The sequence below is a fragment of the Streptomyces sp. NPDC045678 genome (assembly GCF_056432085.1).
On record NZ_JBWKJS010000004.1, the window covers coordinates 656,379 to 712,208 of the forward strand.

At 70.4% G+C, this 55,830-nt stretch carries 56 protein-coding genes and 1 pseudogene (2 of these 57 running past the window's edge); 25 read left to right on the forward strand and 32 right to left on the reverse strand.

Annotated elements, in window-relative coordinates; all coding sequences use genetic code 11:
• The 3 genes from AC07DO_RS17345 to AC07DO_RS17355 form a co-directional block, all read right to left on the reverse strand.
• Positions 1–441 carry the 5' portion of a hypothetical protein gene (locus AC07DO_RS17345; protein ID WP_479060478.1) on the reverse strand. The gene continues 186 nt to the left of window position 1, outside the view, so the window shows 441 of its 627 coding nt (coding positions 1–441); its start codon is at positions 439–441; the stop codon falls past the left edge of the window.
• A gap of 142 nt (positions 442–583) precedes the next feature.
• Positions 584–757: a CsbD family protein gene (locus tag AC07DO_RS17350; protein ID WP_479060479.1), complete on the reverse strand. Its 174-nt coding sequence runs from the start codon at positions 755–757 to the stop codon at positions 584–586.
• A 41-nt stretch (positions 758–798) separates the two neighbouring features.
• A complete protein-coding gene (locus AC07DO_RS17355; RefSeq protein ID WP_479060480.1) occupies positions 799–984 on the reverse strand; it encodes a hydrophobic protein in 186 nt (61 codons plus the stop codon).
• 873 nt (positions 985–1,857) lie between these two features.
• Between AC07DO_RS17355 and AC07DO_RS17360 the strand changes: the two genes are divergently transcribed.
• The 3 genes from AC07DO_RS17360 to AC07DO_RS17370 all read left to right on the forward strand — a co-directional run bounded on the left by AC07DO_RS17360 (position 1,858) and on the right by AC07DO_RS17370 (position 2,977).
• Positions 1,858–2,127 (forward strand): hypothetical protein, encoded by a 270-nt coding sequence (locus AC07DO_RS17360; protein ID WP_479060481.1) that lies wholly within the window; start codon positions 1,858–1,860, stop codon positions 2,125–2,127.
• Between the two features lie 80 nt (positions 2,128–2,207).
• Positions 2,208–2,567, forward strand: coding sequence for an ANTAR domain-containing protein (locus tag AC07DO_RS17365; RefSeq protein ID WP_479060483.1), 360 nt, complete (start codon positions 2,208–2,210; stop codon positions 2,565–2,567).
• Positions 2,568–2,620: 53 nt separating this feature from the next.
• Positions 2,621–2,977: a PRC-barrel domain-containing protein gene (locus AC07DO_RS17370; protein WP_479060484.1), complete on the forward strand. Its 357-nt coding sequence runs from the start codon at positions 2,621–2,623 to the stop codon at positions 2,975–2,977.
• A gap of 362 nt (positions 2,978–3,339) precedes the next feature.
• Here AC07DO_RS17370 and AC07DO_RS17375 read toward each other — a convergent pair whose 3' ends face one another.
• From AC07DO_RS17375 to AC07DO_RS17410, 8 genes are all read right to left on the reverse strand, one after another.
• A complete protein-coding gene (locus tag AC07DO_RS17375) occupies positions 3,340–3,942 on the reverse strand; it encodes a hypothetical protein (protein ID WP_479060485.1) in 603 nt (200 codons plus the stop codon).
• Positions 3,915–4,562 carry a diacylglycerol kinase family protein gene (locus tag AC07DO_RS17380; RefSeq protein WP_479060487.1) on the reverse strand — a complete coding sequence of 216 codons (648 nt, stop codon included), beginning with the start codon at positions 4,560–4,562 and terminating at the stop codon, positions 3,915–3,917. Before AC07DO_RS17380 ends, AC07DO_RS17375 begins: the two co-directional genes overlap by 28 nt.
• A gap of 169 nt (positions 4,563–4,731) precedes the next feature.
• The gene (locus tag AC07DO_RS17385; protein ID WP_479060488.1) at positions 4,732–5,448 is read right to left on the reverse strand and encodes an ANTAR domain-containing protein; all 717 of its coding nucleotides are present in this window, start codon (positions 5,446–5,448) and stop codon (positions 4,732–4,734) included.
• Positions 5,449–5,534: 86 nt separating this feature from the next.
• Positions 5,535–5,741 carry an ANTAR domain-containing protein gene (locus AC07DO_RS17390; protein ID WP_479060729.1) on the reverse strand — a complete coding sequence of 69 codons (207 nt, stop codon included), beginning with the start codon at positions 5,739–5,741 and terminating at the stop codon, positions 5,535–5,537.
• A 3-nt stretch (positions 5,742–5,744) separates the two neighbouring features.
• Positions 5,745–6,296: a GAF domain-containing protein gene (locus AC07DO_RS17395; protein WP_479060489.1), complete on the reverse strand. Its 552-nt coding sequence runs from the start codon at positions 6,294–6,296 to the stop codon at positions 5,745–5,747.
• Entirely contained in the window at positions 6,293–6,955 is a 663-nt protein-coding gene (locus tag AC07DO_RS17400) for a hypothetical protein (protein ID WP_479060490.1), read from the reverse strand. Before AC07DO_RS17400 ends, AC07DO_RS17395 begins: the two co-directional genes overlap by 4 nt.
• Complete coding sequence (locus tag AC07DO_RS17405; protein WP_479060492.1) at positions 6,955–7,404, reverse strand: STAS domain-containing protein; 450 nt, start codon at positions 7,402–7,404, stop codon at positions 6,955–6,957. The genes AC07DO_RS17400 and AC07DO_RS17405 overlap by 1 nt, the downstream gene beginning before the upstream one ends.
• 638 nt (positions 7,405–8,042) lie before the next feature.
• Entirely contained in the window at positions 8,043–9,209 is a 1,167-nt protein-coding gene (locus AC07DO_RS17410; RefSeq protein WP_479060494.1) for a magnesium and cobalt transport protein CorA, read from the reverse strand.
• Positions 9,210–9,494: 285 nt separating this feature from the next.
• On the opposite strand from AC07DO_RS17410, the gene AC07DO_RS17415 reads away from it, so the two are divergent.
• On the forward strand, positions 9,495–10,748 hold the full coding sequence (locus tag AC07DO_RS17415) for a winged helix DNA-binding domain-containing protein (RefSeq protein ID WP_479060495.1): 1,254 nt from the start codon (positions 9,495–9,497) through the stop codon (positions 10,746–10,748).
• 107 nt (positions 10,749–10,855) lie between these two features.
• On the opposite strand, the gene AC07DO_RS17420 is transcribed toward AC07DO_RS17415, so the two are convergent.
• Both AC07DO_RS17420 and AC07DO_RS17425 read right to left on the reverse strand, forming a co-directional pair.
• Entirely contained in the window at positions 10,856–11,488 is a 633-nt protein-coding gene (locus AC07DO_RS17420) for a response regulator transcription factor (RefSeq protein WP_479060730.1), read from the reverse strand.
• On the reverse strand, positions 11,488–12,759 hold the full coding sequence (locus AC07DO_RS17425) for a sensor histidine kinase (protein WP_479060732.1): 1,272 nt from the start codon (positions 12,757–12,759) through the stop codon (positions 11,488–11,490). The genes AC07DO_RS17420 and AC07DO_RS17425 overlap by 1 nt, the downstream gene beginning before the upstream one ends.
• 223 nt (positions 12,760–12,982) lie before the next feature.
• On the opposite strand from AC07DO_RS17425, the pseudogene AC07DO_RS17430 reads away from it, so the two are divergent.
• Positions 12,983–13,672: pseudogene (locus AC07DO_RS17430) on the forward strand (ABC transporter ATP-binding protein); the annotation flags it as partial.
• Positions 13,673–13,887: 215 nt separating this feature from the next.
• Positions 13,888–16,359, forward strand: coding sequence for an ABC transporter permease (locus tag AC07DO_RS17435; RefSeq protein WP_479060733.1), 2,472 nt, complete (start codon positions 13,888–13,890; stop codon positions 16,357–16,359).
• A 98-nt stretch (positions 16,360–16,457) separates the two neighbouring features.
• On the opposite strand, the gene AC07DO_RS17440 is transcribed toward AC07DO_RS17435, so the two are convergent.
• A complete protein-coding gene (locus tag AC07DO_RS17440) occupies positions 16,458–17,294 on the reverse strand; it encodes a helix-turn-helix transcriptional regulator (protein ID WP_479060734.1) in 837 nt (278 codons plus the stop codon).
• 193 nt (positions 17,295–17,487) lie between these two features.
• Here AC07DO_RS17440 and AC07DO_RS17445 point away from each other — a divergent pair, with 193 nt between their 5' ends.
• Both AC07DO_RS17445 and AC07DO_RS17450 read left to right on the forward strand, forming a co-directional pair.
• Entirely contained in the window at positions 17,488–19,191 is a 1,704-nt protein-coding gene (locus AC07DO_RS17445; protein WP_479060496.1) for an AMP-binding protein, read from the forward strand.
• Complete coding sequence (locus AC07DO_RS17450) at positions 19,188–20,810, forward strand: AMP-binding protein (RefSeq protein ID WP_479060497.1); 1,623 nt, start codon at positions 19,188–19,190, stop codon at positions 20,808–20,810. The genes AC07DO_RS17445 and AC07DO_RS17450 overlap by 4 nt, the downstream gene beginning before the upstream one ends.
• Here the strand turns inward: AC07DO_RS17450 and AC07DO_RS17455 are convergent.
• The gene (locus AC07DO_RS17455) at positions 20,788–21,339 is read right to left on the reverse strand and encodes a GNAT family N-acetyltransferase (RefSeq protein WP_479060498.1); all 552 of its coding nucleotides are present in this window, start codon (positions 21,337–21,339) and stop codon (positions 20,788–20,790) included. The genes AC07DO_RS17450 and AC07DO_RS17455 overlap by 23 nt on opposite strands.
• A 108-nt stretch (positions 21,340–21,447) precedes the next feature.
• Between AC07DO_RS17455 and AC07DO_RS17460 the strand changes: the two genes are divergently transcribed.
• Entirely contained in the window at positions 21,448–22,797 is a 1,350-nt protein-coding gene (locus AC07DO_RS17460) for an MFS transporter (RefSeq protein WP_479060500.1), read from the forward strand.
• Here AC07DO_RS17460 and AC07DO_RS17465 read toward each other — a convergent pair.
• Positions 22,784–23,659, reverse strand: coding sequence for a hypothetical protein (locus AC07DO_RS17465; RefSeq protein ID WP_479060501.1), 876 nt, complete (start codon positions 23,657–23,659; stop codon positions 22,784–22,786). The two genes, AC07DO_RS17460 and AC07DO_RS17465, sit on opposite strands and share 14 nt — an antisense overlap.
• Before the next feature lie 345 nt (positions 23,660–24,004).
• Here AC07DO_RS17465 and gcl point away from each other — a divergent pair, with 345 nt between their 5' ends.
• Positions 24,005–25,792 (forward strand): glyoxylate carboligase, encoded by a 1,788-nt coding sequence (gene gcl / locus AC07DO_RS17470; protein ID WP_479060502.1) that lies wholly within the window; start codon positions 24,005–24,007, stop codon positions 25,790–25,792.
• A 65-nt stretch (positions 25,793–25,857) separates the two neighbouring features.
• On the opposite strand, the gene AC07DO_RS17475 is transcribed toward gcl, so the two are convergent.
• The 4 genes from AC07DO_RS17475 to AC07DO_RS17490 all read right to left on the reverse strand — a co-directional run bounded on the left by AC07DO_RS17475 (position 25,858) and on the right by AC07DO_RS17490 (position 30,106).
• Complete coding sequence (locus AC07DO_RS17475) at positions 25,858–25,992, reverse strand: peptidoglycan-binding domain-containing protein (protein ID WP_479060503.1); 135 nt, start codon at positions 25,990–25,992, stop codon at positions 25,858–25,860.
• Between the two features lie 697 nt (positions 25,993–26,689).
• Positions 26,690–28,147 carry a catalase gene (locus AC07DO_RS17480; protein WP_479060504.1) on the reverse strand — a complete coding sequence of 486 codons (1,458 nt, stop codon included), beginning with the start codon at positions 28,145–28,147 and terminating at the stop codon, positions 26,690–26,692.
• Positions 28,148–28,322: 175 nt separating this feature from the next.
• Positions 28,323–29,213 carry a 2-hydroxy-3-oxopropionate reductase gene (locus tag AC07DO_RS17485; RefSeq protein WP_479060505.1) on the reverse strand — a complete coding sequence of 297 codons (891 nt, stop codon included), beginning with the start codon at positions 29,211–29,213 and terminating at the stop codon, positions 28,323–28,325.
• Between the two features lie 53 nt (positions 29,214–29,266).
• A complete protein-coding gene (locus AC07DO_RS17490; RefSeq protein WP_479060506.1) occupies positions 29,267–30,106 on the reverse strand; it encodes a TIM barrel protein in 840 nt (279 codons plus the stop codon).
• A gap of 126 nt (positions 30,107–30,232) precedes the next feature.
• Here AC07DO_RS17490 and AC07DO_RS17495 point away from each other — a divergent pair, with 126 nt between their 5' ends.
• The 8 genes from AC07DO_RS17495 to AC07DO_RS17530 all read left to right on the forward strand — a co-directional run bounded on the left by AC07DO_RS17495 (position 30,233) and on the right by AC07DO_RS17530 (position 37,584).
• Positions 30,233–30,511, forward strand: a complete 279-nt coding sequence (locus tag AC07DO_RS17495; protein WP_479060507.1) for a YkoF family thiamine-binding protein — start codon at positions 30,233–30,235, stop codon at positions 30,509–30,511.
• A complete protein-coding gene (locus AC07DO_RS17500) occupies positions 30,508–30,885 on the forward strand; it encodes a helix-turn-helix domain-containing protein (RefSeq protein WP_479060508.1) in 378 nt (125 codons plus the stop codon). Before AC07DO_RS17495 ends, AC07DO_RS17500 begins: the two co-directional genes overlap by 4 nt.
• Before the next feature lie 156 nt (positions 30,886–31,041).
• A complete protein-coding gene (gene uraD, locus AC07DO_RS17505) occupies positions 31,042–31,557 on the forward strand; it encodes a 2-oxo-4-hydroxy-4-carboxy-5-ureidoimidazoline decarboxylase (protein ID WP_479060510.1) in 516 nt (171 codons plus the stop codon).
• The gene (uraH, locus tag AC07DO_RS17510; protein WP_479060511.1) at positions 31,554–31,970 is read left to right on the forward strand and encodes a hydroxyisourate hydrolase; all 417 of its coding nucleotides are present in this window, start codon (positions 31,554–31,556) and stop codon (positions 31,968–31,970) included. Before uraD ends, uraH begins: the two co-directional genes overlap by 4 nt.
• Before the next feature lie 5 nt (positions 31,971–31,975).
• On the forward strand, positions 31,976–32,908 hold the full coding sequence (gene pucL / locus AC07DO_RS17515) for a factor-independent urate hydroxylase (RefSeq protein ID WP_150186926.1): 933 nt from the start codon (positions 31,976–31,978) through the stop codon (positions 32,906–32,908).
• 67 nt (positions 32,909–32,975) lie between these two features.
• Positions 32,976–34,409, forward strand: coding sequence for a nucleobase:cation symporter-2 family protein (locus AC07DO_RS17520; RefSeq protein ID WP_479060513.1), 1,434 nt, complete (start codon positions 32,976–32,978; stop codon positions 34,407–34,409).
• Positions 34,410–34,458: 49 nt separating this feature from the next.
• Entirely contained in the window at positions 34,459–35,859 is a 1,401-nt protein-coding gene (locus tag AC07DO_RS17525) for an 8-oxoguanine deaminase (RefSeq protein WP_479060514.1), read from the forward strand.
• A gap of 357 nt (positions 35,860–36,216) precedes the next feature.
• Positions 36,217–37,584, forward strand: a complete 1,368-nt coding sequence (locus AC07DO_RS17530; RefSeq protein WP_479060735.1) for a nucleobase:cation symporter-2 family protein — start codon at positions 36,217–36,219, stop codon at positions 37,582–37,584.
• 86 nt (positions 37,585–37,670) lie between these two features.
• Here AC07DO_RS17530 and AC07DO_RS17535 read toward each other — a convergent pair whose 3' ends face one another.
• Positions 37,671–38,585 carry a scabin-related ADP-ribosyltransferase gene (locus AC07DO_RS17535; protein ID WP_479060516.1) on the reverse strand — a complete coding sequence of 305 codons (915 nt, stop codon included), beginning with the start codon at positions 38,583–38,585 and terminating at the stop codon, positions 37,671–37,673.
• 211 nt (positions 38,586–38,796) lie between these two features.
• On the opposite strand from AC07DO_RS17535, the gene AC07DO_RS17540 reads away from it, so the two are divergent.
• Positions 38,797–39,018 (forward strand): hypothetical protein, encoded by a 222-nt coding sequence (locus tag AC07DO_RS17540; protein ID WP_479060517.1) that lies wholly within the window; start codon positions 38,797–38,799, stop codon positions 39,016–39,018.
• A 10-nt stretch (positions 39,019–39,028) separates the two neighbouring features.
• On the opposite strand, the gene AC07DO_RS17545 is transcribed toward AC07DO_RS17540, so the two are convergent.
• From AC07DO_RS17545 to AC07DO_RS17555, 3 genes are all read right to left on the reverse strand, one after another.
• Positions 39,029–39,457 carry a nuclear transport factor 2 family protein gene (locus AC07DO_RS17545; protein WP_479060519.1) on the reverse strand — a complete coding sequence of 143 codons (429 nt, stop codon included), beginning with the start codon at positions 39,455–39,457 and terminating at the stop codon, positions 39,029–39,031.
• Positions 39,458–39,475: 18 nt separating this feature from the next.
• Positions 39,476–40,426: a hypothetical protein gene (locus AC07DO_RS17550; protein ID WP_479060521.1), complete on the reverse strand. Its 951-nt coding sequence runs from the start codon at positions 40,424–40,426 to the stop codon at positions 39,476–39,478.
• 164 nt (positions 40,427–40,590) lie between these two features.
• The gene (locus tag AC07DO_RS17555) at positions 40,591–41,469 is read right to left on the reverse strand and encodes a chitosanase (protein WP_479060523.1); all 879 of its coding nucleotides are present in this window, start codon (positions 41,467–41,469) and stop codon (positions 40,591–40,593) included.
• Between the two features lie 252 nt (positions 41,470–41,721).
• Here AC07DO_RS17555 and AC07DO_RS17560 point away from each other — a divergent pair, with 252 nt between their 5' ends.
• Positions 41,722–42,369, forward strand: coding sequence for a DUF4360 domain-containing protein (locus AC07DO_RS17560; protein ID WP_479060524.1), 648 nt, complete (start codon positions 41,722–41,724; stop codon positions 42,367–42,369).
• Positions 42,370–42,397: 28 nt separating this feature from the next.
• Here the strand turns inward: AC07DO_RS17560 and AC07DO_RS17565 are convergent, their stop codons facing one another.
• Positions 42,398–42,919: a DUF3291 domain-containing protein gene (locus tag AC07DO_RS17565; RefSeq protein ID WP_479060525.1), complete on the reverse strand. Its 522-nt coding sequence runs from the start codon at positions 42,917–42,919 to the stop codon at positions 42,398–42,400.
• Positions 42,920–42,985: 66 nt separating this feature from the next.
• Positions 42,986–45,226, reverse strand: a complete 2,241-nt coding sequence (locus AC07DO_RS17570; RefSeq protein WP_479060526.1) for an alpha-N-acetylglucosaminidase — start codon at positions 45,224–45,226, stop codon at positions 42,986–42,988.
• Positions 45,227–45,478: 252 nt separating this feature from the next.
• Here AC07DO_RS17570 and AC07DO_RS17575 point away from each other — a divergent pair, with 252 nt between their 5' ends.
• Positions 45,479–47,308, forward strand: coding sequence for an alpha-L-fucosidase (locus tag AC07DO_RS17575; protein WP_479060528.1), 1,830 nt, complete (start codon positions 45,479–45,481; stop codon positions 47,306–47,308).
• Between the two features lie 191 nt (positions 47,309–47,499).
• Positions 47,500–48,975: a glycine betaine/L-proline transporter ProP gene (gene proP, locus AC07DO_RS17580; protein WP_479060530.1), complete on the forward strand. Its 1,476-nt coding sequence runs from the start codon at positions 47,500–47,502 to the stop codon at positions 48,973–48,975.
• Here the strand turns inward: proP and AC07DO_RS17585 are convergent.
• From AC07DO_RS17585 to AC07DO_RS17600, 4 genes are all read right to left on the reverse strand, one after another.
• Positions 48,963–49,214 (reverse strand): hypothetical protein, encoded by a 252-nt coding sequence (locus AC07DO_RS17585; protein ID WP_479060532.1) that lies wholly within the window; start codon positions 49,212–49,214, stop codon positions 48,963–48,965. The two genes, proP and AC07DO_RS17585, sit on opposite strands and share 13 nt — an antisense overlap.
• Before the next feature lie 35 nt (positions 49,215–49,249).
• Positions 49,250–49,849, reverse strand: a complete 600-nt coding sequence (locus AC07DO_RS17590; protein ID WP_479060534.1) for a hypothetical protein — start codon at positions 49,847–49,849, stop codon at positions 49,250–49,252.
• Positions 49,850–50,034: 185 nt separating this feature from the next.
• A complete protein-coding gene (locus AC07DO_RS17595) occupies positions 50,035–50,280 on the reverse strand; it encodes a DUF397 domain-containing protein (protein WP_479060537.1) in 246 nt (81 codons plus the stop codon).
• Complete coding sequence (locus AC07DO_RS17600; RefSeq protein ID WP_479060539.1) at positions 50,277–51,110, reverse strand: helix-turn-helix domain-containing protein; 834 nt, start codon at positions 51,108–51,110, stop codon at positions 50,277–50,279. Before AC07DO_RS17600 ends, AC07DO_RS17595 begins: the two co-directional genes overlap by 4 nt.
• A gap of 156 nt (positions 51,111–51,266) precedes the next feature.
• Between AC07DO_RS17600 and AC07DO_RS17605 the strand changes: the two genes are divergently transcribed.
• The gene (locus AC07DO_RS17605; RefSeq protein WP_479060541.1) at positions 51,267–51,698 is read left to right on the forward strand and encodes an ATP-binding protein; all 432 of its coding nucleotides are present in this window, start codon (positions 51,267–51,269) and stop codon (positions 51,696–51,698) included.
• 201 nt (positions 51,699–51,899) lie between these two features.
• Positions 51,900–53,159, forward strand: a complete 1,260-nt coding sequence (locus AC07DO_RS17610; protein WP_479060736.1) for a phytase — start codon at positions 51,900–51,902, stop codon at positions 53,157–53,159.
• On the opposite strand, the gene AC07DO_RS17615 is transcribed toward AC07DO_RS17610, so the two are convergent.
• Complete coding sequence (locus AC07DO_RS17615) at positions 53,137–54,087, reverse strand: GbsR/MarR family transcriptional regulator (protein WP_479060542.1); 951 nt, start codon at positions 54,085–54,087, stop codon at positions 53,137–53,139. The two genes, AC07DO_RS17610 and AC07DO_RS17615, sit on opposite strands and share 23 nt — an antisense overlap.
• A gap of 190 nt (positions 54,088–54,277) precedes the next feature.
• Here AC07DO_RS17615 and AC07DO_RS17620 point away from each other — a divergent pair, with 190 nt between their 5' ends.
• Positions 54,278–55,387: a serine hydrolase domain-containing protein gene (locus tag AC07DO_RS17620; protein ID WP_479060544.1), complete on the forward strand. Its 1,110-nt coding sequence runs from the start codon at positions 54,278–54,280 to the stop codon at positions 55,385–55,387.
• A 96-nt stretch (positions 55,388–55,483) separates the two neighbouring features.
• Here the strand turns inward: AC07DO_RS17620 and AC07DO_RS17625 are convergent, their stop codons facing one another.
• On the reverse strand, positions 55,484–55,830 hold the 3' portion of the coding sequence (locus AC07DO_RS17625) for a DUF4232 domain-containing protein (protein ID WP_479060545.1). Its footprint extends 181 nt past the window's final position; the window shows 347 of its 528 coding nt (coding positions 182–528); its start codon lies beyond the right edge, outside the window — the gene reads right to left on this strand; it ends in the stop codon at positions 55,484–55,486.

Here is a 55,830-nt window from a genome sequence, read left to right on the forward strand (position 1 = left end):
GGCCGTGTGCAGGCTGCGGTAGCCGTGGACGTAGTGGGCGTGGTGGACGGAGAGCGCGGCGAGTTGCTCCTCGAACTGGTCGCCGTCGGGGTAGCCACGGTCCTCTGCCAGCCGTGCGAGGAGCGCGTCGGCTTCGATGACAGCCTTGTGCGGTGACTCGACGAACTGCTCCTGGAGACCCGCCCACTGGACCGCGTAGTGTGCGCGGACCTCGGGTGGCAGCGTCAGCTCGAGGAGCGATAGGTGACGCTTGACGCGCTCGCCGAGTTCTCGCTCGGCCGCTTTGAGGTCACCGTGGTGGCGGTCGACGGACTGCCGATACTCGGGGCCGAATCGCTGCTGCAGGCTGCGCCTGCTGCCGCCGGGAGCCCGAGTGCGTCCCCTGAGGGGGAGGGCACCCGCCGCGATGACCACCACGGCGATGATCACAGCGGTGATCACGGCTGCCCTCTGCGGCTCGGGCCTCGTACGCTGCTGTGCTTCACTTTTCTCAACCTCTTCTAGCCTTTTTTGAGTTGTGTGTCCTGTTGGTGCCTCCGGGTGGCATCCACGCGCCGTGAGTGCCACCCGGGGCCGTTGGTGGTCAGTGGCGGAAGGCATTCTTGATCTTGCTGCCGGACTGCTTCAGGTTTCCCGAGGTCCGGTCGGCCCTGCCCTCGCGCTGCAGTCGCCTGTTGCGGGTGGTCCGGCCGAGACGTTCGGTGATCCGGCCCTTGAGGGTCTGCGCCTTGTTTCTGAACGTCCGTCCAGTACTCATGTCTGTCCTTGGCTCGTCCACTGGGTGGGTTGGGCGAGAGTTCACCTGCTGCTGCGGCTGAACCGGCGCCGGCTACCGCTGCTGCGACGGCCGCCGCGGCCTCGCATGAGGAAGCCGATGACCCAGAGGGCCAGCAGTATTGCCGCGACCCACCAGAGGATCTGCATGGTGAAGCCGAACCCGAAGATCACCAGGATCAGCAGAAGGAGGAGAATCCATATGAGCATCGCCGGGCCTCCGGATCGCGCGGAACGGTTCCTGGTATCCGCGGGGTCCGGGCGAAGCGGGTAAGGCGGAATGCTGCGCGGAATGGTCCGGAGTGGCATGGCCCTGTGCCGTGTCGCCAGTCAACGCCCGGTCATGAATCCTGTCAACGTCTCTTGCGTGAGGTGGGGTCGAGGGCCGGGTGCGGGGCTGTTGAGGCTGTCGGAGCCGCAACAGGAGCGTCGACCGGATATGTGGGTGGCGGGATGCGGCTCCCCCGGGGGCAGGCCCTTCAACGTGGCAAGCAGTACGAAGCGGGCGAGAGCGACCAGCGCGTACATCGACGCCTTCTGCTCAAGGATGCGTGCAGCGGGACGGACACCGGCAGGGCTGCCGGTGCGGGGTGCATCGGGCCTGGGCCGGAATCGCTCTGGGGCGGCGACAACGACGGGATGCTGCCGGGGGCAAGGGCGGCAGCATGCACGCTAGCTCTCGCCGTATGCCCTGGACAGGTCACAAGCAGCCAGGAGGGCTCGCGCACCCTGAGGATTGGCCCCCTTCGACGGGCCCGGGCCGGGCGATGGGGATGCGTAGGAGGGCTGGACGGTGGACGGCGAGCAACTTGCCAGGGAGTGGGCGAGGACCATGTCCGCACACCCCGTATTGAGACGGCGCAGGAGAGCGGGCTGACCGGAACTACGGCGAACTCCTTCCGAACTGCGGATCATTCAGGCCGGGGTCCATATCCTGTTCGGCCCCCCGGCCGCACCGCATCACACTGCGTCGGGGTAGTACCGGGCGGCGACCGGGTGTATCCACGGCCTCTTGGCAGGACTACGCTGCGAAGCGAGGCCCCGGTCCCCGGCAGCGAGGTGCCGTTCCGGTCGGGACGCACCGTGATCGTCCTGTTCGCCCTTCTCATCGTGGCCCTCTTCGGCTTCGGCTTCCTCCGCTCTCTGTGGTGGGCCGTAGCGGCCGCGCTGACCTTCGTGGCAGTGCACTACGGCCGGGGGCGTGCGGGCAGCCGAGGCCGGAGCGGTGGTTTTGAGTACCGCGATCACCGGGACCGCGGCGACCGTGAGAATCCCTGGGACCGCCGCTACCGGCGACAGCGTCAGGCGCCCTGGAAGCGCCGGGATCGTCGGGACGAGCAGGACCACCGGTGATGGATTCGAGTTTCGGTGCCCGAGCGTCCTTCGGCGGTTCCGTCGGGCGGGCGTATTCAGTGCGTGGTGAGGAAGGCGTCATGAAGCAGAGGGTCAGGATCCAGGAAGACCGGTGGATGATGGCGGCGGAGGTGGCCTGGGGGGACGCGGCTCTGGACCCGTGCGTCGTCGAACTGCGCGCAGAACTGGGCCGGTTGCGCAGGACAATGGCCGGGCGCGCCGTGATCGACCAAGCCTGCGGCATGGTGATGGCTTTGACCCCGTGTCGCCGCGCGGCGGCCAGGGCCCTGCTCGCCGAGGTGGCCCGGCGGACCGATTCCAGGCTCCGGGAGGTTGCCGCCGCTCTGGTCGCCACCACCGAAGGGAACCCGTTTCCCAAACACCTGGACCATGCACTGCGCCGTGCGCCGCGGCGTGCCCACACCTCGCCGCCGACCTGACCACCCACGCCCCGGCACGTGTCAACCGAGGCGAGACCCGACAGGAGAAGGTCATGATTCAGCCGGCGGAGATCCGTGAATGGCGAGACCGGGACATCATCGACACCGAAGGGCACAAGATAGGCGTCCTCGAAGCGGTCTACGTGGACACCACCACCGACGAGCCGGCCATGGCGACGGTGCGCACTGGACTGCCCACCCGGCACCGGTTGCTGTTCGTCCCGCTCGACAACGCGATCGCCGGACCGGACTACCTCAAGGTCGCCTACGCCAGAACACTGGTGAAAACAGCCCCCTCGATCGGCACCGACGACGTCCTGCCCGCCGGGGACGAGGCAGCGATCTTCAAGCACTACGGGCTGCCCTACGAGCCCGGTGCGGCCGGTGAGAGGCAACTCGCCCGCCGCTAGCCGCTCGTGTTGTCCCCTGGGGCAGGGGCTGTCGAAGGCTGTGGCCTCGACGGTGGACGCGGCTCCTGTGGCCGAGGTCGTCAAACTGCCTGCGGGGACGCTCAGTTGTTCAGGGAGCTGTCGAGCCGTGCGGTGATCGACCAGGCACGCGGCATGCTGATGGCTCTGGCACCGTGCTCCAGTGAGAGGGTCTGGGGCCTGCCGGTGGACGTGTCGCAAGCACTGCGACGTCAAGCTTCGGGACGCGGCCGCGGCCCCGGTCGCCACGGTCGGGCGCCCTGCTCGGGTAGCCCGCCGGGCGGATACCGACCAAGGGCCAGCAGCATCCCCTCACGCTCCGCCCGCGGGCTGCGGAGGCGGAGCTACTCGGGCCGCTGGGTTCGGGCATTATGGGCCAGGCCGTCAGGACGCTCCGTGGTGCGTTCCCCCAGCCGAAGGACCAGTACACGCAGGGCTGTCGGCGCAGGTGGTTGTCGGCAGATCTGCCCGACCTCCTGCCAACCCCACGCTTCGAAAGCAGCGAGTACCGAGTGATCGGACTGGTCGGCCAAGGTGACGCCGAGGGATGCCTGGTGGTCGGCGAGCAGGCGCTCCTGCAGACGGCGGGCGAGCCCGCGGGCGTGCTGATGCGGATGGATGAGGGTTTCGGTGATCGCGAAGACATGTCCGGACGCCGTGAGTTGCTCGAGGTTCTGAGGCATAGGACCGTCGAACCCCTGCCACCACGATCCGTCGCGCGCCACGGGAACTCCGTACGCACACCCGGCCAGTGCTTCCGCCTCGGCGATCAGCATGTCGAAGCCGGGCCGTTGTGCGTGGTCGGCCAGGCGGCGCAGGAACTCCTGTCGGCCGCGGAACTCCTGACCGGATGGAGTCGTGGAACATTCCACGTACAAGTCCGCGAGGTCCTCTCGCAGGTCCTCGGCCTGCCAGCGGTTCAGTCGGCGCAGGCGTACGGCTTCCATGGCGGACGGCTGTGAACGGTCGGGGTCGTGTGGGTGCTGCGGCGTGTGCATGGGGCGCCTCGGTTCACGAGATCGGAAGACGGGCAGAATGGTGGCGCAGGCAGGCAGACGGTGAGGTTGGGACTCCTCTTCTCGAGGTTGATGCGCGGCCTGATGGCGGTGCGTTCCTGGTAGACGCGAGAGCGGGCGAGGGTCGCGATGAGGCGGGTGCGTGCGAACGGATGCTCGCCGTCGACAAGGCGCAGGTCGTGGAGCCCGTCGTCGAGGTTCGCACGGTAGGAGGGCGCGAAGCCGGGCGTGTCACAGCGGCTGTTGCCTGCGAGGAGCAGCCGCCGACGTCGGGGCTGACCGTCGAGGATGATACCGGTGGGGGCGCCGTCGGCCGGGACGCGGAGCAGGCCGAATGGCCGGGCAGGCCATTGACTGAGAGGCGCCTCGCGCGCTTCGCGTGCGCGGACGAGTTCGGGACAGGCATCGCTGCTGAAGGCGTTGAGGAAGTAGGTGGAGTTGTCGTCGTCGGTGATCCGGCCGAGGACGACGGTGCCGCCGGGTTCGTCGTGGCGCAGCGGCCACCAGCGGCAGGTTGCCTCGGCGATGCCCGTACCGAACGCGAGGTCCACCGGGACGCGGCCGGGAGCGTGCGCTCCGGCCCGGAGGCGGAGACTGCGATGCCCGCAGCGGCGGGAAGGAGGGCGTCCTTCAGTGATTCGGCCGAAGATACGCCGCGCAGAACGGCCCTCCGAAAACTCCCGGGCGCACGAGTGGCGGATGGCACTCCCGGTCCCAGGGTCAGGACCCCAGACCGGTGAGGGCCTCGGATTCGTCGATGAAGGCGCGGGCTACGTCGGACAGGCGGCGGTTGTGGGCGCGGGCGTAGCCGCGCAGGGCGGTGAATGCCTGTTCCATGTCGATGCCCTGGCGTTCGGCGAGTTTTCCCTTGGCCTGCTCGATCAGTACGCGGCTGTTCAGCGCGGTCTGCAACTGCTCGTTGAGGACCGTGCTGCGGTGGGTGGACCGTTGTTGGAGGAGGCTGATGGTGGCGACGTCGGCCAGGGCCTGCGCGATGGGCGTGCCTACCGGATCGAAGGGGCCTGGAGTGGTGCGGAAGAGGTTCAAGGCGCCGACGACCTCGTCGCGCAACCGCATGGGCAGGGCCTGGACCGCACCGAACCCACGGAGCTGGGCCTGTGCGGCGAAGCGAGGCCAGCGGGCGGTCTCCTGACGTAGATCGGGAGAGGACACCAGGGCGCCCGCGCGGAAGCAGTCCAGGCATGGGCCCTCGTCGTTCTGCAGCTGGAAGAGCTCAAGGAGGCGCACTTGTTCGTCAGAGGCGGCCACCACACGGAGTTCACCGTCCAGGTCCGCGAGCAGTACGCCGGCGGCACTCGCGCCGAGTACCCCCACACAGCGGTCGGTCAGCAGGCGCAGGAAGTCGATCAAGTCGAAGTTGGCGACCAAATTGTCCGCCAACTCGACGAAGGTTTTGGCCAGCAGCCGTTCATTCATCGTCAACACCCTTTATCGAAACTAGTCTTGTCGGCACGGAGCGGGAAGTGCAGCGCGTCTAGTGCTCCCCGGACAGGGCGAGGGCCTCAGGTGTCCTCGTCGGTCCTGAGCGGGTCCATGCCCGGGGAGAAGCGGAGCCGGCGAGCCACTATGTCGGCGGCCACGACGGTGAGCCGGTGTCCCTGGGTGTAGGCGTAGGCGCGCAGCCGGACGAAGGCTTCGTCGACACCGACACCGAGCTGGACGGTGAGCATGCCGGTGGCCTGCGAGATCTCCGCCCGGTACCCGCCCAGGTCCTAGACGTGGCTTTTGGACGCGCCTTCGTCGGGCGGATTGCCCGTAGCGTCGATCCGGGAGTCGAGCAGGACCAGCGTCGCGAACTCGGCGAAGGCCAGTGCGTCGGCCAGTTCTTCCGCGGTCAGCCGGATCGGGTCCTGGGCATAAAGATCCAGGACGCCAGGACTGATCGCTCCTATCTGCAGGGGCAGCGCGAAGACCGCACGTGCTCCGGTCTCCAGAGCCGCATCGGCGAACACGGGCCAGCATCCCCGCAGTTCACCCGTCCGGAGATCGGGTGTCAGGACGGCCACGCCGTGCGTGAAGGCGTCCACGCACGGCCCCTCGCCCAGTGTGAGCTGCAGCTCCTCCAGCCGTTCGCTGGAGTCATCGGTGCTGCACAGCGGGTGGCTTGCCGCGGTCCGGGACATCGCCGACATCCCGGCCCCGCCGACCGGCAGGGAGGCCACCGCCGCGGTGCACACATCCAGCACGGCGACCGGAGCACGACGTCGGGCCGCCTGTTCGGCGACCAGTGCGCGGACCCGGGACGACCGGCTGTTGCGTGTCATCCCGGCCACCGGGTCCAGGCGTGATGACTCAGCCCCTCCAGCCGCTCCACGGCTCGCTCTCCGAGAGGAAGCACCAGCACGCGGAACATTGTGGGCAGGCCTGGCTGCCAGATCTCTCCGATGTCCTGCCACCCCCAGGACCGCAAGGCGCTCAGGGCCGGGCGATCGGCCGGATCCACCATGGTGGTCCCGAGTGATGCCTGATGGTCGGCGAGTAGTCGTTCCTGCAGGCGCCGGGCCAGGTCCAGGTCCCGCGGATGAGGGCGGACCAGGATGTTGGTGACCGCGAAAACACCATCGGACTCCGTGAGTTGCCCGATGGCGCGCGGCAGCGCCCCGTCGAAGCCGTGCCACCAGGAGCCGTCGGCGCGCACCGGGAATCCGAAGGCACAGCCCACTAAGCCGTCCGTCTCCGCGATCATCATTGCGAAGCCCGGTCGGCGGATGTCACCGGCCAGACGGTTCAGGAACTCCTCCCGACCGGGACTGCGGTACTCCTCCTCGGGCTCGGTCTCGCAGAATGCCACGTACAGATCCGCCAGATCCTGGCGCATGTCCTGCGCCAGCCAGCGGTTCACCCTCCGTAGCCGCACCCCGGCCATGTCGGACGACGCGTCGCCGACAGGCGCCCGTGACGGATCCTGCCGGTGCCAGTCCATCACCGCACGCTGCCCGAGCCAGCGGGGACGGCCGATACCAGCCGGTGCGACGTATCGAAGTCCGCCACGGCACGCGGGGCCGGGGTGGTGGGGAGGAGGGCGGCAGGGGGAGAACCCGGGCCTGAAACGACCGACGGCCCCTGGAGCAAGAAGCCGGAACCGGTGAGCTCAATCATCCGGGCCAGCATGGGCGGCGGGTAGTGCAGGCGCAGTGTCCCGTCGGCCGCGGCGGTGTGCAGGAACATGTCGATGAAGACGTTGAGGCCGCTGCAGTCGCAGAAGGTGACAGGGGTGAGGTCGACGTCGATGGTGCGCATGCCATTGCGCAGGCACTGCTCAAAGGTCGTGCGTATCGGCCGCACCGTCTCCAGGCCGATCTCGCCGACGAGGGTGATCAGGGCCCGGGGCCCTCTGTCGTGCCGGTAGATGTTCAACGGGGGCTGGGGCATGAGGCCTCGTTCCAGAGACCTGCCGGGCAGAGCGATGGGATGTGGCCGGACCACCGGCTCTCCGTACTCCCGGCAGGGGAGTCCATTAGGCGGAGGCGGCGAACGGACGATCCGCCCTGTCCAGGGGACAGAAGGGCCGCCCCGTTCCCTCCAGGGGATGGGCCAGGTGATCGGACGAAGGGGTCCGCTCCCCGCAGCCATCTGGTTCGAGCGACAACAGGTCCGCCGGGGTCCAGGACGTCCGTACCTCAGGGTAGTCCCCATCGTGCAGCAGGAGGCAGCCGGAAGCTGCCCGGTCTCAAGGGCTGGACGTCGGCCGGTTTCATCGTTACTGATGGGCCTGTCCGCTGTACCACGAGCTTCTTGGAGGCCGGCACGAAACGCGACGACCAAGGCTCGCCTACGTACGGAAGTCCGTGAACGCCCAAGAAGGTGGCTTCGCGTGACGGAGCCGACGCATCACCTACCACGCCCGCTGCGGCGCGGTCCGTGAGACTCAGTTCTCCGGCCGCGTCTTCCGTGCAGTGGCGCGGCCCTGCCCGTCCACATCACTTTCCCGAGACTCTCCCCAGCGGGCTAAGACGGGCGCCCGGTAACGTTCGCGTCCGCGAAGTGGGCCGAAAGTTGCGTGTTCGACGCTACAGCCAGTCCCGTCGCTTGAAAATGAAGTACAAGCTCACGCACACCACCGCCATCAGCCCGATCGCGAACGGATACCCGAGCGCCCAGTGCAACTCCGGCATCTCGTCGAAGTTCATCCCATAGATCGTTCCCACCAACGTGGGTGCAAACAGAATGGCTGCCCACGACGAGATCTTCTTGATCTCCTCGTTCTGTTCGAAGCCCGCCTCCGCCAGTGCTCGCATCTCCGCGTTCTGCTGTTGTGTCACCAGCGTCGCGTTCACCGTGAGGATGTCGGCCAGAGCCTGGCGGAAGCCGTCGACGCGTTCGCTGGTGTGGGTGACGTGGTCGGCGACGTCCCGTAGGTAGCGCTGGAGTTCCTCGTCCGTGCCGTACTTCGCGAAGCCTGCCATCAAGGAGTGCAGCATGCTGACCAGGGGGCGGGTCGCGCGTTGGAACTCGACCATTTCGCGGGAGAGTTCGTAGATGCGGCGGGAGACTTCCGGGTCGCCGCGGAAGACCTCGGTCTCGATCTCGTCGATGTCGTTCTGGACGCCGACGACGACGGGGACGTAGCCGTCGACCACCGCGTCGAGGATCGCGTAGAGCACTGCCTCCGGGCCCAGTTTGAGGAGGTCGGGGCTCTCCTCCATGCGGCGGCGGACCCCGGACAGGTCGGGGGCGGCGCTGTGGCGGACCGTGATGACGAAGTCGGGGCCCACGAACACGTGCAGTTCGCCGAAGTCGACCTCCTCGGGGGCGTCGAGGTAGCGGGCGGCGCGGAGGACGACGAAGAGGGTGTCGCCGTAGCGCTCCAGCTTGGGGCGCTGATGGGCCTCCATCGCGTCTTCGAGGGCCAGCTCGTGGAGGTCGAACTCGGCGGCCAGGGAGAGGAGCTCCGCCTCCGTCGGGCGTGCCAGGCCGATCCACGCCATGCCGTCCGGCTGCTCGCGCAGCTCGCGGAACGTGTCCGCCAGGGAGGCGGGCGTCGCCACCCGGACGCCGTCGCGGTACAGGGCCGCCTCGACGATGCCGGCCGCGGGGGGATGCGGGGACGTGGGTGCGTCCGGGGCTGTCTGGGAGGTGTTCGTGGTGGGCGGCGCCTCCGCGGGGCGTGTGGTTCGGCGCCACGTGTGCTTCTTGTTGTTCGGGGTCGGGTCGGGGCGGGCTCGGCGCTCCGTCATGGCGGGCGACCACCTTCGATCGGCGAGGTCCCGCGTTCCGCGGACCGGACCCGAGGAGGATATGCGTCCGGTGTGGCGGGGGGTGGGACGGCGCCCCGGCGGGTGAGGGGGAGGGGAGTGAAGGGGGCGAGGGGTGTGAAGGGTGTGTCGGGCGCGTGGGGTGCGTGTGGTGTGTGCAGTACGTGGGGGGCGCGTGGGGTGCGTCAGGCTCCTAGGGCGTGGGGTCCCTCGGGCTCACGGGGATGCGGACCGTATGTGTCCGCAACGACCGCTAGCGTGCCGGTCATGAAGAACACGTCGACCTCGGGCCGGACGAGCCCCGTCCTGGGAGCCCGTGCTCTCAACCGCGCCACCCTCGAACGGCAGCTCCTCCTGCGCCGCTCCCGTGATGTGTCGGTCAAGGACGCCGTCACCCATCTCGTCGGCCTCCAGGCGCAGAACGTCAAGCCGCCCTACTACGCTCTCGCCGCACGCCTCGCGGACTTCGATCCCGCCGAGCTCTCCGCGCTGCTCGACACGCGTGAGCTCGTTCGCATCGTGACTCTGCGCTCCACCATCCATCTGCACACCGCCGCCGATGCCCGCACGCTGCGGCCGCTCGTCCAGGACGCGCGCGAGGCGGAGTTGTCGGGGTTCAGGAAAGGGCTGGTCGGTGTCGATCTGAGCGAGCTCGCGGACGTCGCGCGTGCGGCCGTCGAGGCTGAGCCCCGCACGATGAAGCAGCTCCGCGAAGTGCTGCTCGTGCGGTGGCCCGACGCCGACCCGCAGTCCCTCGCCGTCGCCGACCGCTGCCTGTTGCCGCTCGTCCAGGTCACCCCGCGCGGGCTGTGGCGGCGCAGTGGGCAGGTCGCGCTCACCACGGTCGGGCAGTGGCTCGGTGGTGACAGCGACGGTTCCTCCGCAGGCGCCCCCTCCGCAGGCGCCCCCTCCGCAGGCGCCCCCTCCGCAGGCGCCCCCTCCGGAGGAGTCCTCTCCGGAGAAGTCCCCTCCGGAGGCGCCGTCGACACCGCGTCCCTCGACCACGCCGTCCTGCGCTACCTCGCCGCCTTCGGCCCCGCCTCCGTCAAAGACATGCAGACCTGGGCCCGCCTCACCCGGCTCCGTGACGTGTTCGAGCGGCTCCGGCCTCGGCTGCGTACCTTCCGCGACGAGAACGGCGTCGAGCTCTTCGACCTGCCCGACGCGCCGCGCCCCGACCCCGACACCCCGGCCCCGCCCCGCTTCCTTCCCGAGTACGACAACCTCCTCCTCTCGCACGCCGACCGGACCCGAGTCATCCCTCCTGACTACAAGGGGCGTACGTGGAAGGGGAACGTCTCGTACTGCGTCTTCCTGCTCGACGGGTTCCTCGCGGGGGTGTGGCGGTTGGAGGAGGACCCGAAGAGCGGGGGCGCCGTGCTCACCATCGAGCCGTTCGGGCGGCCACTCGGGCGCGCGCAGCGGGAGGAGTTGGTGCGGGAGGCGGAGTGGATGCTGACGCGTGTCGCGGAGACGTCATCGTCGTACGACATCCGCTTCGGGAGCGTCATCGACGGCTGACGCTGACAAGGTGAACGGCCGACGAGGTGAGCAGCCGACGGGGTCAGGGCGACGGGGGGAAGCCGACAGAGCGAACCGCCGACAGGTGCGTGGGTTCGTCGGGGCAGTCATGCCCGCAAGAACGTCAGCACCGCCAGCACCCTCCGGTGCGTCTCGTCCGTCTGCGGCAGGTCCAGCTTCGTCAGGATGTTGCCGATGTGCTTGCCGACCGCCGCGTCGGACACCACCAGCTTCCGGGCTATCGCACCGTTCGACTTGCCCTCGGCGATCAGCGCGAGCACCTCGCGCTCGCGCGGAGTGAGCTGTTCCAGCGGGTCGCGGCGGCGGCGCAGCAGCTGGCGCACCACCTCCGGGTCGACCACGGTCCCGCCGTCCGCCACCTTGCGCAGCGCCTCCACGAACTCCTCGACCTGTCCGACGCGGTCCTTGAGGAGGTAGCCGACGCCCGATCCGTCGCCGGAGTCCAGGAGCTCGGCGGCGTACGACCGCTGTACGTACTGGCTGAGGACGAGGACCGGGAGTGCGGGGCGCTGCTCGCGCAGTCGTACCGCCGCGTGCAGGCCCTCGTCCTGGAAGGCGGGCGGCATGCGGACGTCCGTGACCACGATGTCGGGGGCGTGTTCCTCGACCGCGGTGACCAGCGACCGCGCGTCCCCGACGGCCGCCACCACCTCGTGGCCGACGCGGGCGAGCAGGCCGACGAGGCCTTCGCGCAGCAGCACGCTGTCTTCGGCCAGCACTACGCGCAGCGGTCGGCCGCCCTGGTCAACTCGCAAGGAAACTCCACTCGCAACAGAGTCGGCCCACCCGGCGGACTGGTCAGGGCCAGTCTGCCATCAAGGACCGACACCCGGTCCGCGAGCCCCGTGAGGCCGCTGCCCGCCGCCGGGTCCGCGCCGCCGCGGCCGTCGTCGTGCAGCTCCAGGTACAGGCGCCCGTCGTGATGGCCGCCGGCTATCCGCGCGCGCCGCGCCCCGCTGTGCTTCGCGATGTTGGCGAGTGCCTCGCGGACCACGAAGTACGCCGCTGACTCGACCGCCTGGGCCGTACGGCCCGGCAGTTGCAGGTCTACGTCGACGGGGATCGCGCAGCGGTCGGCGGCGTCGGCGACCGCGGCTTCCAGGCCGTAGTCGGTGAGGACCTTCGGGTAGATGCCCTGGATGAGCTCGCGGAGCTCCGCGAGCGCTTCACCCGCCTCACCGTGTGCCTTGGCCAGTTGGTCGGCAAGCGGGCCCGGCGGGGTGTCGAGCCGGGCCAGTCCCAGTGTCATGGACAGGGATACGAGGCGTTGTTGGGCGCCGTCGTGCAGGTCGCGCTCGATACGGCGCCGCTCGGCCTCGAAGGCGTCCACCAACCGGGCGCGGGAGCGGGCGAGTTCGACCACCTTGGCGCCCAGCTCTCCCTCGGGCGGGGAGATCAGGAGCCGGGTCAGGCCGGCGCGGGCGCCTGCCGTGGCGCCGAGCACGTACGCGCCGAGGCCCAGCAGGAGCAGGCCGAGGACAGCGGAGCCGAACGCGGTCGGCCACGTGGTGACCGTCCACTGTTTGAGCACCTTCGCCTCGTGACCGTCGCCGACCGTGGCCATCAGCAAGGGCGTCGCCACCACCGAAAGCGGCAGGAACAGGGCGACCACGATCGCCACGGCGTCGACCGGCCACAGCAGCCCGGCGAACAGCAGGGCGTACCCGAGCTCGCGCCACGTCACCGGTTCGCGCAGCCGGGTCGTCAGCCAGGGGAGGAGGCCCGGCTCGGCCGGCACCTGGTGGCGTCCTGCCGCCGGGGCGCGGTCGATGAGGCGGAGCCTGCGCCGCTCCACCCCCGCCACCGGGATCCCGCCGAGGGCTGCCACGACGAGCAGCGGCAGCCCCACCAGGACGAGGGTGAGCGCGCCGCAGACCGCTGCCACCACCACGATCACCACCAGGGTGGCGGCGCCGGTCACCGCGCCGGTGAGCAGATACGCGGCGGAGCGCCAGGGCCAGGCCGACAGCGGGAAGCCCGGTCGGGACATGGCCTGCCACACGTTCCGAGGATGCATGCGCATGACCGTAAGCGGCCTCGGCGGGCCGGTGCCATCGGGGCAGGGGCCGTATCCGGGGTATGCCTGGCCCTACCCCAGGTCTCGGCCCCGCCGTACTGCGTCGCGAGGGGCTCCCGGGGTTTCGTTGAGGCATCGAAGAGCCAACGACCCGAGCGGTCGACGAGCCGAGGAGCGAACGCTGGTGGAGAGACCCATGGGCACCGAAGACGCCGTCCGACTGCGGGCCGTGGTACGGCGGTTCGGCTCCGGCGGTACGTCCGTCACCGCCCTCGACGACGTGTCGCTCACGTTTCCCAGGGGGACGTTCACCGCCGTGATGGGACCGTCCGGGTCCGGCAAGTCGACCCTGCTGCAGTGCGCCGCGGGCCTGGACCGGCCCACGTCGGGCTCGGTCACCGTGGGCGGCACGGAGCTGGCCGGGCTGAGCGAGACCCGGCTGACCCTGCTGCGCCGCGAGCGCATCGGCTTCGTGTTCCAGGCGTTCAACCTGCTGCCCTCGCTGACCGCCGAGCAGAACGTGGCCCTGCCCCTGCGGCTCGCCGGGCGCCGTCCGAAGAAGGCACAGGTGCGCGAGGCGCTCCAACAGGTCGGGCTCGGCGACCGGGCGCGGCACCGGCCGACGGAGATGTCCGGCGGCCAGCAGCAGCGGGTCGCCCTCGCCCGCGCCCTGATCACCCGGCCCGACGTGCTGTTCGGCGACGAGCCGACCGGCGCGCTCGACTCGCGGACCGGCCGCGAGGTGCTCGCCCTGCTGCGGGGCATGGTCGACCGGGAAGGACAGACGGTCGTCATGGTCACGCACGACCCCGTCGCCGCCGCCCACGCGGACCGTGTCGTCTTCCTCGTCGACGGCCGGGTCAACGGCGAGCTGACCGGCGCCGCCGACCGGGTGAGTTGTGCGGTCGGCGGTGGGCTGGCTGGTGTTGACGGCCGGGTGAGTTGTGCGGTCGGCGGTGGGCTGGCTGGTGTTGACGGCCGGGTGAGTTGTGCGGTCGGCGGTGGGCTGGCCGGTGTTGACGGCCGGGAGAGTCGCGCCGCCTTCGCCGAGGACATCGCGGCCCGCATGACCAACCTGGAGGCGGCACCGTGCTGAGCGCCCTGCCGAGCACCATCCTCCGCACCCTCCGCCACCGCTGGCCCACGTTCGTCGGCAGCTTCGTCGCCCTCTCCCTGGGCGTCGCCCTGATCGCCGTCATGGGACTGGCCCTGGCCTCCTCGCAGGACGCGCCGCCCCGCGGGCCGGAGCGGTTCGCCGCCGCGCCCGTCGTCGTCAAGGGACAGGGCACCCTGACGGTGCCCACCTCGCTCCACGACCGCAGCCACAAGCTCGCGCGACCGCGCCCCGTCCCCGGCGCCGTGGTCGCGAAGTTGCGCCGCCTCGGGACCGTCGTCCAGGACCGGTCGTTCGCCGTGCGGACCGAGCGCGGCCCCGACGATCTGGTGGGCCACCCGTGGTCGACCGCGGCGTTCGCGCCGTACGAGCTCGACGCGGGCCGCGCGCCCCGCACCGCGGACGAGGTCGTCGTCAGCGGCGACTGGGCCCGTCCGGGCACCCGGCTGCGGACCGGCGGCGGCACGATGCGCGTCGTCGGCACGGTGACCGGACTCGGCTTCGAGAACGCCGTGTTCCACACCGACGCCCGCGCCGCCCAACTGTCGCCGCGCAGCCTCCAACTCGTGGTCGACGCCGACGCGGCAGCCGTACGGGACGTGGTGCGCGGCAGCGGCAACGGCGGTGGCGATGTCCGGGTTCTCACCGGTGACGCGCGCCGGTACGCCGACGCCGACCCCGACCGGGACAGCGAGGCGCTCACCGCGATGAACGCCATGTTCGGCACAGCGGGCGGCGTCTCCGGATTCGTGTCGGTGTTCGTCGTGGCGTCCACCTTCGCGTTCGCGGTGGCCCAGCGGCGCCGCGAGTTCGGGCTGCTGCGCACCGCGGGCGCCACCCCGGGGCAGATCCGGCGCATGGTCGTCTCCGAGGCGCTCGTGGTCGGCGTGCTCGCCTCGGCCGCGGGCTGCGTGCTCGGCTCCTACGGTGCGCCGAAGCTCGCCGAGTGGGCGGTCGACGAGAGGCTCGCGCCCCGCTGGTTCACCATCGGCGATCACACCTGGCCCTACCACGCGGCGTTCTGGACCGGGCTGCTCGTGGCCCTGTGCGGTGCGGTGGCCGCGTCCTGGCGTGCGGGTCGCACCGGCCCCACCGAAGCGCTGCGCGAGGTGTCCGTCGACACCCGGCCGATGACATGGGGCCGTTGGCTGGCCGGCTCGGTTCTCCTGGCCACCGCGGCGGTGACCCTGGTCCTGGCCCTGGTGACGGGACCGGGCGACCTGTTGCAGCGCAAGACCTATGTGAGCAGGCCCATGTTGCTGATCACCGCGGTCGCGCTGCTCGCGCCGGTGCTGGTACGGCCCCTGGTCCGGCTGCTCGCCCTGCTGCCGGCCCGGCTGCCGGGCGCGGGCGGGATGCTCGTACGGGAGAACGCCGCCGCCGGAGTGCGCCGTACCGCGGCCGTCGCCGCACCCGTGCTGGTCACGGTCGCGCTGGCCGGGTCGCTGCTGGGCGCGACGGCGATCCTCGGCGGGGCGAAGGCGACCGAGATACGGGAGCGGACGGCCGCCGACTTCGTGGTCACTCCGGCGGGCGACGCCGGGTTCGACGAGGCGACGCTGAAGCGGATCCGGGCCGTCCCCGACAGCACCGCGGTCTCGGCGAGCTCGTCGAGCGCCGTGTACGTCCTGGAGGACGGTGTGGCGCTCATCAGGTCCGATGCCAGAGCCGTCGAACCGGCACCGTTCGCCGCGACGGCCCGTCTCCCGCTGGCCGCGGGGAAGGTGAGCGATCTGGACGACGACTCGATCATCGTCAACGAGGAGTGGGCGGAGCACACCGTGGGGGAGCGGGTGGACGTGTGGCTCGGCGACGGCACGAGGAAGTCCCTGAAGGTCGCCGCCGTCATGACCACGGGCACCGGCGACAACGGCGTGTACGTCACCCCGCGCAACGCGCCCACGGCCCCCGTCGACCGGGTCGACGTACGCCTCGCGGCCGGTGCGGACCCGACCGCGGTGGCCTCGGGTCTGCGGCGGGCGGTGCGGATGTCGGGCGGGGAGGTGCTCACCAAGGACGCCTGGGTGCGGGCGACGTCCCCGGAGACCAACCGGACGACCCGGACGGGCCTCTACATGGTCCTCGGGATCGCCCTCCTCTACACGGGCATTTCCCTGGCCAACACGATGGTCATGGCGACCTCCGACCGGGTCCGCGAACTGACGGTGCTGCGGCTGGCCGGCGCCACCGGATGGCAGGTGCTGCGGCTGGTGGCCGCGGAGGCTCTGATGGTGGTCGTGGTCGGCGGGCTGCTGGGGGCCCTGGTCGCCGGGCTCAACCTGGTGGGCATGTGGGGCGCGCTGGGGCTGCTCTCGGTGTGGACGCCCATCGCGATCCCCTGGGCGACGCTCGGGGCGATCCTGTGCGCCTGCGCGGTGCTCGCCGTGCTCGCGGCGGTCGCGTCGGCCGGTCTGGCGCTGCGCCGTGGGGCGACTTCGATGGCGGGCGTACGTGAGTGACGTGCCGTGACATGACGTCTCGGGGGAGAGCGGCGGCATGGGACGTGCTCAACGCCCGCGCGGGGCGCCCGGAACTGGAGCCCCGCCGGGTGGGGTCCCTAGGGGAGCAGTCCCGCTCGGCGTGCCGCCACCACCGCCTCCAGGCGCGTGTGCGCCCCCAGTTTCCGCATGGCCGAGCGCAGATAGCCCTTCACGGTCTCCGGGCGCAGGCCGAGCCGTTCGGCGGCTGCCGCGTTCGTCACGCCGGTGGCCACGCAGGACAGCACGTCGACCTCGCGGGGAGCGAGGCCGACCGGGCGGTCCCGGGGGCGGTCCGGGACCAGCGTCGCCGATTCCAGGCGGCCGCACACCGCGAGGAGTTCGGCCCGGAGGGACGCGTCGGTGACCCGCGGGGCCAGCGCCCGCAGCGCACCGTGCGCCTCGCGCACCTGCTCCCACGCCCCCGGACCCGGCCCCGCACCCGGGCCCCCGCCCGGCTCCGCCACCGCCTCCCGCGCCGCCGCCAGCAGCGATCGCACCTCGTCCCGTACGACCAGCGCCTGTTCCACGTCGCGCGCCGCCGCCACCGCCGCCGACAGCGTCCGGTCGCCGAGCGGCTGGGCCGCGCGCAGCGCGCCGTACAGGACCCCGCGCACCCGGCGACGCACCACCACCGGCACCGCGAGCACCGACCGCAGGCCTTCCGCCGCGACCGCCGCGTCGTACTCGTGGCTGATGTGCCGCGACACGTGGTAGTCGGTGACCGCGCAGGGCCGTGACAGGGCGACCGCCTTGCCGCCCAGGCCGTTCCCGGACGAGATGGCGAGGCCGTGCAGCGCACGCGTACCCGTGCCGATCAGTTCGCCGATGCGGACCTGGCGCGGACCGTCGAGGAGACCGCCGAAGGCCACCGGGAGCCCCGTGCCGCGGCGCAGCCGCAGCAGAGCGGCCCGCATCTCCACCGTCTCGCCGCCGTCAGCCGACACGCGCCCGCCCTTTCACCTCGCGACACCCCCGTCCGGGGGTAGTGAGATCCGCCTCACGAATTACACGATGTTCCGTAGCGTCCGGCAATGAGTACGGCAGCACGGGCATCAGCACAACCGGCAGCAGAGTGATACGCCGCGAGCGCGGCGACTAGGGGTGCACATGACGACTGACGGCACGAGCGCCACGGAGCAGTTCCGTACCGCACGGGATTTCCTCCTGCGGCATCGAGAGGACTACGCCGCCGCGTACGAAGGCTTCGCCTGGCCGCGGCCCGAACGGTTCAACTGGGCGCTCGACTGGTTCGACGTCATCGCGGAGAACAACGACCGCACGGCTCTGCACATCGTCGAGGAGGACGGCACGGAGTCCCGCTGCTCCTTCGCGCACCTGTCCGCCCGTTCGAACCGCGTCGCCAACTGGCTGCGCGCGCGGGGCGTCCGCGCCGGTGACCGCGTCGTCGTCATGCTCGGCAACCAGGCCGAGCTCTGGGAGATCGCGCTCGCCGCGATGAAGCTGCGTGCCGTCGTCATCCCGGCGACGCCGCTCCTCGGCCCCGTCGACCTGCGCGACCGCATCGACCGCGGCCGCGCCCGGCACGTCGTCGTACGCCCCGAGGACACCGCCAAGTTCGACGACGTGCCCGGCGACTACACACGGATCGTCGTGGGCGGCGAGTGCGACGGGTGGATCTCGTACGCGGGTGCCGACGACGCCTCCTCCCACACCACCGCCGCCCCCGACGTCTTCGAGCCCGACGGCATCACCCTCGCCGACGACCCTCTGATGCTCTACTTCACCTCGGGCACCACCGCCCAGCCCAAGCTCGTCGAGCACACCCACGTCTCGTACCCCGTGGGCCACCTCGCCACGATGTACTGGATCGGGCTCAAGCCGGGCGACGTCCACCTGAACATCTCCTCGCCCGGCTGGGCCAAGCACGCCTGGTCGAACCTCTTCGCCCCGTGGAACGCCGAGGCGACGGTCTTCATCCACAACTACGGGCGCTTCGACGCCGGACGGCTCATGGCGGAGATGGACCGGGCCGGCGTCACGTCGTTCTGCGCGCCGCCCACCGTGTGGCGGATGCTCATCCAGGCCGATCTGACCCAGCTGCGCACCCCGCCGCGCGAGGTCGTCGCGGCCGGTGAGCCGCTCAACCCCGAGGTCATCGAGCAGGTGCGGCGCGACTGGGGCGTCACCATCCGCGACGGGTTCGGGCAGACCGAGACCGCCGTGCAGGTCGCCAACTCGCCAGGACAGCAGTTGAAGCCCGGCTCCATGGGCCGCCCCACCCCCGGCTTCGCCGTGGAGCTCCTCGACCCGGTGACCGGCGCGCACGGCGCCGCGGAGGGGGAGATCTCCCTGGACCTCGGTCCGGACCCGGTCGGCCTCATGGCCGGATACCACGGCGACCCCGAGCGCACGGCGCAGGCGATGGCCGGCGGCTACTACCGCACCGGCGACATCGGCTCGCGCGACGCCGACGGCTACATCACCTACGTCGGGCGCGCCGACGACGTCTTCAAGGCTTCCGACTACAAGATCTCCCCGTTCGAGCTGGAGAGCGCCCTCCTGGAGCACGAGGCGGTCGCCGAGGCCGCGGTCGTGCCCGCGCCCGACGCGGTACGGCTCGCCGTGCCCAAGGCGTACGTGGTGCTCGCCGACGGGTTCGAACCCGGCCCGGACACGGCGAAGCTCCTGTTCGAGCACTCGCGCGCGGTGCTCGCCCCGTACAAGCGGCTGCGCCGCATCGAGTTCGGCGCGCTCCCCAAGACCGTGTCGGGCAAGATCCGCCGCATCGAGCTGCGCGAGGCGACCGCCGCGGCTTCGGACGCGGAGTACCGCGAGGAGGACTTCCGGTGAGCGAGCAGTCCAGCAGCCTCTCCTACGCGCACGGAACGAGCGGCACGCCGCTCCTCGGCGACACCATCGGCCGGAACCTCGACCGGGCCGTCGCGGCCTGGCCCGACCGGGACGCGCTCGTGGACGTCACCGCCGGCACCCGCTGGACGTACGCCGAATTCGGCGCCGCCGTAGGTGAGTTGGCGCGTGCCTTCCTCGGGTCGGGCGTCGCCAAGGGGGACCGCGTCGGGATCTGGGCGGTGAACTGTGCCGAGTGGGTCCTCGTGCAGTACGCCACCGCCCGCATCGGCGCCATCATGGTCAACATCAACCCGGCCTACCGCGCCCACGAGTTGGAGTACGTGCTCAACCAGTCCGGCGTCTCCGTCCTGGTCGCCACGCAGACCCACAAGAGCAGCGACTACCGCGCGCTCGTCGACGAGGTGCGCCCCCGCTGCCCGCAACTGCGAGCCGTCCACTACATCGGGGACGACCGATCGTGGGACGCGCTGCTCGCCGCGGCCGGTGCGGCGGACGAAGGTGAACTCGCTGCGCGCGAAGCAGAGTTGAGCTGTGACGACCCCGTCAACATCCAGTACACCTCCGGCACCACCGGCTTCGCCAAGGGGGCCACGCTCTCCCACCACAACATCCTCAACAACGGCTACTGGGTGGGCCGCACCGTCGGCTACACCGAGCAGGACCGCGTCTGTCTGCCCGTGCCCTTCTACCACTGCTTCGGCATGGTGATGGGCAACCTCGGCGCCACCTCGCACGGCGCGTGCATCGTCATCCCCGCCCCGTCCTTCGACCCGGTCGCGACGCTGCACGCCGTCGAGCGGGAGCGCTGCACCTCGCTCTACGGCGTGCCGACGATGTTCATCGCCGAGCTGAACCTCGCCGACTTCGCGACGTACGACCTGAGTTCGCTGCGCACCGGCATCATGGCGGGCTCGCCCTGCCCGGTCGAGGTGATGAAGCGCGTCGTCGCCGAGATGCACATGGAGGAGGTCTCCATCTGCTACGGCATGACCGAGACCTCGCCCGTCTCCACGCAGACCCGCCGCGACGACGACCTGGAGCGCCGCACCGGCACGGTCGGCCGGGTCCTGCCGCACATCGAGGTCAAGGTCATCGACCCCGCGACCGGCGTGACGCTGCCGCGCGGCGCCTCCGGCGAATTGTGCACGCGCGGGTACAGCGTGATGCTCGGCTACTGGGACGAGCCGGAGCGGACCTCCGAAGTCATCGACTCCGGGCGCTGGATGCACACGGGGGACCTCGCGGTCATGCGCGAGGACGGATACGTCCAGATCGTCGGCCGCATCAAGGACATGATCATCAAGGGCGGCGAGAACATCTACCCCCGGGAGGTCGAGGAGTTCCTGTACGGCCACCCGAAGGTCGCGGACGTGCAGGTGGTGGGCGTCCCCGACGAGCGGTACGGGGAGGTGCCGCTGGCCTGCGTGATCGTGCGGGACCCCGACGACGTGCTCACGCTGGAGGAGCTCCAGGCGTACTGCAAGGGGCAGTTGGCCCACTACAAGATCCCGGCCGCCCTGCGGATCCTGGAGGCGTTCCCCATGACGGTCTCCGGGAAGGTCCGCAAGATCGAGCTCAGGGAGCGGTACGGGGAGTGACCGCGGCCTGCGTCAGGTCGCGGCGCATGCACAGGCGGGGCCAGCGGTCGAGGCCGAGCTCCGCCTCGTGGGCGCGGATGTCGCGGAGCGCCGGGGTGAGTTCGGTGTCCGCGAGCGGGCGGAAACCGATGCGGGCGTAGTACGGGGCGTTCCACGGGACGTCGGTGAACGTCGTCAGGGTCAGCGCGGTCGCACCCTCCTCGCGGGCGCGGTCCGCGGCGTACTCGATCAGCGCGCGTCCGACGCCGCGGCGGGCGGCGCGGGGATGCACGGTGACCTGCTCGATGTGGAGGGCGTGGGCGTCGGGGAGGGGGTCGGCGACGAGATACACGACGGGGGAACCGGAATCCCCGTCGTCGACGGCGACCCAGGCGTGGCCCGCGCGCCGGTAGCGGTCAAGCTCCTCGACCGTGGGCGGCTCGTCGTCCGCGATCGCGGCCATGCCGAGGGAGCGGAACGGCTCGCCCGCGGCGCGCTCGATGTCCTGGAGCGCGGGCAGTTCGGCGGCGGTGACGGGGCGGATGAGCATGGGGTGAGTATGACCCGGTCAAAATGTGTTGTGCGGCGGTGGGTCGAGCGGGGATCGTAGGCCGGTCCGTCATCAGGTGGGCCTTCCCGTCGATCCTCTGGGGTGCGTGTGCGTCTGTCCAAGGCCGGTGATGCCGAAGGGGCGGGGCGCGCCGAAGCCGGGGCCGCCGAGGTCGCCGAGACCGTCGAAGCCCGGGCCACCGGGGCCGCCGGGACCGTCGGGGCCGCCGGGGCCGCCGGGACGAAACCGCCCGGCCTGAGCCGGGGCATGGTGCTGCTGCTCGCCGTCACCTGTGGCGTGGCGGTCGGGAACGTCTACTTCCCGCAGGCCGTGAGTCCCCTGGTCGCCGACGGCCTGAACGTCTCGGCCGACACCGCGGCGCTCGTCGTGACCGCCACGCAGTTCGGGTACGCGGGCGGCATCTTCCTCCTCGTACCGCTCGGCGACCGCATCCCGTACCGGACGCTCATCGTCACGCTCCTCTCCCTCACCGGCCTGGGCCTGCTCGGCGCGGCCGCCGCACCGGGGATCTCACCGTTGATCGCCGCGAGCGTCCTCGTCGGTGTCACCACCGTCGTGGCGCAGGTCATCGCGCCGACGGCGGCGGGGCTCGTACCGGAGGAAAAGCGCGGCGCCGTCGCGGGCACGCTCCTGAGCGGGTCGATCGGCGGGATGCTGCTCTCCCGTGTCTTCGGCGGGACGGTGGGGGAGTGGCTGGGCTGGCGTGCGCCGTACCTGCTGACATCGGTGGTCGCGCTGCTCATCGCGTGCGTACTGGCACGTGCGCTGCCCCGGTCGACGGCGCCCTCCCGGCAGCGCTACCCCGCTCTGCTCGCCGAGTCCCTGCGGCTCCTGCGCACCGAGCCCGACCTGCGCCGCTCCGGCTTCTACCAGGCGATGATCTTCGGCGGCTTCTCCGCTCTGTGGACCGGCGTCGCGCTGCTCATGACGGGGCCGGAGTACGGTCTCGGGGCCTCGGCGGTCGGCGTGCTCGCGCTGGTCAACGCGGCGACCATGGTCTGCACGCCGGTCGCGGGGCGGCAGGTGGACCGCCGGGGTTCCGACGCGGTCAACCTGGTTTGCATGGTCGCGGTCCTGGTGGCCTCCGCCGTCCTGTTCGCGGGCGGCCTCGGCGGGGCGGTGGGGCTCGCGGCCCTCGCGGTGGGATCGCTGCTGCTCGACGTCGCGATGCAGTCCGGCACGGTCGCCAACCAGGTACGGATATTCGGCCTCAGCGACGAGGCGCGGGCCCGCCTCAACACGGCCTACATGACCTGCGCCTACCTGGGCGGAAGCGTCGGTTCGTGGTTGTCGGTGCACGCGTACGGAGCCTTCGGGTGGCCGGGCGTGTGCGGTCTGGTCGCCCTGCTGACGACGCTGGCCCTGCTCCGCCACGTCGCCCATCTGCGGGGAGCCGCACGCCCCGGCGCCGCGGGACGGTCCCTCACGCGCCCGTAGCCACCAGCTCGTCCGCCGCTCCGTTCACCGGCTGCGGCGTGCCGGTCGCGTCCATCGTGAAGAGGGGGACGCCGAGGGAGTCGGCGCGCGTGCGGGCCTCGGACGTGTAGCCGGACAGGGAGAAGAACGCGCACGCCACGGGGGTGTCGTCCGCCTCCGTCAGCGCGGTCAGCCACAGGCACTCGATGTCCCGCAGAGTGGTGGGCCGCAACGCCGGCTCGACCTGCGCCAGCATGCCGCGCGCGGAGATCCGGGACCCCGAGGGCGGGCGGCGGGCGGCGCTGCGGGTGTTCAGGTATCCGAGCCAGCGCAGGTACAGCGCGGCCACGGTGACGGCGTCGCGCGCGTCGCGGATCGTGACGGGGCGGAAGGCGGGGCGGGGGCGTGGAGCGGTGCGCGGCAGGGGGATGTGGGCGGGATGACCGGGCGGCCTCCCACCCCCACCGACCGGACCCTCGCTCCCTTCCCCTTCGACCACGCCCGCTTCCACCCCGCCGTCGAGCTCAGTCCCGGCGCCCGCTTCCGCCCCGGCGTCAGGCTCAGCCCCGGCACCCGCCTCCGTCTCGCTTCCCGCGTCCGACCCGGCGCTCGCCCCGGCCCCCGCCACCGCCACCGGAACCCGAAGTACCGCCCCGCACGGGCAGTCCAGCTCCGGCTGTGGCCAGTGGTCCTCGGTGCCGCACGTCTCACAGCGTGCCGTGACCCATTCCTCCGCCCAGGTCCGGTCCGTGACGCGCTCCGCGGCCGCGTCCCGTGACACCTGTGGGGCCACAGGGGTGCCGCACGCGCACGGGTAGGACGGCGGGGCGTACAGGTGCTCGTGCCCGCACTCCGGGCACCGTATCGGCACTGTCGGGACCATCGGCACGCCACTCTCCGTCACCGCCACCGTCATCACCCAGGGTCGCCCCCCATCCTCCACCCAAGCGGTGCCCGGCGGCTGGCAGTTGGGTCAATGCCGGAGGACCGAAGCACCAAAGCGCCGCAGCACCAAAGCACCGGAGCCCAGGAGCCGGGGCCCCCGGGGCTTTTCTCCCTGTCTCTCTTGACGCTGTCCGACACCCCCGCTTACATTGCTTCCATATAGCAGAACTAAATTTCCACAATGCGGAAACACAAGCTCACCGCGGGGCGCGACGGGAGCCGGATCCGCCAGCCGAATCCGGCAGCCGAAAAGCTGTCGTAGCTGTCGAAGCAGGAGAACCCCATGGCTCGTATGACCGCTGCCCGCGCGGCAGTTGAGATCCTCAAGCGCGAAGGCGTCGTCAACGCGTTCGGTGTGCCGGGCGCCGCGATCAACCCCTTCTACAAGGCGCTCAAGGAGGGCGGTGGCATCGACCACACCCTCGCCCGCCACGTCGAGGGCGCCTCGCACATGGCCGAGGGCTACACCCGGACCAACCCGGGCAACATCGGAGTCTGCATCGGTACGTCGGGTCCGGCCGGCACCGACATGATCACCGGCCTGTACTCCGCGACCGGCGACTCGATCCCGATCCTCTGCATCACGGGCCAGGCGCCGACGCACCTGCTCCACAAGGAGGACTTCCAGGCCGTCGACATCGCGACGATCGCCAAGCCGGTGACGAAGATGGCCGTCACCGTCCTGGAGGCCGCGCAGGTTCCCGGCATCTTCCAGCAGGCGTTCCACCTGATGCGCTCGGGCCGCCCCGGCCCGGTCCTCATCGACCTGCCGATCGACGTCCAGCAGACGGAGATCGAGTTCGACCCGGAGACGTACGAGCCGCTGCCGGTCTACAAGCCGTCCGCGACCCGCGCCCAGATCGAGAAGGCGATCACCTTCCTGGTCGAGTCCGAGCGTCCGCTGATCGTCGCGGGCGGCGGCATCATCAACGCCGACGCCTCCGACCTCCTGGTCGAGTTCGCGGAGATCACCAACACGCCGGTCGTGCCGACCCTGATGGGCTGGGGCACGATCCCCGACGACCACGACCTGAACGCGGGCATGGTCGGCCAGCAGACCGGCCACCGCTACGGCAACGCGACGTTCCTGGAGTCGGACTTCGTCCTCGGCATCGGCAACCGCTGGGCCAACCGCCACACCGGCTACGCGCTGGACGTGTACACCGAGGGCCGCACGTTCGTCCACGTCGACATCGAGCCGACCCAGATCGGCAAGATCTTCGCGCCGGACTACGGGATCGCCTCCGACGCCAAGGCCGCCCTCGAACTCTTCGTCGAGGTCGCCAAGGAGCTCAAGGCGGCCGGCAAGCTGCCCGACCGCTCCGCGTGGGTCGCCTCCCACCTGGAGCGCAAGGAGACCCTGCAGCGCCGTACGCACTTCGACGACATCCCCATGAAGCCGCAGCGCGTCTACGAGGAGATGAACAAGGCGTTCGGCAAGGACACGCGGTACGTCACGACGATCGGTCTCTCGCAGATCGCCGGCGCACAGATGCTGCACGTCTACAAGCCGCGCCACTGGATCAACTGCGGCCAGGCGGGCCCGCTCGGCTGGACCATCCCGGCCGCGCTCGGCGTCGCGAAGGCGGACCCGGACACGCAGGTCGTCGCCCTCTCCGGTGACTACGACTTCCAGTTCATGATCGAGGAGCTGGCGGTCGGCGCGCAGCACCGCATCCCGTACGTCCACGTGCTCGTGAACAACGCGTACCTGGGCCTGATCCGTCAGGCGCAGATCGGTCTGGACATCAACTTCCAGGTCAACCTGGAGTTCGAGAACCAGAACAGCCCGGAGCTCGGCGTCTACGGCGTCGACCACGTCAAGGTCGCCGAGGGCCTCGGCTGCAAGGCGATCCGCGTGACCGACCCGAACGAGCTGGGCACGGCCCTCGAGCAGGCCAAGAAGCTGGCCCAGGAGTACCGGGTGCCGGTCGTCGTCGAGGCGATCCTGGAGCGCATCACCAACATCTCGATGAGCCCGACGGCCGACATCAGCGCGGTCAAGGAGTTCGAGGAACTCGCGACGGAGCCGGGCCACGCGCCCACGGCGATCCGCCCGCTGAAGGTCTGACACCGGCCTGCCCACCGACTGGGGCGGTCCACCCGTGGGGGGTGGGCCGCCCCTTCGGCGTGCGCTCAGGCGGACCGGAACAGCCGCCAGGTCTTCGGGCCGACGGTGCCGTCCACCGGGAAGCTCGGGTGGTACGAACGGCAGAGGGCCTGCGCCCGCCGCACCGCGGAGTAGGCAGCGGCCCCGAAGTCACCGTCCACAGCCGGCGGTGAAGCCCTCGTGACCCCCGCTCTTCTTCCGGTGGACGCCGCGTCCCGCGGCGGGTGACGGCGAGCTTGCGGACGGACATCAGGCCGCGACCTGGTCCAGCGGCGCTGCCAGAACAGGACGACGCCGGCACGCGGACGTTGATGTCGGCACGGTTCGCGGTGGCCCGCGCGTAGCTGAAGGGGCCGGGCCAGTAGGAGACGATCCCGTACGGGATCGTCGTGTAGGGGCGGGCGCTGCCGTAGCAGCGGGGGCGTGCGTACGCAGAAGAGCGGCGAGTACGGGGACCGTCCCGTGCTCGCCGCTCCGGCTCAGCTGCCCTGTGGGCCACGAAAGGGCCTGTGGGGCTGTGAAGTTGTAGCCGCCCGACCGCGCGCGACTGGCGGAACATGCATACGCGCTGCCGGACGGAGTCTGGAGGCCCCCGGTGGGGGGCGTCGGCGGGGACCGCGGCGGTTGCGACGGGCCGGGGATTCCCCTCCCTCAGGTCGAGAAGGGAGTCCGTCGGACCTTTACCACCGCACTGGCTCGCAGAGCCGCCGCGGACCCGTGCCTGTCCGCCGGAGCGGACTGCCCGCGGTGCGCACGGGACCACCCCTCATCCGGGTCCGTGGCGGTGCGGGCTCAGCACCGGTGAGTCGACCTCCCGTCAACTCACCGGCGCAGCCTGGGAGTTACTGCGACACTCGCTCAGTCCTCGCGCAGGGCGCGGACCGCTTCCTCGACGCGCTTGCCGTAGTCGGCGTCGGCGGCGTGGAAGTGGGCGAGGTTCTTCTCGATGACGTCGTCGCGGGAGACCTGCGAGAGGCCGCCGGCGATGTTCGCCACCAGACGGGACTTCTCGTCCTCGGACATCAGGCGGTAGAGCTCACCGGCCTGGAAGAAGTCGTCGTCCTTGGTGTGGGTCGCGGCCTCGTGCGTGCCGGTGTAGCCCGCGACGGCGAGCGGCGCCGCCAGCGGCTGACCCGTCTCGACGGGACCGTCGTAGGAATTGGGCTCGTAGTTCTTGCGGTCGCGGCCGTACGCGTTGGACGCCATCAGGCCGTCGCGGCCGTAGTTGTCGGCCTTGGTCGCCCTGGGCGCGTTCACCGCGAGCTGGGTGTGGTTGACGCCCAGGCGGTAGCGGTGCGCGTCCGCGTAGGCGAACAGGCGGCCCTGGAGCATCTTGTCGGGGGAGGGGCCGATGCCAGGAACGAAGTTGTTCGGGGAGAAGGCGGCCTGCTCGACCTCGGCGAAGACGTTGTCGGGGTTGCGGTCCAGGACCAGGCGGCCCACGCGCTGGAGCGGGTAGTCCTTGTGCGGCCACACCTTGGTGAGGTCGAACGGGTTGAAGCGGTAGTCGGCCGCCTCCGCCGCCGGCATGATCTGCACGTGCAGCGTCCAGGACGGGTTCACGCCGCGCTCGATGGCCTGCAGCAGGTCCGTCTGGTGCGAGTTGGGGTCCTTGCCCGCGGTCTCGGCGCCCTGCTCGGCGGAGAGGCAGCGGATGCCCTGGTTCGTCTTGAAGTGGTACTTGACGAAGAAGGCCTCGCCCTTGGCGTTCTTCCACTGGTACGTGTGCGAGCCGTAGCCGTTCATGTGACGGTACGAGGCGGGGATGCCGCGGTCGCCCATGAGCCAGGTGATCTGGTGCGTCGCCTCGGGGGCGTGCGCCCAGAAGTCCCAGACGTTGTCCGGCTCCTGCTTGCCCGTGAACGGGTCGCGCTTCTGGGAGTGGATGAAGTCCGGGAACTTCAGCGGGTCCTTGATGAAGAAGACCGGGGTGTTGTTGCCGACGAGGTCGTAGTTGCCCTCTTCGGTGTAGAACTTCAGCGCGAAGCCACGGGGGTCACGGACGGCGTCCGCGCCGCCCAGGTTGTCCGCCACGGTCGAGAAGCGCAGGAAGACCTCCGTGCGCTTGCCGATCTCGCTGAGGAAGTCGGCGTGGGTGAAACCGGTGACGTCGTCGGTCACCTCGAAGTAGCCGTACGCACCCGAGCCACGGGCGTGCACCACACGCTCCGGGATGCGCTCACGGTTGAAGCGGGCGAGCTTCTCCAGCAGGTGCTGGTCCTGCAGGAGGATCGGGCCACCGACGCCGGCGGTGGCGGAGTTCTGGTTGTCGGCGACGGGGGCGCCGGACTCGGTCGTAAGCACGCGCTTCGACATCGTGACCTTCCGTGCTGTGACTGCTGAGGTGTTCGGAGCGTAAGGACCCCTGAACTGCTACGTCAACAGTTTGTTGAAGTTGATGAAGGAGTTCCGGGCCGCGGCGACGCCTGGGCGCGACAGGACAGGTGTCAGCGCCGCCACGGCCCGGAAGTTGGGGGGAGCTCTGGAAGGGCTAGAGCTCGGCGCCCGAGAGGCGCTCGACGGAGCGCAGCAGGGCGGAGTGGTCGAGGCCGCCGTCACCCTGGGTGCGCAGCGAGGCGACGAGCTGGGCGACGACCGCGCCGACGGGCAGGGCGGCGCCGACGTTGCGGGCGGCGTCGGTGACGATGCCCATGTCCTTGTGGTGCAGGTCGATCCGGAAGCCGGGCTTGAAGTCCCGGTTCAGGAAGTTGTCCTTCTTGCGGGTCAGCACGGTCGAGCCCGCGAGCCCCCCGTTCAGGACGTCGAGCGCGGCCTTCAGGTCCACACCGGACTTCTCCAGGAAGACCACGGCCTCGGCGCACGCCTGGATGTTGACGGCGACGATGAGCTGGTTGGCGGCCTTCACGGTCTGGCCCGAGCCGTGCGGACCGCACAGCACGATGGTCTTGCCCAGAGCCTCGAGGAGCGGCTTGGCCTCGTCGAAGTCGGCCTGCTCGCCGCCGACCATGATGGAGAGCACGGCCTCGATCGCGCCGGCCTCGCCACCGGAGACGGGGGCGTCCAGGACGCGCAGGCCCTTCTCCTTGGCGGCCTTGGCCAGGTCCACGGAGGTCTGCGGGGTGATCGACGACATGTCGACGATCAGCGCGCCGGACCTCGCGTTCTCCAGGATGCCGTCGGGACCGTACGCGATGGCCTCGACCTGCGGGGAGGCGGGCACCATCGTCACGATGACGTCGGCGTCCCTCACGGCCTCGGCGATGGACTTGGCGGCCGTGCCGCCGGCCGCGGCCAGCCGGTCCAGCTTGTCCTGCTCCAGGGTGAAGCCGGTGACGGAGTAACCCGCCTTGATCAGGTTCTCGGACATGGGCGAGCCCATGATGCCGAGGCCGATCCACGCGATCTTGGGGAGGTTGCTCATGAGGGTGCCTCTCTTACGGCTCTAAAGCGTGTTCTACGTCGATGAGGTGGCGCTCAGCGCGCGGCGCGGGCCTCGGCGGGCAGCCAGCCGAAGGCCTCGGTGCTCGGGGCGTCGCCCGGCTTGTACTCCAGGCCGACCCAGCCCTCGTAGCCGGTCTTCTTGAGCTGGTCGAGCAGGGCCTCCAGCGGCAGCGACCCCGTCCCGGGGGCCCCGCGGCCGGGGTTGTCCGCGATCTGCACGTGGCCGGTCTTGGCGGCGTACCGCTCGATGACCGACGGCAGGTCCTCGCCGTTCATGGACAGGTGGTACAGGTCCATGAGGAACTTCGCGTTGCCGAGGCCGGTGGCCGCGTTCACCTTGTCCACGATCTCGATCGCCTTGGGGGCGCTCACGATCGGGCAGAGCGGCGACTCCGGCTTGTTCAGCGCCTCGATCAGCAGGATCGCACCGACGCGGTCGGCCTCGCGGGCCGCGAGCACCAGGTTCTCCAGGGCGAGTTCGTCCTGTGCGGCCGGGTCCACGCCGTCGACGCGGTTGCCGTACAGCGCGTTCAGCGCCGTGCAGCCGAGCGACTTCGCGAAGTCCGCCGCCACCGCGAGGTTGGCGCGGAACTTCTCGCTCTCCTCGCCGGGGATCGACAGGGCGCCGCGGTCCGGACCGGGCAGTTGCCCCGCGTAGAAGTTCAGGCCCACCAGCCGCACGCCCGCGTCCTCGATCGCCTTCTTCAGGGCGTCGAGCTCGGACTGCTCGGGGGTGGGGGCGTCGACCCAGGGCCACCACAGCTCGACCGCGCCGAAGCCCGCCTTCGCGGCGGCCGCGGGGCGCTCCAGGAGCGGGAGCTCGGTGAAGAGGATCGACAGGTTCACATCGAAGCGCTGGTCGGAGTATCCCATGGGGCTTCCGCGCTCCTTCCGTATTGCGGAAGTTCATTTCTGTCTGGTGGAAGACTGCCTCCGATTCGCGGAAGCTGTCAAGAGGGGGCTGCCGAAAATTCCGACGGCGGCGTTAGGTTGTTGGGCGTGCGATTGAGAGTGGAGTTCACGACCGAACCCTTCGACCTCGACGAGGCCCCCGCGCATGCGGTGGTGGCTCGTGAGGTCATCCAGGGGGCCCCGCTGGACACCGTGGACGTAGGTCCGTTCGGCAATACGGCCGAGGGCGACGTCGACGCGGTGCTCAATGCCGTCGACGCGATGCTGCGCCGGTCCCTGGGGGCGGGCGCCACCCGCGTCTCGCTCCAGGTCAACGTGATCGGCGAGCCGGCGGGGCCGGCGGACCCGGGGGAGGCGGATAAGTGACCGGTTTCGGGGACGACCCCTTCGTCACCGCGGTGAAACCGCTGGTGGACGCCATGGGCGGCGAGATGGTGCCGCCCGACCAGGCGGGGACCGACGACGTCGTGCTCGCCTGGGAGGGCGAGGACGTGGTGGCCGTGCGGCTGCCGCAGCTCGCCGACTCGCTGGACCACATCCTGCTCGCCCTGGAGCGGAAGCGGGGTCGGCCCCTGTCCGAGCTGGACCGCAAGGCGAAACAGGAGGTCGTCCGGATACTGGAGGCGCGCGGCGCCTTCTCCGTCCGGCACGGTGTCGAGACGGTGGCGGGAGCGCTCGGCGTCAGCCGTTTCACCGTTTACAACTACCTGAACAGGGAGAACGCCGCCAAGAGCGAGTAATTCACCCCCTGTGGTCACGCTGCGCGGCCGAGCCGTCACCCGTATTGCCGGGTGACGGCTTCTTTGTTCAAGTTATTTCAACAAAGTGTTGACGCTGCGTTGTTGAAGGTCTTAGCTGTTCCGCAGCCCGTCCAGCACAAGGCCACGGAGGCTCCCGTGACTTCGAGTACGACACCGGGCATTGCCCGGTTCAACGCCTTGGAGGAGGCCGCGGCCACCGCCGCCCTCCACGAGGCCTGCGCCTCTTCGGCCTGGGGAAGCAAGCTGCTTGCCCAGCGCCCCTTCCCCACCGTCGAAGCCCTCTTCGCTGCGAGCGACGCCGCCATGGCCGAGCTCACCGCCGAGGATCTGGCCGAGGCGATGGCGGGGCACCCACCGATCGGCCGCCCGAAGCCGGGGGACCCGACCTCCGCCCGCGAACAGCGCGGCATGGCCGGGGCCTCCGAGGAGCTCAAGGCCGAACTGCTCGAACTGAACCTGGCCTACCAGGAGAAGTTCGGTCACGTCTTCCTGATCTGCGCGACCGGCGCGACCGCCGAGTTCATGCTCGGCCAGCTCAAGATCCGGATCGAGAACGAGGCGGAGGGAGAGCGCGAGATCGTCCGCAGCGAACTGGGCAAGATCAACCGCATCCGCCTGACCCGCCTCGTAGAAGAAGGAAACGACGCATGAGCACGGAAACGACCGCCTCGGTGTCCACGCACATCCTGGACACCAGCATCGGCCGCCCCGCCGAGGGCGTCGCCATCTCCCTGTCCGCCCGCGGCGGAGCGGGCGAGGAGTGGAAGGCGCTCGGCGGCAGCGCGACCGACGCGGACGGGCGGTGCAAGGACCTGCCGGCCCTGCCGGAAGGCACCTCGCACGTACGCCTCGACTTCGAGACCGAGGCGTACTTCGTGGCCAGGCAGAACACGCAGAACAAGCAAGCCGAGGCGCAGCAGGACGCCCCCGCGAATCGGGACAGCGGTGCGACCGGAGCGTTCTTCCCGGAGGTGGCGATCACGTTCGCCGTCAAGCCGGGCGAGCACTACCACGTACCGCTGCTGCTCAACCCGTTCGGCTACTCCGTTTACCGAGGGAGCTAGCAGACATGCCCACCATTCTGGGACAGAACCAGTACGGCAAGGCTGAGAACCGGGTCGTAAAGATCACGCGGGACGGCGACACCCATCACATCAAAGACCTGAACGTCTCCGTCGCCCTCTCCGGCGACCTGGACGACGTCCACTACAACGGCTCGAACGCCAACTGCCTGCCGACGGACACGACGAAGAACACCTGCTTCGCGTTCGCCAAGGAGTACGGCATCGAGTCCGCCGAGCAGTACGGCATCCACCTCGCCCGGCACTTCGTGGACAGCCAGCCCTCGATCCACCGCGCGCGGATCCGGATCGAGGAGTACTCCTGGGAGCGCATCGGCGGCTCCGACAGCAACGCCAAGTTCATCGGCGCCGACGAGGTCAACCACTCCTTCGTCCGCAAGGGCCAGGAGACGCGGCTCGCCCAGATCACCTACGACGGCGAGAACTTCGAGGTCCTCTCGGGGCTGAAGGACCTGACCGTGATGAACTCCACGAACTCCGAGTTCTGGGGCTTCATCAAGGACAAGTACACGACCCTCCAGGAAGACTACGACCGCATCCTCGCCACCTCCCTGTCCACCTGGTGGCGGCACAACTGGACCAACGACGAGCAGCGCATGCCGAGTTGGGAGCGGAGTTACGAGCAGGCGAAGAAGCACATCCTGCACGCCTTCGTGGAGACCTACTCCCTCTCGCTCCAGCAGACGCTGTACCAGATGGGCTCGCGGGTCATCAACAACCGCAGCGAGATCGACGAGATCCGCTTCTCCGCGCCCAACAAGCACCACTTCCGTCAGGACCTCTCGCCCTTCGGCCTCGACAACGAAGCCAAGGACGGAGCCGTCTACTACGCCGCCGACCGCCCGTACGGCCTCATCGAGGCCACGATCCTGCGGGACGGCGTCGAGCCGAAGATCCCGGTCGACATGACCAACCTCTGACGCGGGATGCGCGCCCCCGCCCCACCGCAGTGGGCGGGGGCGCGCCACACCGGAGGGAACATCCGCAATGGCACAGCCTGCAAAGGGGCCGGCAGCAGCCGAAGGCCCGTGTTCCACCCCATCGGACACAGCCGAAACAGCTGACGAGCAGTCAACCTTCGACTGTCATCCGGTGGATGAGAAGCTCCACCCCTCGCGGCTCGTCCCCGCCGCACTCCAGCACATCGCCGCCATGTACGCGGGTGTGGTCACCCCTCCGCTCATCATCGGCCAGGCCTGCGGCCTGGACACCGTGGCCCAGACCAGGCTGATCGCCGCAGGTCTGCTGATCGCCGGTCTCGCCACCATCCTGCAGACCCTCGGCGTCAAGGGCTTCGTCGGCAACCGCCTGCCGTTCGTCAACGCCGCCTCCTCGGCGGGCATCGCGCCCATCCTCGCCATCGCCGAGACCAACGCCAAGGGCGACCAACTCCCCGCGATCTACGGCGCGGTGATGGTCGCGGGTGTCTTCTGCCTCGCCGTCGGACCCTTCTTCGGCAAGCTGCTCCGCTTCTTCCCGCCGCTCGTCACCGGCGTCGTCATCACCCTCATCGGCGTCACGCTGATGCCCGTGCCCGTGAAGTGGGCGCAGGGCGGCGACGAGACCGCCCCGACGTTCGGCGACACGAAGTACCTCGCGCTCGCCGCCTTCACGCTCGTCGTGATCCTGCTCTTCCAGCGCTTCGGACGCGGCTTCCTCAAGCAAGTCGCCCTGCTGGCAGGGATGTTCATCGGAACGCTCGCCGCGATCCCGTTCGGCATGGCCGACTTCACATCGGTGCAGACGGCCCCGCTCGCCGCCCTGCCCACGCCGTTCGCCTCCGGCGCCCCCGTCTTCCAGCCCGCCGCGATCCTCTCGCTCTGCATCGTGATGCTGGTCCTGATGACCGAGTCCGCGGCCGGCATGCTCGCCCTCGGCGAGATCTGCGAGCGCAGGACCGACGGCAGGACCATCACCCGAGGCCTGCGCACGGACGGCATCGCCACCCTGGTCGGACCCGTCTTCGGCGGCTTCCCCACCTCGGCCTTCGCGCAGAACGTCGGCGTGGTCTCACTGACCCGCGTACGCAGCCGCTACGTCGTCGCGGTCGCGGGCGGCGCGCTCATCGTGCTCGGCGCCTTCCCGGTGCTCGGCGCCGTCGTGAACGTCGTCCCCATGCCGGTCCTCGGCGGTGCGGGCATCGTCCTCTTCGGCTCCATCGCGGTCAGCGGCATCCGTACGCTCTCCGAGGCGGGCCTCGACGACAGCTCCAACATCATCCTGGTGGCCGTGGCGCTCGGCGCGGGCATCATCCCGCTCGCCGCCCCCACCTTCTACGCGGAGTTCCCCGCCTGGGCGCAGACCGTGCTCGGCTCCGGCATCAGCGCCGGCGCGCTCGTCGCGGTCACGCTCAACCTGTTCTTCCACCATCTCGGCACCCGCGGCAGCGCAGAAGCCGCCGCGGCACTCAAATCTTCCTAGGGTCATGCCGTGCCCACATCGCAACGCCACCAGTAGAGAAGGAAGCACCATGGCTGCACCGGCAACCCAGGAAGGCGCCGTAGAGCGCATCGTCATCGAGAACGCCGCGATCGCGACGGTCGACGCCAACGACACCGAGTACGCCTCGGGACACGTGGTCGTCGCCGGCAACAAGATCGAGTCGATCGGCGCCGGCCGGGCCCCCGAGGGCCTGGAGAACGTCGTACGCCGTGTCGACGCCACCGGCCACCTCGTCACCCCCGGCCTGGTCAACACGCACCACCACTTCTACCAGTGGATCACCCGGGGGCTGGCCACCGACCACAACCTGTTCAACTGGCTGGTGGCGCTGTACCCGACGTGGGCGCGCATCGACGAGCAGATGACGTACGCGGCCGCGCAGGGCTCCCTCGGCATGATGGCCCGCGGCGGCGTCACCACCGCCATGGACCACCACTACGTGTTCCCGCGGGGCTCCGGCGACCTCTCCGGCTCCATCATCCGTGCCGCCTCCGAGATGGGCGTCCGCTTCACCCTGGCCCGCGGTTCCATGGACCGCAGCGAGAAGGACGGCGGTCTGCCGCCGGACTTCGCCGTCGAGACCCTCGAGGGCGCGCTCGCCGCCACCGAGGAGACCGTCAAGAAGCACCACGACGCGTCCTTCGACGCGATGACGCAGGTCGCCGTCGCACCGTGCTCGCCGTTCTCCGTCTCCACCGAACTCCTCAAGCAGGGCGCCGAGTTGGCCCGCCGCCTGGGGGTGCGCCTGCACACCCACGGCAGCGAGACGGTCGAGGAGGAGAAGTTCTGCCACGAGCTGTTCGGCATGGGTCCGACCGACTACTTCGAGTCCACCGGCTGGCTCGGTGAGGACGTGTGGATGGCGCACTGCGTCCACATGAACGACTCCGACATCGAGGCGTTCGCCCGTACGAAGACCGGTGTCGCCCACTGCCCGTCCTCCAACGCCCGCCTCGCCGCCGGCATCGCCCGCGTCCCCGACATGCTCAAGGCGGGCGTCCCCGTCGGCCTCGGCGTCGACGGCACCGCGTCCAACGAGTCCGGCGAGCTCCACACCGAGCTGCGCAACGCCCTGCTGATCAACCGCCTCGGCGCCCACAAGGAAGCCGCCCTGAACGCCCGGCAGGCCCTGCGCCTCGGCACGTACGGCGGCGCGCAGGTCCTCGGCCGCGCCACGCAGATCGGCTCCCTGGAGGCCGGCAAGCTCGCCGACCTGGTCCTCTGGAAGATCGACGGCATCGGACACGCCTCCATCGCCGACCCGGTGACCGCCATCGTCTTCGGCGCGGCCGCCCCGGTCACGCTCTCCCTCGTCAACGGCAAGCCGGTCGTCGAGAACGGCACCCTGCTGCACGCCGACGAGGACGCCATCGCCCGCTCCACCCGCGAGCAGGCGCAGCGTCTCGCGCGGATCGCCGCCGAGAGCTGAACCCGAGAACTCCGGTCGGGGGGGACGGCCCTCGACCGGACTTGAGCAGCCGAGCGGGCTGCTCAAGTGCCGCCCCGGAACGCGGCCCAACACTTCGCGTTCCCGGGGCGGTCAGCACTACCTGGGCGCGTTTCCCACAACTGCATACCGAGCAAGTCCTTGCACCATGCACCACCTCCCAGAAGCGAAAAGTGCCGGCGGCCCCGCCGGGACCGGAAAACAACCGGAGGAGCCACAGTGGCCACTCAGCCCAGGTTCACCAAGCAAGGCAACACCCCGGACCCAGAGACCGACGACGGGTCCATACGCACCGACGGGTTCGTACACCCCGTCGACGAGAAGCTCCCCGCCCTCAAGATGGCGACCACCGGCCTCCAGCACGTCGCCGCCATGTACGCCGGAGTCGTCGCGCCGCCGCTCATCGTCGGCGCCGCCATCGGCCTCTCGGCCAAGGACCTCACCTTCCTCACCGGCGCCTGCCTCTTCACCGCGGGCCTCGCCACCTTCCTCCAGACCCTCGGCTTCTGGAAGATCGGCGCCCGGCTGCCCTTCGTCAACGGCGTCACGTTCGCCGGTGTCGCCCCGATGCTCGCGGTCGTCGAGTCGACCGACAACAAGGACGACGCGCTGCCCATCATCTTCGGCGCGGTGATCGTGGCGGGCGTCCTCGGCTTCATCGCCGCCCCGTTCTTCTCGAAGATGATCCGCTTCTTCCCGCCGGTCGTGACCGGCACGGTCATCACCCTCATCGGCATCTCGCTGATGCCGGTCGCCTTCGGCTGGGCGCAGGGACCCGTCCCCGGCGCCGACGACTACGGCTCGATGAAGAACCTGGGCCTCGCCGGCATCACCCTCGTCGTCGTCCTGCTGCTGCGCCGCTTCACCACCGGTTTCGTGAAGCAGATCGCGGTCCTGCTCGGCCTCGTCATCGGCACGCTCATCGCCATCCCGTTCGGCGTCACGGACTTCGGCCCGGTCGGCGACGCGGACGTCGTGGGCTTCCCGACGCCGTTCCACTTCGGAGCCCCGCAGTTCGCGGCCGCCGCGATCGTCTCGCTCTGCGTCGTCATGGTCGTCTCCATGACCGAGTCGACGGCCGACATGCTCGCCCTCGGCGAGATCGTGGGCCGTCCCGCCGACGAGAAGACCATCGCCGCCGGTCTGCGCGCCGACACCCTCGGCTCCGCGGTCAGCCCGCTCTTCAACGGCTTCATGTGCAGCGCCTTCGCGCAGAACATCGGCCTGGTCGCGATGACCAAGATCCGCAGCCGGTACGTGGTCGCCGCCGGCGGCGGCTTCCTCGTCCTGATGGGCCTCTGCCCGATGGCCGCCTCGCTCATCGCGGTCGTGCCGCGCCCCGTGCTCGGCGGTGCGGGCGTCGTCCTGTTCGGCTCGGTCGCGGCGAGCGGCATCCAGACGCTCGTCAAGGCGAACCTGGAGAAGGACAACAACGTCCTGATCGTGGCCGTCTCGCTCGCCGTCGGCCTCATCCCGATCGCGGCGCCGGAGTTCTACCACGCGTTCCCGGAGACCGCGAAGATCATCCTCGATTCGGGCATCTCGACGGGCTGCGTGGCCGCCGTGCTCCTGAACCTGGTCTTCAACCACATCGGCAAGGGCCGCGACGAGGACGACGTGACGGCACCGATGGAGCCGGGCGGTGAGATCGCGGAGACGCGCGTGCCGGGCCAGGGCAAGGGCCAGAGCGAGGCGGTGGCGCACTGAGGCCCCGGTTACCGATCACGGCACAGCCACACCGTTCCCTCGCGCGGTCAGGTCCCGTGCGAGGGAACGCTTCTTCCCCACCTCGCTCAGCCGTCGATGTCCATCGCGTCGTCGCCGCCGCTCTTGACGACCTTGATGACGTTGCCGCCCGCGTCGCACAGCTCCGCGCGGACCACGTAACCCGCCTGGATGCCCTTCCAGAAGATGACTTCCTGCTGCTGGGCGAAGGACGTCGTCCCCAGCGTGTCCACCAGGTCGATCCCGCCGGGCGCGTGGATCACGTACCGCCAGCCGCTCCCGTCCGGCTGCCGCGCCCAATCGGGCACGTAACCGCCCGGCGAACGGGTCGTGCTGACGAACCCCGTCCGCTGAAGGAGCTTCTGGTAGTGCCGCAGGCTCGCCGGCAGCTTCTCGTTCCAGGGCTTGAACCCCTTGCCGAGGATCTGGTCCGGCGTCCTGCCGTCCCAGCGGTACAGGGGCTCGTTGTCCTTGCGGTACCGCAGCGGCGGTACGTCGCGCCCCTGCTTCCTGTCCTCGCGCATCGACTTCACCTTGCCGGGGTCGATGCCGTAAGTGCTGTCACCGAACCCCGCCGCGGGCTGGGGAGTCGGCGTGGTGGAGCGGGGGTGCTTGCCGCGCTCGGCCATGAACGACGGGTAGTCGTACTCGCCGGCCTCCGAGTCGGTGCCCCCGTCCGACAGCTCCTCCGCGTCGGAGAACTCCAGCCGGTCGATGTCCATGGCCGTCGTGTCCTGCCCGCCCGCGCGCTGCACCACGGCTTCGTCGGCCTGCCGGTGGCCGCAGCCGGCGCCGTGCTGATGCTGCTCCTGTCCCGCGGGCTGCCCGGCCCGGCGGAGCATCTGGACGACGGCGGCGTTGCCCGCCGAGCCCTGCAGTCCGAGGAGCCCCTGGAGCGGGGCGCCGGCCGGGGCCGCGGGTCTGCGGGCCGCGGCCCGCGCTTTCGCGGCGTCGTGCTTTGCGGCGTGGTCGTGGTCGCGCAACGGGACTCCTCCAGGTACAGAGCGACCCACTCTTCCCGCAGGGCCCCGTCGGGGCCAGGAACCGAAGGGCAGCATCGCGTGCAGACCTCGTGGTCCGATCGCTTGACCTCGCGTGTTCTTGAGGTCCGAGGATGCGGCGCAGGGAAGCCCGCAGGGGGCGTCCCGGCCCGGACCTCCACGGGGAGCCGTCACGCGTACCGATTCGTCCACCGTGCACGCCGCCGACACCACCGTCGTGCACTTCGGCGGGCGCCACGTCGCCGGACGGGACACGCTGGAGGAGGCGATGCGTCAGGCACTCGCGTCGCCGCTCGCCGACGGCGAAGCGGTGGTTCCGTTGCCCGCCTCCGCGGGGCGGCTGACGCGCGTACTGGTGAAGGAGGACGGCACCCGGCGGATCGCGTCCTCCCGGACCATCCCGATCCTCGGCTGAGAGGGCGCGGTCAGGGGCGGTCGTACCAGGAGAACGCGGCGATCCGCCAGCCCTCCGGCGTGCGGACGAACTGCATCGTCTTCGTGCCGCCGCCCTCGAACGGCTCGCCGTCCATGACGCCCGCCTTGGCGTACTCGCCGAACCGGCACGCGATGTCGCCGGCGATGTCGGTGCGTTCCGAGACCTCCCACTCGGCGAACTCGACGAGGCGGCCTTCGGCGAGCAGCCGTTCGCGGGGCTCGATGAACTCCTCCACGGTGTAGGCCGCGTACTGCGGTCCTGTCACGACGATCACGCCGCCGGGCAGCATGAGCCGCCGGATCCTGGCGACATCCGCGGCCTTGCCGCCGCGGTTGTCGAAGGCCCCGAAGAACTCGGCGGTCAGCGCGTCGATTTCGGCCTTGGGGTGCTCGGCCTGGGGTATCTCGATCTCGGGCATGCCGGGACCGTAACACCCCTACTTCCCGCACACCGCCGCGGAGTTGACCGAGCCGCCCGCGTTCTCGTCGTCCGTGCCGAGCAGGGCCCTGCCGCCGGATCCCGGCAGACACTCGACCGCCTCGATCTTGACGCCCTTGAACTTCCGCACCACGTCAGGGGACTTGGCGACGGACAGCCGCACCTTGCCGGAGCGGCTCACGGAGAGCTTCCCGGCGTTCAGGACCGCCGAGGCGAAGGGGCCGTCGTCGCCCGCGTCGGACGCCGAGCTGATCACGAGGCGGCCCGAGGGTGCGACGGAGATGTCCGAGGCGTGCCGGACGTGACCGGTCGGGTAGGGGGCGCGGAGCCGGGCCGTGGCGACCCGGCCGAAGTCGGCCTCGCCGTACTTGTTGAAGGAGAAGGGCGCGGCGTGCAGCGTCGCCGGACGCTTCCTGCCCGCGCCCCGGTCCGCCCAGACCGCGGCCAGCTTTCCGTGCCGCGAGGTCAGCGCGAAGCTCTCGTAGTCGTCGCCGTCGGCGATGGCGGGGAGCGGGGAGGTGTCGAGGACCTGGATCTCGGGGCCGGTCACCTTCAGGTGGTAGACCAGGCCGCGGCTCGCCAGGGCGACGTACTCGTCGTGGGCGCCCGGCACCGCCTCGATCGCCTCCAGGTCGACGGGTTCCGGGGTGCCCGCCCAGGTGAGCGGTTTGACGTGGGTGGAGGTGGCGCGGTCGCCGTCGGGGCGGTAGGTCAGCCGGGCGACGCGGTTCTCGCCGGGCTTCTTGTTGTCGCGCACGACGACGGCGTCCCTCCCTCCGTGCCGCTGGCCGCCACCGGTGACGGCGAGCCCGCTGATGCCGGACGTGATGTCGTCCCCGATCTTCTGCCAGCCGCCGTTCGGGGTGTGTGCCGCGGACGCCGTGAGGCCGCCCGTCGTCAGGAGGGCGGCTGTCGCGGTCAGCACGGTCGTGGTCGTACGGAAGAACATGGAGATCTCTCACCTCGGTGCAGGTCGGCGCGGGTCGAGCGCGGGGGTCGACAGTGTTGACGCGCGTAGACGGGGAGTTGGCCGGGACCGTACCCAGTTCAACCGCCGAGGGGCAAGAGGGGGCGAAGGCGCGCGGGACGCCGTGGGCGCCCCGCGCGTTCGGCCTATCCGATGTGGTACGGGTCGCCGTAGACCTTCCAGTCCAGCGGCGGGTCGAGGTTGAGGTTCCGCTTCTTCAGGAAGACGCGCTGGGCCGTGTCGACCCGGCTGGTGTCCTCGTGGGCCTCCTCCTGCTTCATCGCCCAGACGCGCGCGTCGAGGAAGGCGTTCAGGTACGTCACCTCGTCGCCGCCCTGGGCCGGCGGCTTGGCCGAGCGCAGGGCGCGCTTGCGGATGTTGCGGAAGCTGGTGGAGTCGCCGCCGTCACCGTGCATGACGATGGCGTCGTAGTAACAGAACTGGCCGAGCGTGCCGACGCCGTCCGCCTTGCCCTGCTTGACGGCGGGGTTGAAGTAGACCCGGTCGCGCTCGTCGTTCTGCGCCGTGCGGAACTCCGCGTCCGTGTCGGCGGCCCGCTCCCAGTCCCGCTTGAACGTCGGGTCGAGCCCGTCGTGCGAGTCGGTGCCGTCGACCCGGCGCAGCGCGGGCAGGTACTTGGCGAGGATGTTGCCGGGCTTGCGCTGCGTGTAGAGCTCGACGAGGTCGAGCATGTCGCCGGTGCCGGAGCAGAAGCCGATGATGCCCGCGGTGTACCCGCGGCCGTCGTCGATGTCCTCGCAGTACCGGTACTGCTTCTTCCATTCGAGCGAGGAGTTCTCCGCGCTGCAGACGATCTGCATCGCGATCTCCTTCTTCGCCGGGTCGTCGAGTCCGCCGGCGGTGATGAAGGGGGAGAACGGGGTGGCCGCGCTCGCCGACCCGGTGGCGAGGAGCGGGCCCGCCACGGCCGCCGCGCCGATGAAGGCGAGCAGGGTGCGACGGGAGGTCGGGGTGGTGTGGTCGGTGCGGGTGGTGCGCGGGCTTGTGTGGTGGGGGGTTTCCACGAGGGCCTCCAGATGGGGGAGTTCACGTGCCGCGTACTGTTAGGAAGGTTTCCTACCAGAGATCTGGAGTGACGTATACCCGTCAAGACACGATGAGTCGGGGATTCCGAATGGCCGGACATCGCTCTGTGCGCCGGGCCCATGGGTCCATACGATCCCCTCGCTCACGCAATCCGCTCCAGGCACCCGCACCGCGTTCCACGCACACAGGCACTTCTCCAACCCCCCTCCTCGGAACAGGAACGGAGAACCATGGCCGGTGCACTGCTGCTGAGCGGCGCCGTCGCGGCGCTGTTCGGCTCGACGCTCCCCGCGCAGGACACGACGTCGATCCTCGACCCGCCCCCCGACAAGATCGTGATCGAGGTCGCGACGGTGAACGGGTCCGGCTGCCCCCTGGGCACCGCGGCCGTCGCCGTCTCCCAGGACAACACGGCCTTCACGGTGACCTACAGCGACTACCTCGCGAAGGCGGGCGGCGGCGCGGACCCCACCGCGTTCCGCCGGAACTGCCAGCTCAGCCTGATCGTGCACGTCCCCTCTGGCTTCACGTACGCGATCGCGAGCGCGGACTACCGCGGCTACGCCGCGCTCCAGCCCGGCGCCAAGGGCACGGAGAAGGCGTCGTACTACTTCCAGGGCTCACCCCAGACGGCCGCGATCAGCCATGAGTTCAAGGGCGCCTACAACGACAACTGGCAGGCGACCGACACGACGGACTGGGCCCAGCTCGTGTGGGCGCCGTGCGGCGTGAAGCGGAACTTCAACATCAACACGGAGCTGCGTGTCGGCCTGGGGACGTCCGACCCCGCGAAGTCGAGCTTCATGACGATGGACTCGACGGACGGCGACATCAGCACGATCTATCACGTGGCGTGGAAGGAGTGCCCGCGCGCGTGAGGCGGGGCGGCGCCCCCGCGCCGACGCCTCACCCGGCCGGAACCCCCTCCGGGGTGAACGAGCGGGGGAAGGTGAAGGCGTGCGGCGCGGGGTCGTGGTCCTGGAGGTGCTCCAGTCGGGACACGCCGTCCTGCCAGGTGGGTATCGCCTCGTCGGAGACCCACCAGAACACGTAGTTGGGGTGTCCCGTCCTCTCGAACCAGTCGTAACGCCTGTTCAGCGCCGTACGGTGCAGGCCCGTGTAGATGGCGTCGAAGGCGGGGCGCAGGCCGGTCCAGAGCGACAGGGTCGCGGCCAGGGCGGTGGTCTCCGGCGTGCGGCCCTTGTCGTACCAGGTCGGAACGGTGAACTCGCCCCACGCACCCCAGTCCGCCCCGAAGAGCTTGCCCCGGTCGTCGCCCGCAGGCTCGGCGTGCGCGAGGTATCCGGGGTGCTGAGCGATCTTCTGGTAGACGGTCCCGCCGATGTCGTAGAACTCGCGCGTGAGCGGCGAGGCGTCGGCGAGAGGGGACTTCAGGACGCCGAAGGTGTACAGAGCAAGCTGAGGCACGCGTCTCTCCCTGGTTGAAGGCCAGGTGAAGGTAACCGCCTCCGCGGACCTTGTCGAAGTTGCGTTTTACCCGCCCAAGTGGCTTCCGAGATGGGCCTGTACCTTTGCTGCGGCTTTGTACGTGTCGCCCTTCGGCCGGGTCGCCAGGCTCCCCGGACTCTTGATCCACGCCTCCTCCATCGCGAACCAGTCGATCTTCTCCGGGGTGCGGTTCTCCGCGAGGGCGGCACGGAGTTCCTTGAAGTAGCGCTCCCAGCGCAGCCGGTACAGACCGCCCACGAGACCCGCCCACTCGCGGTTCGCGTAGTCGCGCAGGCCGGCGTCGGCGCCGGAGCGCGTGCCCCATACGGTGATCAGGGACAGCTGGTCGTACGCGAGCCGGTCCCGTTCCTCCGCGTCGGCGCCCCACGCGCGGGCGTCCGCGACCCAACGGCCCAGCAGATGACGGGAGTCGGTGGCGACCAGGCGGTCGAGCAGGTCCATCAGGGTGAGCCACTCGCGGGTGAGGCGGTCGAAGCGGGCGGCGTCACCGGCGTCGTACGCCTCCTTGACGCGCGGCAGCAGGACGCGGCCGCGGTTGGAGAGCGCCTGCCGGGCGATGTCGAGCAGGTCGCGGCGGTACGCGGAGGAGTTCCGCAACCCGGGCCGTACCGCGAGGAGTTGGCCGAGCGCGGGCTCGAAGTCCGCCGCCTTGTACCGCGGCTTCTTCGGTGACCAGGCCGCCGCCGACTTCGCGGCGAGGTCGGGCCGGGCCCCGAAGAGGCCGTCGGCGCCCTCGGCCCACCCGTCGGCGCGGGTCGTTCCGTAGGCCGTGCGGCGCAGGATGTCCCAGGCGGCCTCGGCGTGCGGGTCGGCGGCGCCGTAGCGGGACGTGGACCACTCCCTGAACCAGCCCTCCAAGTCCAAGTCACCATGGTTCCAGGCGAGTTCCGAGAACAGCTCGAAGGCGGCCGGGTTGTTGTCGGCGGCCTCCGGCATGAGGGAGATCCCGGTGAGCGTGCTGCCCTTCCTCGTGCGCCACTTCTCGTACAGGGCCGCCCAGTCGGGGGTGTTGGCGCCCAGGGCCGTGTGGCCGCCGAAGTTCCAGATGGACCCGAAGGTGTAGGGCGTGGAGCCCCAGTCGCCCTCGCGGTCGGTGATATGCGGGAAGCGGTCGGAGAGGCCGTCGACGACGAGCATCCGCTCCTTGTCGACGGCGTCGGTGATGGCCTTCGGCGGGTTGTGCTGCCAGCCGAGGATCACCCAGGTGGCGCCCGGGTGAGCGGCCCGCAACGCCTTCTCGACGCCCTTCGCCGCGTCGCCGACGGGGACGTCGCCGGGCTTGCCGCCCTCGTGGAGCAGGTCCATCTTGTACATCGAGGTCGGGCCGAACAGCTCGTCCTGTGCGCGGTAGAACGCGGCGGCGACGCGCGCGAAATGGCCGGTGCGCGGATCCAGCCAGTCCGGCCTCGCGAAGCCCACCCAGTCGCCCTGCGGAACGGTCCTCGCACCCGGGTTCTTCTTCTCGAAGTCGGGCGGCACGGTCCCGAACCAGCCCGGCAGGACCGGCGTCATGCCGAGGTCGCGCAGCCGGTCGCAGATGCGGCGGCCCAGGCGGGCGCGGGCGTCGAGCAGCTGCCGGGAGACCGGGTGCGGGAACGACGCCATGTTCTGGAGGAGCCACCAGGGCTGATGGGCGGGGCCGGGTATCCATGCCCGCAGTTCGGCGTCCGTGTACCCGAACTCCTGGAAGGCGCGGTGGTATGCGGCGTCCGCGCCCGCGTACACGAGGACTTCGTTGTAGCCGTGGAGCGCGAGCACGTCGATCTCGTGCTCCCAGTAGTCCCAGCCGTAATAGGCGCCTGTGTAACCGTCGTTGGTGTCGTTGAGGACGAAGCGGTGCGGGGTGTTGGCCGTTCCGGTGAGGGGTGCGGTGGGTGCGGGGAGCCTCGACGGGAGGTGGTCGGTGCGGCTGCCCGCCCAGGTGATGTTGGCGTGGGTGACGTGTTTCAAGTAGTGCCGCAAACCGGTGAGTTGGGTGGCGGGGGTGGTTCCGGTGACGGTGATGCGGCCGCGGCGGCCGGTGACGCGGAAGGAGTCCTCGGAGCGGCCCTCCGTCCCGGCCTTCTTCGGCGCGGTTCTGAACTCGATCTGGTCCCGGTGGCGGGGGAGGAGGCGCCGGGCGGCCTCGGCGGCGGCGGTGGCGGCGGCTGTGCGGCGCGGGGCGGGCGTGCCGCTGGTGACGCCGTCGGCGGCCCCGCCGGAACAGGCGGCGGCTCCGGCCGTCCCGGCGAGTCCGGTGAGGAAGGTGCGGCGGGGGAGGGGCATACGGGCTCCGTCGGTCGGATGGAGGTGCGGGCGCGCGGTGCGTGGTGGGTACCGGAGGTCTCTTCCCCCGTAGGCCCCCCGCCTCTAACCGCTCCCGCAGAGGCGAGCAGTCATCGGATCGATGCGTTGCGTTGCTGGCCAAATCCGTGTCATCTGCCGCGTGTTGGGGTCATTGACATCCGATGTATTCGTCCCTACGTTCCCGTGCGACCCCCCGACCAAGGGAACCGGAACAACACCGGGAGCCGCCCCATGCGTCACAGAGCCACTGGACTCGCCCTGCTCCTCGCCGCCGCCCTCGCGGGCACGGCCGTCCCGGCGGCGACGGCCGTCACCGACGGGTCCCGCACCCCGCCCGCACGAGCCGCGGGCCCCGGCACCGACCACGCCGCGGACGACCCCTTCACCGCCGACCGCACCAACTGGTTCCGTCAGGACCGCTTCGGCATGTTCATCCACTTCGGCGCGTACTCGAACCTGGAGGGCGAGTACCGGCGCCCCGACGGCACGACCTGCCGCAACGCGGAGTGGATCAAGCGGGAGTGCGACATCCCGACGGAGGAGTACGAGAAGCAGGCGCAGAACTTCAACCCGGCGGACTTCGACGCGAAGGCGGTCGTCAAGGCGGCCAAGGACGCGGGAATGCGCTACATCGTCATCACGTCCAAGCACCACGAGGGCTACGCGATGTGGCCGACGAAGGTCAACGACTGGAATCTGCGCGACCACTCGTCCTTCGACGAGAACCGCGACATCCTCGCGGAGCTGAAGGCGGCGTCCGACGACGCGGGCATCAAGCTCGGGTTCTACTACTCGATCTGGGACTGGCACGACAAGGACTTCCCGGATCCGGTGACGTTCCCCAGGTACGAGAAGCGCATGTACGCGCAGCTCAAGGAACTGGTCGACACATACGACCCGGCGCTCCTCTGGTTCGACGGCGAGTGGGACACCGACAAGCCGCACAACCCGTGGACGGCGAAGGACGGCGAGGAGCTGGAGTCCTACCTCCGCGGTCTCGACCCGGACCTGGTCATCAACAACCGCGTCGGCAAGCGCCGCGTCGTCGACGGCGACTACGGCACCCCCGAGCAGGAGATCCCCGGCGCACCCGTCGACGGCCAGCTGTGGGAGTCGTGCATGACCCTCAACGACCACTGGGGGTACACGCGCCACGACCAGAACTGGAAGTCGGCGCGGACCCTGACCCGCAACCTCCTCGCCACGACGTCCCGCAGCGGCAACTACCTCCTCAACGTCGGCCCCGACGCCCGCGGCCGCGTCCCGCAGCCGTCCGTCGACCGTCTCCGGCAGATGGGCGACTGGCTGCGCACGGCGGGCCAGGGCGAAGCGGTCTTCGGCGCGCGCTACGGAGGCCTGGTCGAGGAGCCGGCCTGGGGCCACGTGAGCCGCAAGGGCGACAAGCTGTACGCGGCGGTCACGCGGTGGCCCGCCGCGGGCGGCGCCCTGCACCTGAAGGCGCGCACGGACTTCGAGGTGACGTCGGCGCGTGTCCTCGGCAGCGGCCAGAAGGTGACCGTCACCCGGTCCGGCGACGGGTACGACATCACACCGTCGGGCGCCGCCACGAACGACACGGCGACGGTCGTCAAGCTGCGGGTCGGCCCCGGCCCGACATCACGCCCCGGCCACGGCAAGGGCCTCAAGCAGGAGATCTTCGACAACGAGAACCTCGAAGGCGCCCCGAGGATCACCCGCACCGACGCGACCCCGAACCACGCGTGGAAGTACACCGGCTCACCGGCCGCCTCGATCCCGGCGGACCGGTTCAGTGTCCGCTGGACGGGATCGGTCGAGCCGCGCCGCTCGGAGACGTACACGCTCACGACCGTCTCCGACGACATGGCCCGCGTCTGGATCGACGGCAAGCCGGTCATCGACTCCTGGACGCCGCACGAGCCGAAGCTCGACAAGGCGGAGGTGCGGCTGACCGCCGGGAAGCGCCACTCGATCAAGGTTGAGTACGCGGAGCGGACGGGCGAGGCGCACCTGAAGCTGCTGTGGTCGAGCCCTGGCCAGGAGCAGCAGGTCATCCCCCGGTCGCAGTTGTACGCCCATTGACGTCTACCCGGTGAATTTGTGGTGAAACGGGCCTCAGGTCCCTGAGATCAGGGACTTGGGGCCATGTTCGTGAGGACCATCAGCGGGCACGTTCCCTGACCTGGGATTGGCAATGTTGATCGACGGTCGAGGATCGACGATCGACGTCCGACCCGACGGACCCAGGTGCCGACAGAGAGAGTGACTGACCAGTGAGCGCGCCCGAAGCCCCTGAAGCACCGGCACCGCCGGCTCCCGAAGCCGTGGCACGGCACCGGGCGCTCTTCCGGGCGATCCACCGCCGCAAGAACCCGCGCCTGCGCCGGACGGACATCACCGTCACCGAGGAGGCCCAGGTCAAGCGGGCGGTGAAGGCGACCGCGCTGGGCAACGCCATGGAGTGGTACGACTTCGGTGTCTACGCCTACCTCGCCGTCATCATCGGCAAGGAGTTCTTCCCCTCCGGGAACGACACCGCGCAGACCCTCTCCTCGCTGGCGACCTTCGCCGCGGCCTTCCTGGTGCGCCCCATCGGCGGCATGTTCTTCGGCCCGCTCGGCGACCGCGTGGGCCGCAAGAAGATCCTCGCCCTCACCATGATCATGATGTCGACGGCGACGCTGGCGATCGGCCTGATCCCGAGCTACACCTCGATCGGTGTGTGGGCGCCGATCCTCCTCGTCCTCTGCCGCATGGTGCAGGGCTTCTCGACGGGTGGTGAGTACGGGGGCGCCGCGACGTTCATCGCGGAGTACGCGCCCGACAAGCGCCGCGGCTTCTGGGGATCGTTCCTGGAGTTCGGCACGCTGATCGGCTACACCGTCGCCGCGGTCCTCGTCACCGCCCTCACCGCCGGGCTCAGCGACGACGCCATGCAGTCCTGGGGCTGGCGCATCCCGTTCCTGGTGGCGGCGCCGCTCGGCCTCATCGGCCTCTACCTGCGGATGAAGCTCGACGAGTCGCCCGCGTTCCAGAAGATGGAGGAGGGCGGACCGGCCGCCGAGCGCGACAAGAAGTCCCTCAAGGAGTCCTTCTTCGGCCAGTGGCGGGCGATGCTGCTGTGCATCGCGCTGGTCGCGGCGTTCAACATCACCGACTACATGCTCCTGTCGTACATGCCGACGTACCTCACGCAGCTCGGCTTCGGCGAGGCCGGCGGCCTGATGTCGATCGTCGTCGTGATGCTGATCCTGATGGCGCTGATCAACTCCGTCGGCCGCCTCTCCGACCGCATCGGCCGCAAGCCGGTCCTGATGGCGGGCTCGATCGGATTCTTCGTCCTCGCCCTGCCCGCGTTCCTGCTCATCAAGCAGGGCGGAACGGTCGCGGTCTTCACGGGCCTGCTGATCCTCGGCCTCGCCCTGGTCTGCTACCTGGGCGTCATGTCCTCGTCGCTGCCGGCGCTCTTCCCGACGGACGTCCGCTACGGCTCGCTCTCCATCGGCTTCAACATCTCGGTGTCCCTCTTCGGCGGTACGACCCCGCTGGTGGTCGCGGCCCTCATCGGCGCCACCGGCAACGACCTGATGCCCGCGTTCTACACGATGCTCGCCGGACTGGTCGGCATCATCGCGGTCGCCGCGATGAAGGAGACGGCCCGCCAGCCGCTGGAGGGCTCCCCGCCCTCGGTGGCGACGGACGAGGAGGCGCGGGAACTGGTGGAGGCGCAGCGCGGTCAGGGTGTGTGAGAGGCGACCTCCGGGTTGCCGCCCGAGTCCGCGACCGTGAGCCGGCGCTTCCAGCCGTCGCCGGCCCGGGGGCTGTCCTTCTTGTCGGTACCGAGCATGAGGGTGTTCCGCGCGGCCTCGGCCGGCACCTCGTTCTCCCCGTTGCCGCTGCTCGGCGCATCCCCGACCTTCTCGCACGCGACGCGGGTGAGCGTGCGGCGGCAGAGCGCCCGGCCGGGAAAGCCCGGCCGGGCGCTCATGGGGCCTGCTGCCGTGCCCCGATCACCAGCGGTGTTCAGCAGGGCAGAGTGGTCTTGCCCGCGGCGCCGGTGGCGCCGGTGGTGCCGTCCGCGAACGCCGTGGCGGCGGTTCCGTTGCCGCCGGGCTTACCCGGGCACACCGGACTGGCCGCGCCACCGGCCCCACCCTTGCCGCCCGCATGGCCGCCCGCGACGATGGCCGCTCCGCCGTTGCCACCCTTGCCGCCGGTGATACCGGCACCGGCATCGCCGACGCCGCCCACGCCACCCTCGCCACCGGCGCCGCCCAGTTTGGCCTCGCCGCCGAAGCCGCCGGTGCCGCCGTTCCCGTTGGCGCCACCCGCTCCGCCCGTGCCGCCGAGGCCACCGACGCTCGCGATGCCGGTGGCATTGCCGCCGGCGCCTCCGTTGCCCCCGTTGCCGTTGGCACCCGCGGCGCCACCGGTGCCGCCGAGGCCGCCGATACCACCGAGGGTCCCCACGCCGTTGGCTCCGTTGCTGCCGGGAGCCCCGGCGATGCTGTGAAGGTGAGCGCTGCCCGCACTGGGCTGGGCCGAGGCGAGTGCGGGAGCGACGGTGAGACCGGCCACGGCGATCGTGGAGATCAGGAACGTCCTGGCAGTCGTTGTGCGCATGGAGCGCATGGTGTTACTTCCTTCGGTTGTTCAGGCGGAGAGATACTCCGCCTGACAACTCTCAACGTAGGGAAGCGCGACGCTCTGCGCACACCGGATGGTGATCACATGTCTTTAAATGGACTGAATCATCAAACTTTGGCCGCAAAGTCCAATTCGCTGTAGTCGGTTCCTTCGCGCAGGTCTCAGCGGTGAGCGGCGTATGTCACGAACTCGGCCCAGGCGCGGGGGGGCAGCGTGAGTTGGGGGCCGTCGGGGTTCTTGGAGTCGCGTACGTGGAGGGTAGTGGGGCAGGGGGCGATCTCTACGCAGTCACCGTCCCCGCTGCTGGAGTAGCTGGACTTGCGCCAGCTGAGTGCGACTTCGAGACAGTCTCCGTCGCCGCCGCTGCTGTAGCTGCTCTTGTACCAGGCCAGTTCGGGGGTGCTCATGCCGCTCCTCGCATCCGCTCCAGCAGGCTCACCGAGTCCTCGAACGTGAGAGCCTGTGCGCGCATCCTGGCATACCGCATCTGGAGAACGCTGATCTCCTTGGGATGGGAGATCAACTGACCGCTCCGTTGCCCCTCGGCGTAAGCGAACCAACGGTTCTCCGGTGTTTCCAGCAACTGCATCGGGCCGCCCATCCCCGCATGGTTCGTCCGTACCACCGGCATGACCTGAACTTCGATGTTCCGGCGCTCGGCAAGCCCGAGAACATGGTCGATGAGTTCCATGGTGACTTCATGCCCGCCCATGCCGCGCAGGAACAAGTGTTCCTCAAGGATGAAGCTGTACGCCGTGTTCGGCCGCTCCGTGAGGAGTTGTTGGCGCTCGATACGCGCCTCCAGCCGCGCCTCGATCTGGTCGTCGCCCAGCGGCGGAAGCTGATTGACGAAGAGCGTCCGCGCATAGGCCCTGGTCTGCAACAAGCCCGGAATCAACCGGCACTCGTACGTGGAGAGCGCCACCGCCTCCTGCTCCAACTGCGCCCACTGGCGGAACCAGGACGCCAGACCCCGCTGTCGCGACAGCTGATTCGCCGCCAGTCGCAGCGTCCCGAACGCGTCCAGCGCCACCTCGCACTGGTCGACGAAGCGCGGCGGCGGAAAGCGGCGGCCCTGTTCGACGGAGGCGATGAAATGCGCCGAGTAGCCGATCTCGGGCGCCAGGGACTCCTGCGTGTACCCGGCGCGTTTGCGGAAGCTCTTCAGGACCGCGCCGAAGGCCTTGAGCCCATCGGTCGGTTCGGGCTCATTGCTGCCCGTCGTACTTGACGACATCACGGGTATCCCCTGACGCTCGGCTATCGGTCTGCGCCAACGCGCCCATGGTCACGTTCGGTTACCCGTACTGTCCACCCTTCGCACTCGTACACTTACGCAGCGTACGAGTTTCGTGCCTGGTGTCCCCGGCCGCGTACGGCCACCGTTGCCGTCATGTCGACGCAAGCGCGCCCCGCCGCCGCACCCCGTACCTTCGCGCAACGCTTCAGTGCCACGCCCCGGGGCGCCCGCCTCGCGAGGAGGCTGACCAGGTATCACCTGGACGGCTGGGGCATCGCGTACGACACCGAACTCTCCGACGCCGCCGAGGCGATCGTCGCCGAGCTCGCGGCGAACGCCGTGACCCACGGTCGCGTACCGGGCCGCGACTTCGAGCTCGGCCTGACGCTGCGTACCGACACGCTGCGTATCGAGGTCGCCGACGCGCGCGCGGACGTCGGCTCCCACGTCGCGCGCAAATCCCCGGGTCTCGAAGGCGAGTCGGGGCGGGGGCTCGTGATCGTCGCCGCGCTCGCCGCCGAGTGGGGCGTGGCCGGGCGCGAGGTCGGCAAGACGGTGTGGGCGGAGCTTGCCGTGGAGCGCTGACGCCACCCTCAACCCAAGCCGCAGCAACCGGAGTTAACCCCGCGTACATTCGAGCGGGGTGTTACCCGACGCGCTCCGTACGCCACGCGGACACCGTCAGGCCCCAGTCTCACGCAAGATCCATCCGTTCCCGGAACGAGGAGACATCGCGTGTCCAGACACTGTCCGACCTGTCGAACGATCGGTTCGGTCGTGCTCGCACTGACCACCGTCCTCGCGGCGACCTCCGCCACGGCCGCCACGGCCGGCGCCGCCGACCCGCTGCCGGGGATAACCCCCCGGGCCGAGACCCCCGTCCTGCACGACGACGACGCGGGCGGCAACGCCGACGCCGACGACCCGGCGATCTGGCGCAACACCGCCGACCCGGCGCGCAGCCTGGTGATCGCCACCGCCAAGGAGGGCGGGCTGAGGGCTTACGACCTGGACGCCCGGCCCGTCCAGTCCGTCACCGCCCCGCCCGCCGAAGGGCCCGACGACGCGCCGGGCCGCTTCAACAACGTCGACCTCGTGCGCGGCCTGAAGCTGTCCTCCGGGACGGCCGACCTCGCCGTCACCAGCGACCGCGGCCACGACCGGCTGCGCTTCTACCGCATTGACCGCGACCGCTCCGGCGGGCCGCTCAGCGACGTCACCGACCCCGCCGCGCCGCCCGTCTTCTCCGCCGATCAGGCCGAGATCAACGAGCAGCGCACCGCGTACGGCCTCGCGACCTGGCAGGACAAGGCGAGCGGCCGCTCGTACGCGCTGGTCAGCCAACGCGAGCGCACCAGCGTCGCGCTCCTCGAACTGCTCCCGGCCGCGGGCGGCAAGGTCACGTACCGCAAGGTCCGCACGCTGGACCTGCCATCCTCGTTCCGGCTGCCGAACGGCACGTCGTGGAGCCCGTGCGCGGAGCCGGGCGAACTCCCGCAGGTCGAGGGCATGGTCGTCGACCCGGCCAACGGCACGCTGTACGCCGGGCAGGAGGACGTCGGCATCTGGCGCCTGCGCGCCGACCTGACCGGCAAGCCCGAACTCGTCGACAAGGTACGGGAGTACGGCGTTCCCGGCGTCTACGACGAGGAGACCGAGGAGTGCACGCCGGGCGCCGACCCCGGGTACGGCGGCAAGCGGATCACGGCCGACGTCGAGGGCCTCACCCTCGTCAATGAAGCCGACGGGGACGGCTATCTCCTCGCCTCCAGCCAGGGCGACAACACCTTCGCCGCGTACGACCGCGAACTGAGCGACCACAACGAGTACGAGGGCGGGTTCCGCGTCACCCCCGCGGGCGGCACGCTCGACGGATCCGAGGAGTGCGACGGCGCGGCCGCGCTGAACGAGCCGCTCGGGTCGAAGTACCCGAACGGCCTCCTCGTCGTCCAGGACGGCCACGACGCCCCCGGCGACGGCGACCGCCCGGCCACGAACTTCAAGTTCGTCGACCTCGGCAAGGTCATGAAGACGCTGGACGACTGAACCGGCGACTGAGGACGGTTCCCCCTGTCGGCGGCCGTGCGGGTCCGGTGAGCGCTGCCCGCTGCTCGGGCGTGAGCCTGACTCCCGGGGCGTGCCCGGCCGCCTGCACGGCAGTGACGACACGCGACGTCGGCCAGCCGAGGGCGGCGGCGAGCTCACCGGGGGTGAGGGGCCGGGCCGCGTGGAAGAGGGCGGCCAGGACCGTCAGCGCGTCCTCGATGGCCGCGGAGGCCGGGGGGCCGGTCATGCTCCGGTGAATCCCGGCGAAGAACGCGTGCATCGCCCCGAGCCGCGCGCCCGTGGGGGTGTCGGGCCCGAACAGGTCCGCGCCCTCCTGGGCGGTCGCGGCGCACGCCGCGTTCTTGTGCGCGCTGGTCAGCCAGGCGCGCAGCCAGACCTCCTCGTCGATGACGTAGCGGTCGCGGCGCCGGCCGGGCTCGTGCTCGCGGGTGAGGACGTCGAGCCCTTCGAGGTACCCGACCGCCTTGGACACCGAGGCCGGGCTCACCTTCAGCCGCCGCGTCAGCTCCGCGGAGGTCTCCGCGCCGGTGGGGGCGGTCACCAGGCACGCCAGCACTCGCGCGGCCGTGCGGGGCAGCCCGACGGCGATCAGCAGGGCGGCGAACTTGTCCTGGTACGCGTGGACGGCGGGGTCGGGCCCGTGCGTGGCTTTCCTCTGCGTACCGGCGTCCTCGGGCGGGGGTGCCGCGGGCCGTCGGGGCGGCAGTCGGTTGCGCCGCCGCCACGCGTCCGCGCGGTCGGCGTGCTCCGCGCGATAGGCGTCCCGACCCCCGTTGCGCGCGACCTCCCTGCTCACGGAAGAGGTCGCCCGCCCCAGTCGGCGGGCGATGGCGGCGTACGACAACTCGTCGGACAGCCCCGCCTCGATCGCTCTACGGTCCTCCGCCGTCAGTCTTCCGCCGCCCATGTCCCCCCCCCGTGCGTTGCGTTAGCCGTCATGCGCAACGCTACGCGACCCCAAAAACCCGCCTGTTCCGCGAAGTTGCACGCCGTGCCTCGCTTCAGACGGACGCGTGTGCAACGTAGCTTTCAGTTGTCGTGAAAGAAAGCAAGAGACCAAGCAGGGTTGAAGAAGCAGTACGGACCAGGGGGTTCACATGGAAGACGCCACTCCCGTGGTGCCCACCCGAGGCGGCCACGAGGCCGCCCAGCGCGTCCTCGACCGGGCCGTGCGGGAAGGGGGAGTGCCGGGCATCGTCGCTCAGGTCCGTGACCGCGGCGGGAGCTGGTACGGGACGGCGGGGGTCGCCGACACGCGGACGCGGCGGTCGCGGGGGCACGAGGAGCGGTTCCGGATCGGCAGCATCACGAAGACGTTCGCCGCCACGGTGCTCCTGCAACTCGTGGGCGAGCGCAGACTGACGCTGAAGGACACGGTGGACCAGTGGCTGCCGGGCGTGCTCCGGGGGAACGGGCACGACGGCACCACGACCACCGTCCGGCAGCTCCTCGACCACACCAGCGGGATCTTCAGCTACACGCACGACCAGGCGGCGCTGAGCTCGCAGGAGACCTACACACCCGCGGACCTCGTCGAGATCGCCCTGTCGCACCCGGCGGACTTCCCGGCGGGGACGGGCTGGGCCTACTCCAACACCAACTACGTCGTCGTCGGGCTGGTCATCGAGCGGGTGACGGGCCGTACGCTCGCGGAGGAGATCGCCGACCGCGTCGTTAACCCGCTCGGCCTGACCGGCACGTCCCTGCCGCCGACCGGCGACGCGTCCCTCCCGAGGCCGCACGCACGCCACTACACCAAGCTGTTCTCACCCGACCCCGACGCCCCGGTCCACGACGTCACGGAACTGGAGGCGAGCCCGTACTGGGCGGCGGGCGGCATGATCTCCACCGTCGACGACCTGACCCGGTTCTTCTCGGCCCTCCTCGGAGGGCGCCTCCTGCGTCCGGAGCAGCAACGGGATCTGCTCACGATGGTGCCGACCCGGGACTGGCTGCCCCGCACCACGTACGGCGTCGGGATCTCCCGCCTGCTCCTGCCCTCGGGCACGGCGGTCTGGGGGATGGGCGGCGCGCTCTTCGGCTCGTGGTCGTACGTCTACGGCACGCGCGACGGCACGCACATGCTCGCGGTGAACATCAACGCCGACTGGGCGGCGGGCCACTGGGAGGACCCCATCGGCATCTTCAACGACCTCCTGGAGGCGGAGTTCAGCTACGGCTGCGCGTTAGGGTTCGCGTCGACCTGATTCGACTCGACTCGACTGGCTCTCGACTCAACTGCCTCCGGACCGCTCCGCCCCCGCCGTGCCGACGGGGACGGAGCGGCCGCACGGTTCGGAGGGTCAGTCGAACGGGACGGCGTCCGCCGCGTTGGCGTGCCAGTTCGTGCTCTTCGGCTTGTCGATCAGGGTCGTGCTCGGGAGCCGGACGTCCGTGGCGCCCGCCTCGTCACCGGCGACGGCGATGGCCATCCAGTCGAACTCCGCGCCGAAGTCGTCGTTGGTCGACTTGGGGTTGATGCCGGCGTACGCGGCCTTGGAGCCCGAGAGCTTGACGCTGTCGGTGACGGCCTGCTCGACGGGGGTGACCTGCCGGTCGGGGTGGGAGCCGAAGCCGGCGGAGGGGATCGTGCCCTCCAGGTAGCAGGTGATGCCGGGCTTGGCCTTGGCGGTCACGAGCAGGTAGCCGC

Bases quoted from the DNA above. Each gene is read 5' to 3' on its own strand.
- AC07DO_RS17350 (WP_479060479.1), bottom strand. From the start codon at position 757: ATGAGTACTGGACGGACGTTCAGAAACAAGGCGCAGACCCTCAAGGGC.
- AC07DO_RS17355 (WP_479060480.1), bottom strand. From the start codon at position 984: ATGCTCATATGGATTCTCCTCCTTCTGCTGATCCTGGTGATCTTCGGG.
- AC07DO_RS17365 (WP_479060483.1), top strand. From the start codon at position 2,208: ATGAAGCAGAGGGTCAGGATCCAGGAAGACCGGTGGATGATGGCGGCG.
- AC07DO_RS17370 (WP_479060484.1), top strand. From the start codon at position 2,621: ATGATTCAGCCGGCGGAGATCCGTGAATGGCGAGACCGGGACATCATC.
- AC07DO_RS17375 (WP_479060485.1), bottom strand. From the start codon at position 3,942: ATGGAAGCCGTACGCCTGCGCCGACTGAACCGCTGGCAGGCCGAGGAC.
- AC07DO_RS17385 (WP_479060488.1), bottom strand. From the start codon at position 5,448: ATGAATGAACGGCTGCTGGCCAAAACCTTCGTCGAGTTGGCGGACAAT.
- AC07DO_RS17395 (WP_479060489.1), bottom strand. From the start codon at position 6,296: ATGACACGCAACAGCCGGTCGTCCCGGGTCCGCGCACTGGTCGCCGAA.
- AC07DO_RS17400 (WP_479060490.1), bottom strand. From the start codon at position 6,955: ATGGACTGGCACCGGCAGGATCCGTCACGGGCGCCTGTCGGCGACGCG.
- AC07DO_RS17405 (WP_479060492.1), bottom strand. From the start codon at position 7,404: ATGCCCCAGCCCCCGTTGAACATCTACCGGCACGACAGAGGGCCCCGG.
- AC07DO_RS17410 (WP_479060494.1), bottom strand. From the start codon at position 9,209: ATGACGGAGCGCCGAGCCCGCCCCGACCCGACCCCGAACAACAAGAAG.
- AC07DO_RS17415 (WP_479060495.1), top strand. From the start codon at position 9,495: ATGAAGAACACGTCGACCTCGGGCCGGACGAGCCCCGTCCTGGGAGCC.
- AC07DO_RS17425 (WP_479060732.1), bottom strand. From the start codon at position 12,759: ATGTCCCGACCGGGCTTCCCGCTGTCGGCCTGGCCCTGGCGCTCCGCC.
- AC07DO_RS17440 (WP_479060734.1), bottom strand. From the start codon at position 17,294: ATGCGGGCCGCTCTGCTGCGGCTGCGCCGCGGCACGGGGCTCCCGGTG.
- AC07DO_RS17445 (WP_479060496.1), top strand. From the start codon at position 17,488: ATGACGACTGACGGCACGAGCGCCACGGAGCAGTTCCGTACCGCACGG.
- AC07DO_RS17455 (WP_479060498.1), bottom strand. From the start codon at position 21,339: ATGCTCATCCGCCCCGTCACCGCCGCCGAACTGCCCGCGCTCCAGGAC.
- AC07DO_RS17465 (WP_479060501.1), bottom strand. From the start codon at position 23,659: ATGGTCCCGACAGTGCCGATACGGTGCCCGGAGTGCGGGCACGAGCAC.
- gcl (WP_479060502.1), top strand. From the start codon at position 24,005: ATGGCTCGTATGACCGCTGCCCGCGCGGCAGTTGAGATCCTCAAGCGC.
- AC07DO_RS17480 (WP_479060504.1), bottom strand. From the start codon at position 28,147: ATGTCGAAGCGCGTGCTTACGACCGAGTCCGGCGCCCCCGTCGCCGAC.
- AC07DO_RS17485 (WP_479060505.1), bottom strand. From the start codon at position 29,213: ATGAGCAACCTCCCCAAGATCGCGTGGATCGGCCTCGGCATCATGGGC.
- AC07DO_RS17490 (WP_479060506.1), bottom strand. From the start codon at position 30,106: ATGGGATACTCCGACCAGCGCTTCGATGTGAACCTGTCGATCCTCTTC.
- uraH (WP_479060511.1), top strand. From the start codon at position 31,554: ATGAGCACGGAAACGACCGCCTCGGTGTCCACGCACATCCTGGACACC.
- pucL (WP_150186926.1), top strand. From the start codon at position 31,976: ATGCCCACCATTCTGGGACAGAACCAGTACGGCAAGGCTGAGAACCGG.
- AC07DO_RS17520 (WP_479060513.1), top strand. From the start codon at position 32,976: ATGGCACAGCCTGCAAAGGGGCCGGCAGCAGCCGAAGGCCCGTGTTCC.
- AC07DO_RS17525 (WP_479060514.1), top strand. From the start codon at position 34,459: ATGGCTGCACCGGCAACCCAGGAAGGCGCCGTAGAGCGCATCGTCATC.
- AC07DO_RS17530 (WP_479060735.1), top strand. From the start codon at position 36,217: ATGGCGACCACCGGCCTCCAGCACGTCGCCGCCATGTACGCCGGAGTC.
- AC07DO_RS17545 (WP_479060519.1), bottom strand. From the start codon at position 39,457: ATGCCCGAGATCGAGATACCCCAGGCCGAGCACCCCAAGGCCGAAATC.
- AC07DO_RS17550 (WP_479060521.1), bottom strand. From the start codon at position 40,426: ATGTTCTTCCGTACGACCACGACCGTGCTGACCGCGACAGCCGCCCTC.
- AC07DO_RS17560 (WP_479060524.1), top strand. From the start codon at position 41,722: ATGGCCGGTGCACTGCTGCTGAGCGGCGCCGTCGCGGCGCTGTTCGGC.
- AC07DO_RS17570 (WP_479060526.1), bottom strand. From the start codon at position 45,226: ATGCCCCTCCCCCGCCGCACCTTCCTCACCGGACTCGCCGGGACGGCC.
- AC07DO_RS17575 (WP_479060528.1), top strand. From the start codon at position 45,479: ATGCGTCACAGAGCCACTGGACTCGCCCTGCTCCTCGCCGCCGCCCTC.
- AC07DO_RS17585 (WP_479060532.1), bottom strand. From the start codon at position 49,214: ATGAGCGCCCGGCCGGGCTTTCCCGGCCGGGCGCTCTGCCGCCGCACG.
- AC07DO_RS17590 (WP_479060534.1), bottom strand. From the start codon at position 49,849: ATGCGCACAACGACTGCCAGGACGTTCCTGATCTCCACGATCGCCGTG.
- AC07DO_RS17595 (WP_479060537.1), bottom strand. From the start codon at position 50,280: ATGAGCACCCCCGAACTGGCCTGGTACAAGAGCAGCTACAGCAGCGGC.
- AC07DO_RS17600 (WP_479060539.1), bottom strand. From the start codon at position 51,110: ATGTCGTCAAGTACGACGGGCAGCAATGAGCCCGAACCGACCGATGGG.
- AC07DO_RS17605 (WP_479060541.1), top strand. From the start codon at position 51,267: ATGTCGACGCAAGCGCGCCCCGCCGCCGCACCCCGTACCTTCGCGCAA.
- AC07DO_RS17615 (WP_479060542.1), bottom strand. From the start codon at position 54,087: ATGGGCGGCGGAAGACTGACGGCGGAGGACCGTAGAGCGATCGAGGCG.
- AC07DO_RS17620 (WP_479060544.1), top strand. From the start codon at position 54,278: ATGGAAGACGCCACTCCCGTGGTGCCCACCCGAGGCGGCCACGAGGCC.